The sequence below is a fragment of the Maribellus maritimus genome (assembly GCF_022267315.1).
Taxonomy (GTDB): Bacteria; Bacteroidota; Bacteroidia; order Bacteroidales; family Prolixibacteraceae; genus Draconibacterium; species Draconibacterium maritimum.
Map to the genome: position 1 here is coordinate 1 of NZ_JAIKLE010000011.1, position 57671 is coordinate 57671.

At 36.9% G+C, this 57671-nt stretch carries 43 protein-coding genes and 1 tRNA gene (1 of these 44 running past the window's edge); 27 read left to right on the forward strand and 17 right to left on the reverse strand.

Annotated features, from left to right (window positions below; all coding sequences use genetic code 11):
- Positions 1-219 precede the first annotated feature (219 nt).
- Positions 220-293 (reverse strand) — tRNA-Pro (locus K5G00_RS11325).
- Between the two features lie 177 nt (positions 294-470).
- Here K5G00_RS11325 and trxB point away from each other — a divergent pair.
- Positions 471-1472, forward strand: coding sequence for a thioredoxin-disulfide reductase (gene trxB, locus K5G00_RS11330; protein WP_238766274.1), 1002 nt, complete (start codon positions 471-473; stop codon positions 1470-1472).
- 103 nt (positions 1473-1575) lie between these two features.
- Here the strand turns inward: trxB and K5G00_RS11335 are convergent, their stop codons facing one another.
- Positions 1576-2838 (reverse strand): aminotransferase class I/II-fold pyridoxal phosphate-dependent enzyme, encoded by a 1263-nt coding sequence (locus K5G00_RS11335; protein ID WP_238766275.1) that lies wholly within the window; start codon positions 2836-2838, stop codon positions 1576-1578.
- Between the two features lie 259 nt (positions 2839-3097).
- Between K5G00_RS11335 and K5G00_RS11340 the strand changes: the two genes are divergently transcribed.
- The 6 genes from K5G00_RS11340 (at position 3098) to K5G00_RS11365 (ending at position 9634) form a co-directional block, all read left to right on the forward strand.
- Entirely contained in the window at positions 3098-3910 is an 813-nt protein-coding gene (locus tag K5G00_RS11340; protein WP_238766276.1) for an outer membrane protein assembly factor BamD, read from the forward strand.
- A 1-nt stretch (position 3911) separates the two neighbouring features.
- Positions 3912-4247, forward strand: a complete 336-nt coding sequence (locus tag K5G00_RS11345; RefSeq protein WP_158870919.1) for a DNA-directed RNA polymerase subunit omega — start codon at positions 3912-3914, stop codon at positions 4245-4247.
- Positions 4248-4259: 12 nt separating this feature from the next.
- On the forward strand, positions 4260-5465 hold the full coding sequence (coaBC, locus tag K5G00_RS11350) for a bifunctional phosphopantothenoylcysteine decarboxylase/phosphopantothenate--cysteine ligase CoaBC (RefSeq protein ID WP_238766277.1): 1206 nt from the start codon (positions 4260-4262) through the stop codon (positions 5463-5465).
- Positions 5466-5517: 52 nt separating this feature from the next.
- A complete protein-coding gene (gene porD / locus K5G00_RS11355; protein ID WP_238766278.1) occupies positions 5518-6426 on the forward strand; it encodes a type IX secretion system protein PorD in 909 nt (302 codons plus the stop codon).
- Positions 6427-6555: 129 nt separating this feature from the next.
- Complete coding sequence (gene recN / locus K5G00_RS11360; RefSeq protein ID WP_238766279.1) at positions 6556-8211, forward strand: DNA repair protein RecN; 1656 nt, start codon at positions 6556-6558, stop codon at positions 8209-8211.
- 55 nt (positions 8212-8266) lie between these two features.
- Positions 8267-9634, forward strand: coding sequence for a sulfatase family protein (locus K5G00_RS11365; RefSeq protein ID WP_238766280.1), 1368 nt, complete (start codon positions 8267-8269; stop codon positions 9632-9634).
- A 422-nt stretch (positions 9635-10056) separates the two neighbouring features.
- On the opposite strand, the gene K5G00_RS11370 is transcribed toward K5G00_RS11365, so the two are convergent.
- Both K5G00_RS11370 and gyrA read right to left on the reverse strand, forming a co-directional pair.
- Complete coding sequence (locus tag K5G00_RS11370; protein ID WP_238766281.1) at positions 10057-11232, reverse strand: tetratricopeptide repeat protein; 1176 nt, start codon at positions 11230-11232, stop codon at positions 10057-10059.
- Between the two features lie 108 nt (positions 11233-11340).
- Positions 11341-13848, reverse strand: a complete 2508-nt coding sequence (gene gyrA / locus K5G00_RS11375; protein WP_238766282.1) for a DNA gyrase subunit A — start codon at positions 13846-13848, stop codon at positions 11341-11343.
- Between the two features lie 265 nt (positions 13849-14113).
- On the opposite strand from gyrA, the gene K5G00_RS11380 reads away from it, so the two are divergent.
- The 8 genes from K5G00_RS11380 to K5G00_RS30035 all read left to right on the forward strand — a co-directional run bounded on the left by K5G00_RS11380 (position 14114) and on the right by K5G00_RS30035 (position 23701).
- Complete coding sequence (locus K5G00_RS11380) at positions 14114-16636, forward strand: ATP-dependent Clp protease ATP-binding subunit (RefSeq protein WP_238766283.1); 2523 nt, start codon at positions 14114-14116, stop codon at positions 16634-16636.
- A 198-nt stretch (positions 16637-16834) separates the two neighbouring features.
- Positions 16835-17311 (forward strand): DUF4199 domain-containing protein, encoded by a 477-nt coding sequence (locus K5G00_RS11385; RefSeq protein WP_238766284.1) that lies wholly within the window; start codon positions 16835-16837, stop codon positions 17309-17311.
- Between the two features lie 11 nt (positions 17312-17322).
- On the forward strand, positions 17323-17916 hold the full coding sequence (locus K5G00_RS11390) for a YdeI/OmpD-associated family protein (protein ID WP_238766285.1): 594 nt from the start codon (positions 17323-17325) through the stop codon (positions 17914-17916).
- Positions 17917-17990: 74 nt separating this feature from the next.
- Positions 17991-18491 (forward strand): SRPBCC family protein, encoded by a 501-nt coding sequence (locus K5G00_RS11395; RefSeq protein ID WP_238766286.1) that lies wholly within the window; start codon positions 17991-17993, stop codon positions 18489-18491.
- Between the two features lie 59 nt (positions 18492-18550).
- A complete protein-coding gene (locus tag K5G00_RS11400; RefSeq protein ID WP_238766287.1) occupies positions 18551-19624 on the forward strand; it encodes a DUF2891 domain-containing protein in 1074 nt (357 codons plus the stop codon).
- A gap of 48 nt (positions 19625-19672) precedes the next feature.
- The gene (locus K5G00_RS11405; RefSeq protein ID WP_238766288.1) at positions 19673-20464 is read left to right on the forward strand and encodes an SDR family oxidoreductase; all 792 of its coding nucleotides are present in this window, start codon (positions 19673-19675) and stop codon (positions 20462-20464) included.
- A 1-nt stretch (position 20465) separates the two neighbouring features.
- A complete protein-coding gene (locus K5G00_RS11410) occupies positions 20466-22067 on the forward strand; it encodes a M1 family metallopeptidase (protein ID WP_238766289.1) in 1602 nt (533 codons plus the stop codon).
- Between the two features lie 77 nt (positions 22068-22144).
- Positions 22145-23701 (forward strand): FGGY-family carbohydrate kinase, encoded by a 1557-nt coding sequence (locus K5G00_RS30035; RefSeq protein ID WP_238766290.1) that lies wholly within the window; start codon positions 22145-22147, stop codon positions 23699-23701.
- Positions 23702-23713: 12 nt separating this feature from the next.
- Here K5G00_RS30035 and K5G00_RS11420 read toward each other — a convergent pair whose 3' ends face one another.
- The 6 genes from K5G00_RS11420 to K5G00_RS11445 all read right to left on the reverse strand — a co-directional run bounded on the left by K5G00_RS11420 (position 23714) and on the right by K5G00_RS11445 (position 31120).
- The gene (locus tag K5G00_RS11420; RefSeq protein WP_238766291.1) at positions 23714-25798 is read right to left on the reverse strand and encodes a TonB-dependent receptor; all 2085 of its coding nucleotides are present in this window, start codon (positions 25796-25798) and stop codon (positions 23714-23716) included.
- A gap of 264 nt (positions 25799-26062) precedes the next feature.
- Positions 26063-27970, reverse strand: a complete 1908-nt coding sequence (locus K5G00_RS11425) for a SpoIIE family protein phosphatase (RefSeq protein ID WP_238766292.1) — start codon at positions 27968-27970, stop codon at positions 26063-26065.
- 55 nt (positions 27971-28025) lie between these two features.
- Complete coding sequence (locus tag K5G00_RS11430) at positions 28026-28895, reverse strand: PfkB family carbohydrate kinase (RefSeq protein WP_238766293.1); 870 nt, start codon at positions 28893-28895, stop codon at positions 28026-28028.
- A gap of 15 nt (positions 28896-28910) precedes the next feature.
- Positions 28911-29504 carry a sulfotransferase family 2 domain-containing protein gene (locus K5G00_RS11435; protein ID WP_238766294.1) on the reverse strand — a complete coding sequence of 198 codons (594 nt, stop codon included), beginning with the start codon at positions 29502-29504 and terminating at the stop codon, positions 28911-28913.
- 1 nt (position 29505) lies between these two features.
- Positions 29506-30252 (reverse strand): 3-oxoacyl-[acyl-carrier-protein] reductase, encoded by a 747-nt coding sequence (gene fabG / locus K5G00_RS11440; protein ID WP_238766295.1) that lies wholly within the window; start codon positions 30250-30252, stop codon positions 29506-29508.
- A 130-nt stretch (positions 30253-30382) separates the two neighbouring features.
- Positions 30383-31120, reverse strand: coding sequence for a Sir2 family NAD-dependent protein deacetylase (locus tag K5G00_RS11445; protein WP_238766296.1), 738 nt, complete (start codon positions 31118-31120; stop codon positions 30383-30385).
- A gap of 69 nt (positions 31121-31189) precedes the next feature.
- Between K5G00_RS11445 and mnmE the strand changes: the two genes are divergently transcribed.
- The 9 genes from mnmE (at position 31190) to K5G00_RS11490 (ending at position 38907) form a co-directional block, all read left to right on the forward strand.
- The gene (gene mnmE / locus K5G00_RS11450; RefSeq protein WP_238766297.1) at positions 31190-32587 is read left to right on the forward strand and encodes a tRNA uridine-5-carboxymethylaminomethyl(34) synthesis GTPase MnmE; all 1398 of its coding nucleotides are present in this window, start codon (positions 31190-31192) and stop codon (positions 32585-32587) included.
- 141 nt (positions 32588-32728) lie between these two features.
- Positions 32729-33862 carry a tyrosine-type recombinase/integrase gene (locus K5G00_RS11455; protein ID WP_238766298.1) on the forward strand — a complete coding sequence of 378 codons (1134 nt, stop codon included), beginning with the start codon at positions 32729-32731 and terminating at the stop codon, positions 33860-33862.
- Entirely contained in the window at positions 33859-34626 is a 768-nt protein-coding gene (locus K5G00_RS11460) for a hypothetical protein (RefSeq protein ID WP_238766299.1), read from the forward strand. The genes K5G00_RS11455 and K5G00_RS11460 overlap by 4 nt, the downstream gene beginning before the upstream one ends.
- A 140-nt stretch (positions 34627-34766) precedes the next feature.
- On the forward strand, positions 34767-35054 hold the full coding sequence (locus K5G00_RS11465) for a helix-turn-helix domain-containing protein (RefSeq protein WP_238766300.1): 288 nt from the start codon (positions 34767-34769) through the stop codon (positions 35052-35054).
- A 90-nt stretch (positions 35055-35144) separates the two neighbouring features.
- Positions 35145-36311, forward strand: coding sequence for a virulence-associated E family protein (locus K5G00_RS11470; RefSeq protein WP_238766301.1), 1167 nt, complete (start codon positions 35145-35147; stop codon positions 36309-36311).
- A 242-nt stretch (positions 36312-36553) separates the two neighbouring features.
- On the forward strand, positions 36554-37426 hold the full coding sequence (locus tag K5G00_RS11475) for a toprim domain-containing protein (protein ID WP_238766302.1): 873 nt from the start codon (positions 36554-36556) through the stop codon (positions 37424-37426).
- A 118-nt stretch (positions 37427-37544) separates the two neighbouring features.
- A complete protein-coding gene (locus tag K5G00_RS11480) occupies positions 37545-37853 on the forward strand; it encodes a plasmid mobilization protein (protein ID WP_238766303.1) in 309 nt (102 codons plus the stop codon).
- Entirely contained in the window at positions 37850-38626 is a 777-nt protein-coding gene (locus K5G00_RS11485; RefSeq protein ID WP_238766304.1) for a relaxase/mobilization nuclease domain-containing protein, read from the forward strand. Before K5G00_RS11480 ends, K5G00_RS11485 begins: the two co-directional genes overlap by 4 nt.
- Positions 38623-38907: a hypothetical protein gene (locus K5G00_RS11490; protein WP_238766305.1), complete on the forward strand. Its 285-nt coding sequence runs from the start codon at positions 38623-38625 to the stop codon at positions 38905-38907. The genes K5G00_RS11485 and K5G00_RS11490 overlap by 4 nt, the downstream gene beginning before the upstream one ends.
- Positions 38908-39087: 180 nt before the next feature.
- Here the strand turns inward: K5G00_RS11490 and K5G00_RS11495 are convergent, their stop codons facing one another.
- The 6 genes from K5G00_RS11495 to K5G00_RS11520 form a co-directional block, all read right to left on the reverse strand.
- Positions 39088-41481, reverse strand: coding sequence for an ABC transporter permease (locus K5G00_RS11495; protein WP_238766306.1), 2394 nt, complete (start codon positions 41479-41481; stop codon positions 39088-39090).
- A 108-nt stretch (positions 41482-41589) separates the two neighbouring features.
- Positions 41590-43926 (reverse strand): ABC transporter permease, encoded by a 2337-nt coding sequence (locus K5G00_RS11500; protein ID WP_238766307.1) that lies wholly within the window; start codon positions 43924-43926, stop codon positions 41590-41592.
- A gap of 21 nt (positions 43927-43947) precedes the next feature.
- Complete coding sequence (locus K5G00_RS11505) at positions 43948-46359, reverse strand: ABC transporter permease (protein ID WP_238766308.1); 2412 nt, start codon at positions 46357-46359, stop codon at positions 43948-43950.
- A 14-nt stretch (positions 46360-46373) separates the two neighbouring features.
- A complete protein-coding gene (locus K5G00_RS11510; protein ID WP_238766309.1) occupies positions 46374-48725 on the reverse strand; it encodes an ABC transporter permease in 2352 nt (783 codons plus the stop codon).
- A gap of 22 nt (positions 48726-48747) precedes the next feature.
- On the reverse strand, positions 48748-51081 hold the full coding sequence (locus K5G00_RS11515; protein WP_238766310.1) for an ABC transporter permease: 2334 nt from the start codon (positions 51079-51081) through the stop codon (positions 48748-48750).
- A 96-nt stretch (positions 51082-51177) separates the two neighbouring features.
- On the reverse strand, positions 51178-53559 hold the full coding sequence (locus tag K5G00_RS11520) for an ABC transporter permease (RefSeq protein WP_238766311.1): 2382 nt from the start codon (positions 53557-53559) through the stop codon (positions 51178-51180).
- Here K5G00_RS11520 and K5G00_RS11525 point away from each other — a divergent pair.
- From K5G00_RS11525 to K5G00_RS11535, 3 genes are all read left to right on the forward strand, one after another.
- The gene (locus tag K5G00_RS11525; protein ID WP_238766312.1) at positions 53539-53709 is read left to right on the forward strand and encodes a hypothetical protein; all 171 of its coding nucleotides are present in this window, start codon (positions 53539-53541) and stop codon (positions 53707-53709) included. The two genes, K5G00_RS11520 and K5G00_RS11525, sit on opposite strands and share 21 nt — an antisense overlap.
- A 401-nt stretch (positions 53710-54110) precedes the next feature.
- Positions 54111-54401: an HU family DNA-binding protein gene (locus K5G00_RS11530; protein WP_238766313.1), complete on the forward strand. Its 291-nt coding sequence runs from the start codon at positions 54111-54113 to the stop codon at positions 54399-54401.
- 697 nt (positions 54402-55098) lie between these two features.
- The gene (locus K5G00_RS11535) at positions 55099-56745 is read left to right on the forward strand and encodes an ATP-binding protein (RefSeq protein WP_238766314.1); all 1647 of its coding nucleotides are present in this window, start codon (positions 55099-55101) and stop codon (positions 56743-56745) included.
- A 210-nt stretch (positions 56746-56955) separates the two neighbouring features.
- Here K5G00_RS11535 and K5G00_RS11540 read toward each other — a convergent pair whose 3' ends face one another.
- Positions 56956-57671, reverse strand: the 3' portion of a protein-coding gene (locus K5G00_RS11540; RefSeq protein ID WP_238766315.1) for a DUF3843 family protein. 904 nt of this gene lie beyond the right edge of the window; only the last 716 of its 1620 coding nucleotides appear in the window; its start codon lies beyond the right edge, outside the window; its stop codon occupies positions 56956-56958.

A 57671-nucleotide genomic window follows, 5' to 3' on the forward strand; every position in this document is an offset into this window, starting at 1 on the left:
CTTAATCAGGCAAATGAAAACAAGGGTAAGCTGTTGCAGTGGTAGCATTTGTCGCTGTTTGAGCAGTATTGGACTTCGAAATGCTGAATAACATTTAAAATCCATCTATTATGTAGCAATATATGCCGGTATTTATTGGTCTATTTTGTTGTACCTATGTTGTACCCATATAAAATAAAAAGGAGCTAAACTTTTGTTTAACTCCTTTATTTTCAGCTGTCGGGATGACAAGATTTGAACTTGCGACCCCTCGCCCCCCAGACGAGTGCGCTACCAGGCTGCGCCACATCCCGAATTTGTGCCTGCAAAAATAGTCGTTGAATCGGTATCTGCAAAACTTTTTTTCACTGCAATTCAAAATAGTTGAAAATAAATCGAATTTGTCTATCGTATCTTCGCAAATATCGATTGAACTTATTGTTATGAAATAAAGATGTTTTGTACTTTTGTTCGACAAAAAAATTACAGATATGTTTAAATCGCTTGATATTAACGAAAACGAAGAATCTAAAACTACGCCCTCTGGTGAAGCAGAGCGCGTAAAATGTTTGATTATTGGTTCTGGCCCGGCTGGATACACTGCCGCTATTTATGCTGCCCGTGCTAACCTTAGTCCGGTAATGTACGAAGGACTGCAACCCGGAGGTCAGCTCACAACGACTACCGAAGTAGAAAATTATCCAGGTTACCCGGAAGGTGTTACCGGCCCGGTTATGATGGAAGATTTTAAGAAGCAGGCGCAACGTTTTGGTGCCGATGTCCGTTGGGGAATGGCAACAAAAGTTGATTTTTCCGGAGACATTCATAAAGTTTGGATTGATGACAGTAAACTTATTGAAGCAGAATCAGTGATTATTGCTACTGGTGCAACAGCCAAGTATTTGGGATTAGAAGATGAAAAGAAATATGCAGGAGGAGGGGTATCTGCCTGTGCAACCTGTGATGGTTTCTTTTATCGTGGAAAAGATGTTGCCGTTGTGGGAGGCGGCGATACTGCTGCTGAAGAAGCCATGTATCTTGCTGGATTGTGCAACAAAGTATACATGATTGTCAGAAGAGACGTTTTGCGTGCTTCACGCGTCATGGCCGAAAGAACAAAGAAAACGCCAAATATTGAAATTCTATGGCAACACCAAACAAAAGGATTATATGGAGAGAACGGTGTTGTGGAAGGTGCAAAATTGGTAAAAAATTTAGGAGAACCGGATGAACAAGAAGTTGATATTAAAATCGACGGATTTTTCCTTGCAATAGGGCACAAACCTAACTCCGATATTTTTAAAGATTATTTGGAAACGGATAGTGTTGGGTACATCAGTACAATTCCCGGGACGTCACAAACCAAAGTACCTGGAGTATTTGCCTGTGGAGATGTTCAGGATTCCCATTACAGGCAGGCAGTTACTGCAGCTGGATCCGGCTGTATGGCAGCTATCGATGCAGAAAGATTTCTCTCTGAAAAGAATGGATAAGAAAAATTTTAGAAAAAGCAGGGCAGGACTGTCTTGTTTTTTTTACATAAAAAAAAGGAGTTGATGATAAACTCCTTCTTTTTTATCTTCTTCAATTAATTAACTATTTGTCAACTTTCACTTTTGCAAGGTTTTCACTTTTATATTCTCCTGCGATTAATTTTTTGTGTAAATCCTTGAATGCTTTCAATGTATATTCAACATCTTCTAATGTATGCATCGCAGTAGGAATTAAGCGCAAAAGTATTTCACCTTTAGGAATAACCGGGTAAACTACCATTGAACAGAAAATCCCATAGTTTTCGCGTAAATCGTAAACCATGTTTGTTGCTTCTGCCTCTCCTCCTTTCATATAAACCGGAGTAACCTGAGTATTTGTTTTTCCTAAATCAAAACCTGCTTCTTTTAATCCTTTTTGTAGCGTATTAACAACGGTCCATAATCTTTCGCGCAATTCTGGCATTGTACGAATCATATCCAAACGTTTTAATGCACCAATAGTCATTGCCATTGGTAAAGATTTGGCAAAGGTTTGAGAGCGCATGTTATAACGTAGGATATAGCAAATGTCTGTTTCACAAGCGATAAAACCACCAATGCCAGCCATCGCTTTTGCAAACGTTCCAAAATAAAGGTCAATACCGTCCTGAACGCCAAAATGTTCACCTGAACCTGCACCTGTTGGTCCCATCGTTCCAAACCCGTGAGCGTCGTCAACAAATAAGCGGAAGTTGAATTCTTTTTTTAACGCAACAATTTCGTCAAGTTTCCCAACCTGTCCGGTCATCCCAAAAACCCCTTCTGTAATAACCAGAATTCCGCCACCGGTTTCCGCTGCTATTTTGGCAGCAAAACCTAACATTTTACGGCATTTATCAATGTTGTTGTGCGAATACACAAAACTTTTTCCACCCTTTGCTTTATGTAGGAAAATACCATCCATAATACAAGCGTGTGATTCCGAATCGTATACAATAACATCTTTTCGGCTGGCCAGCACATCAATTGCAGAAACCATTCCCTGGTATCCGTAGTTAAGCAAAAATGCATCAGGCTTACCAACAAATTCTGCTAATTCACGCTCTAACTGTTCATGTTTCGTTGTTTGTCCCGACATCATACGAGCTCCCATCGGATAAGCCATACCATACTGCGCTGCAGCTTCTGCATCGGCTTTTCTAACCTCGGGATGGTTGGCAAGACCAAGGTAGTTGTTTAAACTCCAGGTTAATACCTCTTTCCCTCTGAATTTCATTCTGGCTGAAATTTCTCCCTCAAGTTTAGGAAATGCAAAGTATCCATGGATCTGATCCATCCATTTACCGATATCACCTTTGTTTGTCCTGAATTTTTCAAATATATCCACGATATAAAATTTAGTGATTGTTTTAGGATGCAAATGTAAACTTTTTTAAAAATTTGGCAAATGTGTTAAATTATACTAATGTTTGTTCAAATATGAAGTTAAGAATAGTAATTTCGTCGCCATGTAAATAAAAAAAATGTATAAAACTCAAAATGAACCCGATACAATAAAATGTTGTTAACAGTGTTAGGTTAAAAATAACCTTTCATATAGTTCGATGTATCTAAAAAAAGTATATTTTTGCGCCATGATTATGAAAATGAAAAATTTAGGACTAATTTTTATTCTGGTTTTAGTGCTCTTTGCCACTGGATGTGGCGATTACAACAAGATATTAAAGAGTACTGATTACGAATTCAAATACAAAAAAGCAATTGAATATTATGAAGACGGTGAATATGTGCGAGCTGGCACATTGTTGCAGGAACTGGTGACTATCTATCGTGGAACTTCACGTGCTGATAAAATATATTATTATTACGCCAAAAGTATGATTGGCCAGAAAGATTATTTGATGGCCGGACATTATTTTAAATCACTGATAAAGGAATTTCCTACCAGTGAATACATTGAAGAGGCACAGTTTATGGTTGGATATTGTGCCTATTTGCTTTCTCCAAAACCGCGTTTGGATCAATCGGTAACATCAGAAGCTATTGACGCTATGCAATTGTATATAAACCTGTATCCTTTTAGCGAAAGAGTTGATGAAGCCAACCGTTTAATCGATGAGTTACAAAACAAACTGGTATACAAATCGTATCTGAACGCAAAATTGTATTATGATTTTGAAAACTATAAGGCAGCTGTTGTTGCTTTATCAAACGGCCTGAAAGATTATCCAGATAGCAGGTACCGGGAAGAACTGATGTACATGCTATTAAAATCGAAATATTTACTTGCTATAAGGAGCGTGGCCGACAAACAGGAAGAACGTTTATCCAGTGCATTGGATGAATATTTTACCTTTGTCGATGAGTTTCCGGAAAGTGAACACAAAAAAGAGGTAGATAAATTTTATGAAACTACCGCTGAAATGTTGAATTATAAAGAACAGTCAAATACAAATTAAAATGGATTATAAAAAAACAAAAGCAGCTCCGTCTACTATTTCCCGTGATCTTGAAGTATTAACTCAGGAAACCGGAAATATTTATGAAACTGTTATGATTCTGGCCAAGCGAGCCAACCAGATTTCATCGGAGTTGAAAGAGGAATTAAATCAGAAATTACAGGAATTTGCTTCATACACTGATAACCTGGAAGAGATTTTTGAAAACCGCGAGCAAATTGAAATTTCCAAATTTTACGAGCGTCTTCCAAAACCAACGCTAATCGCTTTTGAGGAGTTGAAAGACGGAGAAATTTATCATCGTAATCCTGCGAGGGAAAGCAAAAAAGGTATTTAAAGATTCCGGCCTATGAGGCTTGAAGGAAAAAAAATAATATTGGGGATTACCGGGAGTATAGCTGCTTATAAGGCAGCTATACTTTTACGCTTACTGGTGAAAAAAGGAGCCGAGGTTCAAATTATAATTACTTCTGCCGGAAAAGAATTTATCACTCCTGTAACATTGTCTGCGCTATCAGGCAAACCTGTTATAAGTGAGTTTTTTGGAGCCAACGACGGAAGCTGGCACAGCCATGTTGATCTTGGGCTTTGGGCCGATCTTATGATTATTGCTCCTGCAACAGCCTCAACCATCGGAAAAATGGCCCATGGAATTGCTGATAATATGCTGGTAACAACATACATGTCAGCTAAATGCCCGGTTATGGTTGCCCCGGCTATGGATTTGGATATGTTTTCACATCCTTCAAATCAAAAGAATCTTGAGACATTAAAAAGGTACGGAAACAGTATTATTGAACCCGGAGAAGGATTTTTAGCAAGCGGACTTGAAGGTAAGGGCCGCATGGAAGAACCGGAAAAGATACTCGAACTCATTGTGGATTTTTTTAGCAGAAAAAAAAAACTGCTGAATAAAACCTTTTTGGTTACTGCCGGACCTACTTTCGAAAAAATAGATCCCGTACGTTTTATCGGAAATTATTCTTCAGGAAAAATGGGATACGCCATTGCCAAAGAGCTTGCTTGTGAAGGTGCCAAAGTAATTTTAGTTTCAGGTCCGGTAAATCTCAAAGTCACAAACAGCAACATCAGTTTGGTGCCTGTTGAGTCGGCTGAGGAAATGTATTTAGAATGCCAAAAGTATTTTGATGCTACCGACGGTGCAGTTATGTGTGCTGCGGTGGCCGATTTTACTCCTTTACAAGCTGAAATAACGAAAACAAAAAGAGGAAAAAATAATTGGACGCTGGAGTTAAAACCAACAAAAGACATCGCGCGGGCACTGGGCGAAGTGAAGAAAAAAAATCAGATACTGGCGGGATTCGCTCTGGAAACCAGCAATGAACTGGAAAATGCATCGCAAAAACTTCACAAGAAAAACCTGGATTTTATTGTTTTAAATTCCTTAAATGATCCGGGGGCAGGCTTCCAAACCGATACAAATAAAATTACGATTATTGATAAAGACAATAATCGTCAGAATTTTGAGTTAAAAAGTAAAAAGGAAGTAGCTGTTGATATTGTAAACAAGATAATTGATACTTTAAAGAATTAGTTTTGTTGCATATTATTTTTTATATTTTCGCATTTCAACCGACAAGATTTTTATGAAAAAATTAACAATTTTAATTTCCATACTATTTCTCATTTTAGGCTCTGTGTCAGCACAAGAGTTACGCTGTAATGTTACCGTGTCATCCCAAAAAATAAAAGGTGCCAATAAAAACCTTTTCCGAACGATGCAATCTGATATTTATGAATTTATGAATAACCGGAAATGGACAGAACATGTGTATTCTTACGATGAAAAAATAAAATGTAATATTCTGATACGGCTGGATGAACAGATTGCTGCAGATGAATTTAGAGGCACCATTCAGGTTCAGTTAACAAGGCCTGTTTATAATTCAAGCTACGAAACAACCATTTTAAATATCAAAGACAACGATTTTCATTGCAGATATGTAGAATATCAGCCGCTTGAATACAATGAAACATCAAATCGTGACAATCTCACAAATATTCTGGCATATTATGCCTATGTTATTTTGGGGTTTGATTATGATACCTTTTCTCCAATGGGAGGGACACAGTATTTTGAGAAAGCGCAGGCAATTGTTAATAACTCGCAAAATGCGGCCATGAAAGGATGGAAAGCATTCGAAAGCGAAAGAAACCGCTACTGGCTGGTTGAAAACATGCTTAATAATTCTTACCAGGATTATCGGAATTGTTTATACCAATACCATCGCCAGGGATTGGATTTAATGTCGGATAGACCTGACGAAGGCCGTTCAACAATTGCTAATTCACTTCGTGATATTCAGAAAGTATTCAGACGCCGCCCCAATACGTATATTGTACAGTTATTTTTTGATGCAAAATCCGACGAGTTGGTCAATATTTTTTCCAAATCATATCCCGATGAACGCAACAGGGTGATGGCAATTTTAACAGAAGTTGATCCGGCGAACGGAAGCAAATATGAAAAGATTGCTGAAAACGAGGGCTTTTAGTTTTTACCTGTACCTACAAATCTTTTCACATCTATATCCGCAAAATATTTATTAGTGGTAATTTAATTACTGTTGATTGATTTTTGGTATTTTTAAGGCATATTACAGCAATGTAAAAACTATACATTTATGCTCACAAAACTTACGATTTCCAATTATGCACTGATTCAACAACTTACAGTTGAGTTTTCTGATGGATTAAATACAATAACGGGCGAAACAGGTGCAGGAAAATCAATCATTTTGGGAGCCTTAGGGCTTATTTTAGGAAACAGGGCCGATTTATCGGTGCTGAAAAACAAGAATGAGAAATGTATAGTAGAAGGATTTTTTGAAGTTAAAAATTATAAGTTACAGTCTTTTTTTGAAAAAAATGACCTGGACTACGACAATCAAACTATTTTACGAAGAGAAATAACACCCTCGGGAAAATCGCGGGCTTTTATTAATGACACGCCGGTAAAATTAAAAGCCATTGGCGAACTTGGCTTAAAACTGATTGATATTCATTCGCAACACCAAAATCTTGAGCTTGTGAACCAAAAATTCCAGCTTAATCTCGTAGATGAAGTTTCAGAATCACTCAATAAATTAGATGAATACAAAACCGCTTATAGACATTTTAACCAGCTTCAAAAGAAACTCAAAGAGTTAAAAGAAAAAGCTGAAAATGCAAATACCGAGCTTGATTATTTTCAGTTTCAGTTTCATCAGCTGGAAGAAGCAAAACTAAGGGTGGGGGAGCAGGAAGAGTTGGAAACAGAACTTGAAAAACTCACGCATGCTGAGGAGATAAAAAGTTCTTTCACCGAGGCTCTTCATTTGATTGATAATGAGCAATTTTCAGTACTTCAAAATATAAAAGAAAGTGCAAAAATTCTGGAAAGGATTCAGAACTATATCTCTGATGCTCCGGAACTGCAAAGCCGCTTACAAAGTACTTTTCTGGAGCTAAAAGATATTTGGGACGAAATAGATGCTTTGGCTGAAAAAACAGAACACGAACCAGCTAAAATTGAGGAAATTAACGAGCGCTTAAATCTCATATACAACCTTCAGCAAAAACATCATGTCTCAGGTATCGATGAACTGATGAAACTAAAAAATGATTTTGAAAACAAAATCAAACAAGCGGTTGGTTTTGGTGATGAAATAGAAAATTCAGAAAATGAACTGAGAACTGTTTTAGAACAACTAAAGAGTCTTGCGGGCGAACTTTCCACGATACGAAAAAAATCGTTTCCAGGTATCGGAAAAGCTGTTATTACGGATCTGGAGCAATTGGGTATGCCCAGAGCAAAATTACTTGTTGCGCACGAAGAAATGCATGACTACACGGCCTTGGGAAAAGATTCAATTTCTTTTCTGTTTAGTGCAAACAACGACTCAGAACCTTCAGAAATTTCAAAAATTGCATCTGGTGGTGAAATGTCACGTTTGATGCTGGCCATAAAAAATTTATTACGAAAATCAAAAAAACTTCCAACCATTATTTTTGATGAGATTGATTCAGGAATATCAGGTGAAGTAGCCATAAAAATGGGAAACCTTTTAAAGTCTTTTTCGGCTTCCACTCAAATTATAAATATTACGCATCTGCCGCAAATCGCAGCAAAAGGAGACAGTCATTTTGTAGTGTTTAAATATGAAAAAGAAGAGAAAACTTACACATCAATTCGAAAAATTGAGAACAATGAAAGGGTAGAAGAGTTGGCTAAAATGGTAAGTGGTAAAGACATTACAGATAATACGTTAAAAACAGCAAGAGAGCTTTTGAAAAATTAGACTATAATCCTGTTTTTCCGTTTTTTTTAAACAAATAACATTAAATAACCAACTAATGAAAAATCTTGTTTTTTTATTTTTACTTGCTTTGGCACTTTTGAATTCATGTAATGTTCAGGAAAAGAAAGAAAAAAAGCAGCCTAATTTTATTGTCTTTATTGCCGATGACGCAGCCTGGAATGAATGTGCTGCTTATGGCAACAAAGTTATTCGAACGCCAAATATAAACAAGCTGGCTGAGGAAGGACTGGTTTTCGACAATGCCTTTTTAACGGCCAGTTCGTGCAGTCCAAGCAGATGCAGTATCCTTACCGGACGTTATCCGCACAGTACCGGAGCGCCTGAATTACATATGCCCTTACCTCATAACCAGGTATTGTTTGCCGGAGAGTTACAAAAAGCCGGATATTATACAGCCGTTGCCGGGAAATATCATATCGGAGATCCACGTCCGGAGTTTGACACAATATACGGAGGCTCGCCAAGTGGCTGTGAATTCTGGGTTGAAGCAATGGAAAACAGGCCAAAAGAAAAACCTTTCTTTATGTGGATGGCGGCCATGGATCCACATCGTCCTTATAAAACAAATACCATTGCCAAACCACATGATCCTGCTAAAGTTATTGTGCCACCTTATTTGCCTGACAACGATTCTACCAGAAAAGACCTGGCCTTGTACTACGACGAGATATCGCGTTTGGACAGTTATTTGGGAAAAGTATTGCAGGTTTTAAAAGATCAGGGCGAGGACGAAAATACTTTGATTATTTATATGACCGACAATGGAAGGCCTTTTCCACGAGCAAAAACCAGGCTCTACGACAGTGGTATAAAAACACCTTTTATTGTTCGTTGGCCGGCTAAAATTAAAAAGGGACGCACCAATGCCCTGATAAGTTCGATCGATATTGCTCCAACTTTTTGTGAATTGGCTGGATTAAATAGTTCTCCTACTTTCCAGGGAGTTTCTTTTGTTCCTGTTCTGAACGATTATTCAGCAACAGTCAGAGACCACATCGCAGGAGAACATAACTGGCATGATTATCAGTCATTTGAGCGGGCAATACGGAATACAAATTTTCTTTATATTCGTAATACGTTTCCTGAGCTTAATGCGTCGCCACCGGCTGATGCAGTTGGTAGTTTAACTTACCAGGAAATGATAAAAATGTACAATGCTGGCAAATTAAATGAAAATCAGCTTGACTGTTTTATCGCACCACGGCAGGTTGAAGAATTGTACGATGTGGTTAAAGATCCGTATCAGTTTAATAATCTTGCTAAAAGTCCGGAATACGAAAAAACGTTAACCGAAATGAGAAACAAACTGGATGATTGGATAATTCAGTACAACGATACCATTCCTGAAAATCCTACACCAGATAAATTTGACCGGTGGACAGGGAAAAGGCTATTGAAATAATTATGATAAATATGATAAACATTAAAAATTGTTGTACTGTTGCGACAATTCAGAATTAAATATTTGTTTGAAATAATTAACAGAAAAACTTTTTTAGGGAGGGATTTTGTATTTATAGGTGTGCGGCTGGTGTGTGTTGGAAATATGCGACAGCCGCGGCTATTTAATATAGTGTCGAATTATAGGACGAACACTTCAAAAGAAATACCGAATTAACTTTTACATAAAATCTTTAACGTTATCGGACTGCGTCGCGATAACTGATTCTATGTAAACCACGCTCAGCCGCGTGGACGTAATTTCACAAGATTCTGCTAAGAACTCCTATTTTCAAAATTAATACGTTTGTCCTATAATTGATATTATGATAAATAATATATGTTTTGAAAAAGGAGAGTTTCAGCTCTCCTTTAACGATATAATTACTGTCCTAATTTTTCCAACATTTCGTTGTACTTATCCATCTGTTTCATCCGGTAATACAAATTCTTTAACGATTCCAGTGTCATTAGATCATCTGGTTTTAATTCATTACATTTTTCCATATATGGTAAAGCTTTTTCCCACCAGACATCAGCTTTTTTGGTTTCCTCCAAATATCTTTCATTTTCATTTGCTGGAACTGAATTGGCAACCTCAATCTGCTGAACACCTTTATTATAGTACAATGCACCTAAATTATAATATGCACCGTAGTTTTCAGGATCAACTTCTATTGCTTTTTCATATGACTCAATTGCTTTTTCGTCATTTTCAAGCTTTTCAAATAAAGTTCCCTGAGCAAAATAAAATGTTGCATTATCCGGATCTTGTTCAATCGCCATTTCCAGATATTTCATTGCATCTTCCGTTTTATCCTGATCCAGATAAATCTGAATCATACTGGTAAGTACATTGTTATCATCCGGATATTTTTCAAAACCTTCCTGTAAAATTTCCAAGGCCCCCAAAGTATCCTTTTTCATCTGATAAGCGCTTGCAATTAAACTGTAAGTTCTGGCTCCGTTATAACCATACTCAGCTGCTTCTTTATAATATTTAATAGCCTTGTCATATTGCTGCGCATTGTATGCAGCCAAACCTGTATTGTAAACAATAACAGTATCTATTGTTTCAGGGTTATCTCCTTTAATCAAAGGCATACTATTTATTGCCAAAATTTGTTCAAAAGCATTCAAGGCTTTTTCATAATCTTCACTATTAAAACCTTCAACAGCCTGATTCGTAAGATCGTTGGTTAGCAACGTAAGTTTAATTTTCAAACCATTGCTGAACCTTCCTTTTTCGTCAAGCTCCAATGCTTTTTTGTACGACTCGAAAGCAGTAGCCAGCGGATTTTCTGCCAGTTTTTTTACATTTTCGTCCTCCGATTGATATATTGCCTGGTATATTTCTCCTCTAACTTCCCATGTTTTAGGCCAGTCGATAGTTTTCTCCGATTTGTCGTTCGACGGATCTATCGTTTCCTTTATGGCTTCTAATGCTTTTTCTAAATTACCAGAGTCCTTGAAATTTTGGGCACTGGTCACTTTTCCTTTTTGTGCAAAGCTTACACTGGCAGCAAAAATAAAAGTTAGTAGAATTATTGTTCTTTTCATCACCTAAATTTTTATTGTTTTAATTTAAATTAATCTTTTACAAAAATATATGAATAATAAAATTAATCAAACTTAACGTTTTATTCTCAATAATTTATTTTCTTACTGTTAAGAATCAATCCCTTCACTATTTTCCTGATTGTTTTCAATTTCACTATCGTTTTCAACTTCAGCCTCTTCCTCTATAGTTACTCTTGCAACAGAAGCAATCCTGTCGTCATTTTTCAAATTTATCACCCTCACTCCCTGCGTTGCCCTTCCTAAAACAGAAATAGAGCTTACAGCCAACCGTATGGTTAATCCATGTTGCGTAATGATCATCAAATCGTTATCGTTTGACACACTTTTAATTGTAATTAAATCACCGGTTTTTTCAGTAATATTTATTGTTTTAACACCTTTTCCTCCACGATTCGTGATTCTGTAATCATCAATTTTAGAACGTTTTCCATATCCGTTTTCCGAAATAACAAGGATATCTTCATTGCCATTATTTACACAAACCATGCCAATCACCTCGTCGTTCGGATTCCCGAGCGTAATACCTCTTACTCCAGAAGCCGTTCTTCCAATAGCACGGACAATACTTTCATTAAAACGGATAGCTTTACCCGAACGTACTGCAAGCATTATTTCACTTTCTCCGTTAGTAAGACGGGCTTCAAGCAACTGGTCGCCGTCTTTAATAGTAATGGCATTAACACCGTTTTGTCTTGGGCGGGAGTATGCTTCGAGCGTTGTTTTCTTAATTATCCCCTTTTTCGTTGCCAGAATTATATAATTATTATTAATAAACTCTGAATCAGCTAAAGTTTTAACTTTTATGAAAGTCAATACTTTATCATCGGGTTCAATATTTAGTATATTTTGGATTGCACGTCCTTTTGAAGATCGGGTTCCTTCGGGAATTTGATACACTTTAAGCCAGTAGCATTTTCCTTTTTCGGTAAAAAGCAACAAGGTATTATGCATTGATGCAATAAAAATGTGTTCAAGGAAATCTTCATCGCGTGTAGAGCCTCCCTTGGAGCCAACTCCTCCCCTTCCCTGTGTCCGGAATTCAGTTAACGGTGTACGTTTAATATATCCCAGGTGCGAAATGGTAATAACCATATCATCGTCTGCATAAAAATCTTCGGGATTGAACTCTTCGGCATTTGGAACTACTTCTGTGCGTCTTTCATCTCCGTATTTCTTTTTTATTTCAAGCAATTCTTCTTTGATAATATCCATACGCAGCGATTTATCAGCAAGAATTTGTTTGAGATGTTCGATTTGCTTCATGATATCTTCATATTCCGCACGGAGCTTATCCTGTTCCAGACCCGTTAATTGTCTCAATCGCATATCAACAATTGCACGTGCCTGAATTTCAGTTAACTCAAACTTCTCCATTAATCTTTCCCTTGCTTCGTCGGGTGTTGCTGAAGACCGGATGATGGCGATAACTTCATCAATATTGTCACTGGCAATAATTAATCCCTGCAAAATATGCGCACGTTTTTCAGCTTGGTCCAGTTCATACTGTGTGCGTCTGACAACAATCTCGTGGCGATGCTCCACAAAATGAAAAATTAAGTCTTTTATGTTTAGCATCTTTGGCCGGCCATTTACCAAGGCAATGTTGTTTACATTAAACGATGTTTGTAATTGTGTGTATTTATACAATTTATTTAATACCACATTACTCATCGCGTCGCGCTTGATATCATAAACAACGCGCATACCTTCTCTGCCGGACTCATCATTAACATTTGAAATCCCCTCTATTTTCTTTTCGTTCACCAAATCAGCTGTTTTCTGAATCATCTCAGCGCGGTTAACAAGATATGGAATTTCTGTAACGATTATCTTTTCGCGGCCGTTTTCATTTTCAATATGTGCTTTCCCGCGGATTACAATCCGACCTCTTCCGGTTTCATACGATTCTTTTACTCCCTGATAGCCGTAAATTATTCCACCTGTTGGAAAATCTGGTGCCTTAATAATTTCGATTATTTCGTCAATTGTAATTTCATTGTTTTCTATAAATGCAATTGTAGCATCAATCGTATCTGAAAGATTATGAGGCGGCATGTTTGTTGCCATCCCAACAGCAATTCCTGATGCACCATTAACAATAAGTTGCGGAATCCGGGTAGGTAAAACAGTAGGTTCATTTAACGATTCATCAAAGTTAGGTTGAAAGTCCACTGTATTTTTATCCAAATCAGCCAATGTTTCTTCAGCAATTCTCGCCATTCTTGCTTCGGTATAACGCATCGCTGCCGGACTGTCACCATCAACAGAACCAAAGTTTCCCTGGCCATCAATCAGGGGATATCTCAGCGACCAGTGCTGAGCCATACGTACCATTGTAAAATATACAGAAGAATCACCATGAGGGTGATATTTCCCAAGAACTTCTCCAACAATTCTGGCAGATTTTTTATATGGACGATTGGAAAGTATTCCCAAATCATTCATTCCGTATAATACTCTTCGATGAACCGGTTTAAATCCATCCCTCACATCGGGTAACGCTCTTGAAACAATAACCGACATTGAATAATCAATATAGGCAGACTTCATCTGCTCTTCTATGTTTATTCTGATAATCTTTTCACCTTCAATCATTTATATCTCCTTTCAAAATAAATTACCAATAATTTAAAAGCCCCACAAAAATAGTAAAAATCCACGGTATTCAGGCGTTTTTACTGCTGTTTTGGTGGATAGTAACAAGAAGATATCAACAATTTAACTGTCAATAATTCAGCATTTCAATATTAGATTTAATAACTTATGACATTATCGCTAACTTTGCGGTTGAATTTTCAGTATTTTAGTAAATCAACATTTGGGAACAATTGTTGTTGATTAAATAAAAAATGATATTTGTATGGATTCACAATTTTCACCAAGGATTAAAGATATAATTGGATACAGCAGAGAAGAAGCCATTCGCTTGGGAAACGATTATATTGGGCAGGAGCACTTGTTTCTTGGAATTTTAAGAGACGGAGAAGGCACGGCAACTGATATTTTAGTGAATTTGGGCGTTGATTTGGGAGAGATAAAACAACTAATTGAGAAAAAAATACGGTCTGATAAAGAAATTAATCAGAAAGCAGATTTGGTTATGCTGAAATCGGCCGAAAAATCATTAAAACTCATTTATTTGGAGGCGCGCTCATTTAAAAGCACAACGGCTAACAGCGGGCACTTACTACTCGCCATTTTAAAAGATAGTGAGAATATTGTTACCCAATTGCTGGTTGAGTTTGGTATCAATTATTACATCGTAAAATCACAGTTGCAGGACTACAAAGGGCCGATTGCAAAATCGGATTTTCCTGAAAGTGATGATGATGATGCAAATGAGCCATTTTCAAAAGGTCCCGGAGGTTCCGGCGCAAAAAAGAGTACAACCTCAAAATCGGAAACACCTGTTTTAGATAATTTTGGTATTGATATTACCAAACTGGCGGAAGAAAACAATCTTGACCCAATTGTCGGGCGTGAAAGAGAAATTGAGCGTCTGGCCCAGATTCTGAGCCGGAGAAAAAAGAATAACCCTATTCTTATCGGAGAACCAGGTGTAGGAAAATCTGCAATTGCAGAGGGATTGGCATTGCGTATTATAAGTAAAAAAGTTTCACGAATACTATTTGATAAAAGAGTAGTGAGTTTGGATATCGCTTCAATTGTTGCGGGAACAAAATACAGGGGACAGTTTGAGGAAAGAATGAAAGCGATTTTAAACGAATTGACAAAAGTAAACAACGTAATTCTTTTTATCGATGAAATTCATACGATAGTAGGAGCCGGCGGTGCAACAGGTTCTCTTGATGCTGCCAATATGCTAAAACCGGCACTGGCACGCGGCGATATCCAATGTATTGGGGCAACAACGCTCGATGAGTACCGTCAACACATTGAAAAAGACGGTGCACTTGAACGCCGTTTCCAAAAAGTAATGGTTGAACCTACGTCGATGGAGGAAACCATCGAGATATTGAATAACATAAAAGGCAGATATGAAGATCACCACAATGTAAATTACACAGAGGAAGCATTGGATGCCTGTGTAAAACTTACTGCACGTTATATTTCCGACAGATATTTGCCCGACAAAGCCATTGATGCATTGGATGAAGCAGGCTCAAGGGTACATATTTCAAATATCAATGTTCCGGATAATATTCTGAAGCTGGAAGAAAAGATAGAAAAGATAAAAGAAGACAAAATATTGGCTGTAAAAAGTCAGAATTTTGAATTGGCTGCTGACTTTAGAGATAAAGAAAAGAATTTCCTTCAGTTGCTTGAAAATGAAAAAGTAGCGTGGGAAAAAGAATTGGCAACACACCGCGAAACAGTTGACGAACACAAAGTTGCTGAAGTAGTTGCAATGATGTCGGGTGTTCCTGTTCAACGAATTGCACAGGCGGAAGGCAAACGGCTAATGAACATGGAAGCCGATTTGAAAAACAGAGTTATCGGACAGGATGAAGCGATTCAAAAAATTGTTCGGGCTATTCAGCGAAACAGGGCTGGATTAAAAGATCCAAACCGCCCCATCGGTTCATTTATCTTTTTGGGACCAACTGGCGTAGGAAAAACGCAGTTGGCAAAGGTACTAACTACCTATCTGTTCGACAGTATCGACTCACTGATTCGGATTGACATGAGTGAATATATGGAGAAGTTTTCTGTATCCAGGATTGTTGGAGCGCCTCCGGGATACGTTGGGTACGAAGAAGGTGGTCAGCTAACTGAAAAAGTAAGAAGAAAACCTTATTCTGTTGTATTACTCGATGAAATTGAAAAAGCACATCCCGATGTATTTCATCTTTTACTTCAATTGCTTGATGAAGGAAGATTAACAGACAGCTTAGGAAGAAGTGTTGATTTCAGAAATACAATTATTATAATGACTTCGAATATTGGTACAAGACAACTCAAAGACTTTGGCCGCGGGGTTGGTTTTTCCACAAACCAATCTGCTGAAAAAGACAATGAAAATGCGAAGTATATTATTCAGAAGGCATTAAAAAAGGCATTCGCGCCTGAATTTTTAAATCGAATAGATGATGTGATAATGTTCAACACCTTGGATAAGAAGCACATTCATAAAATTATCGATATTGAAATTAAAGATTTGTATAAACGTGTTGAATCGTTAAATTATAAATTAAAAATTTCTCCTGCTGCCAAAGACTTTATTGCAGAAAAGGGATTTGATCCTCAATTTGGAGCGCGACCATTAAAAAGAGCAATCCAGAAATATCTGGAAGATGAAATGGCGGAGATTATTATTAAGGCATCAATTACAGAAGGAGATACAATTTCTGTTGGTTTTGATAAAAAAAACGAGAAATTGCTGATGCGAATTTTATCAAACAAGAAGGAACTAAGTAAATAATATAAAGGCCTGATTCTTCAGGTCTTTTTTTATTGCCTTTTTTATCGGAAACGGACAATACTTCAATTCTTTTTACCCAGGTCAAGTCGAAGTCCCTAAAACAATGTGGTTGACAATTCACAATATATTTTTTGCGCGTGAACTTTTGTTCCTATTAAAACATTATAATCAAGAGAACATGTTGTTAAATCAATCAAAATGAAGAAATTTGCGATCGAATTTAAATGGGGAATCATTTTTACCGTAGTTTCTTTACTCTGGATAGTTTTTGAAAGACTTTTAGGATGGCACAGTAGCCATATCGACAAACACGCCGTTTACACCAACTTTTTTGCGCTTCCTGCCATTTTGGTTTTTGTTTTTGCCTTGCTTGATAAACGAAAACATTTTTACAACAACAAAATGACCTGGATGCAGGGTTTTATTGCCGGATTGGTAGTTTCTATTTTTGTTGCTGTTTTAAGTCCTATGGCACAATTCATTACCATTGAATGGATTACACCGGATTTTTTCACAAATGCACGTGAATATGTAATTAGTGTCGGCAAAATGAGTGCTGAACAAGCTGCGGAATATTTCAATCTTACAAATTATATGATGCAAAGTGCATTCGGAGCTATTTTAATGGGGGCAATCACTTCAGCTATTGTGGCCTTGTTTGTGCGAAAAAAATAAACTGATGCCTTATGAAATACTATAAAACTGTTGATGAATATATTCTTAACACAGAGAATCGAAAAGAGATTCTGATAATTCTTCGCGAAATCTTAAAAGGAACCGAGCTGAAAGAAACGATAAAATGGGGCTCTCCTGTTTACACTTTTAACGGCAAAAACGTAGTTGGAATTGGGGCCTTTAAATCCTATGCAGGCATTTGGTTTTTTCAGGGAGCATTGTTAAAAAATGAAGAAGGTGTTTTGGTCAATGCGCAGGAAGGAACCACAAAGGCACTGAGACAGTGGAGATTCTCTGACGTGAATGAAATTGATGAAAAACTGGTTTTAAAATATGTAAATGAAGCTATTGAAAATCAGAAAAAAGGTAAAGAAATAAAAGCTGACAGAAAAAAAACTCTTGTTATTCCTGATGAGTTAAAAGAAGCATTTTTGAAAAACAAAGAACTGGAAATAGCTTTTAACGAATTTACAACAGGTAAGAAGCGGGAGTTTGCTGATTATATCTCACAGGCAAAACAAGAGGCAACCCGCTTAAAAAGAGTCGAAAAGATAAGACCTTTAATTCTCAAGAATATTGGACTAAATGACAAATACAGAAAATAATTTTGTTTAACTTGCGAGTAAAAAAATCTAAACAAATTTGATTTTGATTCTGTTTATTATCAAAATAAACGTCGATGAATCAAAATATAAAAATCGTTGCTCATTCCGGTATTTACACACTTCTTGCGGAACAAATACTAAACGTTTCTATTCAGGAAGCCTGGGAATTCTTTTCATCCCCAAAGAACTTATCAAAAATAACACCACCTCAAATGGGATTTTATATCACTTCTGAAGAATTGAAACAAATGTTTGCGGGGCAAATTATCACCTATCAAATCAGAGTTTTTCCTTTTTTGAAAACAAATTGGGTTACAGAAATAACACAAGTAAAAGAACAATCTTATTTTGTTGATGAACAACGTTTTGGCCCTTACAAAATGTGGCACCATGAGCATCATTTTTCTGAAACAGAAGAAGGTGTAAAAATGATTGACCGGGTTACGTATAAAATTCCATTTGGATTTATTGGAAAAATTGCTCATTGCATTTTTATCAAAAGGAAACTAGAAGATATTTTTAGCTACAGAGCAAAAGTTCTGGACAGAAAATTTACTGTTATGAATTTTAAATGAATTTTTGCTTAAGTTTTAACATTCGCAAATAAACCCTATTTTCACAAGAAAAAAGAGATATGAAGCTAAAGTTATTGGTGTTTTTTACTTTTTTATCCATTGGTTATAATACGAAATCACAGGTGAATTCTTTACTCAATTTTGATAAACACAAGGCAGAGTATTTATATCATTTTGCCTACGAGTGTATTGACAACGAATATCCCAACAAGCTTGGCCAGGTTTTAGGTAACGACAGTTACCTCGCTCCTCCCCGGGAGCTTCATCCGGCTTTTTATGGTTGTTTCGACTGGCACTCATCGGTTCATGGACACTGGACTTTAGTAACTATTTTGAATCGGTTCCCTGATTTTGAGTATCGGGATGAAATATTAAAAAAACTTCAAAAAAATATTACCAAAGAAAATATTTTAACAGAGGTAGCTTATTTTGATGACGAGCACAATAAAGATTATGAAAGGACTTATGGCTGGGCCTGGCTCTTAAAACTCGACGAAGCTATTCTTGAATGGGACAATCCGGAGGCAAAAGAACTGCACGAAAACCTGTTTCCTCTGGTGCGTTTGATATCTGGAAAATTTTCTGATTTTCTCGATAAATTGATTTATCCGATTCGAATTGGAGAACACAGCAACATCGCTTTCGGAATGTCATTTGCTTATGATTATGCAAAAAAATACGACCCTGAGCTGGCTTTAAAAATTGAAGAAAAAGCCAGAGAATATTATATGGAGGACTGTGAATGCCCGCTTACATGGGAACCAGGCGGTTTCGATTTCCTTTCACCTTGTTTACAGGAAGCTTTCTTGATGGAAAAAATTTTATCAAAAGTTGAATTTGAAAAATGGTTAACAGATTTTCTTCCCGGTTTTGAAAAAAATCCGGAAAAATACCTTGAAGTAGCTGTTGTAACCGATCGCAGCGACGGTAAACTGGCACATCTCGATGGACTAAATTTCAGCCGTGCCTGGTGTTTATTCGAAATCGGACATGCCTTAAATAATCAAAAAATGATTGACCTTGGCGAAAAACATTTCAATTACAGTTATGAAAAAATGGATTCCGGAGAATATGCAGGAGCTCATTGGCTGGCTTCTTTTGCAAGCTATGCACTTATCAAATACTCATTATAGAACATTTATCTCGATATTTGTTATTTGAAAATTTAAATTTTAATTCTGATGGATTTACAAGTTGAAGGAAAAATTTTTATGGTTGCCGCTTCCAGTAAAGGTTTAGGATTTGGAATTGCCAAGGAACTAGCTCTAAACGGAGCAGTTGTTTGTATTGCCAGCAGAACAAAAACTGATATTGAAAAAGCTGCTGAAAAACTCAGAACTGAGACCAGTGGAACCATTTACTCTTCGGTTGCCGATGTTTCGAACGCCCAATCGATTAAAAGTTGGGTTTCTGAAATAACAACAGCCTTTCAGAGGATTGATGGTTTAGTTGTTAACGCTGGTGGCCCTCCTCCTGGTAAGTTTGATGATTTTGAAGACAAAGACTGGGAGGCAGCATTTAATTTAACGCTAATGAGCACTGTTCGGCTAATCAGGGGTGTCCTCCCTGTGATGAGAAGCAATGGAGGTGGTTCGATAGTAACCATCACTTCGCTGTCAGTAAAAGAGCCCATTAACCAACTTTTGCTATCCAATGTTTTTCGATCGGGAGTTACAAGTTTGGTAAAAAGTTTGTCAAACGAAATGGCTTCTGAAAACATCAGGATAAATAACCTTTTCCCCGGAAGAATTGATACGGATCGGGTAAAATCTCTGGATAAAAATCTGGCTGAAAAAGAAGGAACATCCGCAGATGTGATAAAATCAACATTTGAAAAAACAATTCCTTTGGGCCGTTACGGAACCATTGAAGAATTTGGAAAAGCCGGTGCATTTTTACTTTCGCCTGCTGCTTCGTATATTACTGGCGCAAGTTTAGCTGTAGATGGAGGGATTATAAAAACTGTTTGGTAAAATGAAAATTAACCTCACCCTACTTTTTTTAGTATTCGTTTATTTTGCAGCCGCTCAAAATCATCAAAAGCGGTTTGAAAGCATTGACGTTCAGCACTATGATTTTGAAATTCACCTTAATGACACAAGCGACCGAATTGAAGGGAAAGCCAATATCCTTGTTAAATTCTTGAAACCTTCTGAAAGTCTGCAACTAGATTTAATTGGCTTAAACTACTCAACATCCACAGGAATGAAAGTTAGGAATGTAGTGTTTGATGGTAAGCCGGTGAATTTTTTTCACAAAAATGATCAATTACAAATTATCTTTAACCGTAAAATTGGCAGCGAAGAAACAGTTAATCTTGGTGTAATTTACTCAGGTGTTCCAGCCGACGGTTTAATAATTTCGGAAAACAAATTTGGCGATCGTACATTTTTTGGTGATAACTGGCCTAATCGGGCGAGGTACTGGCTTCCCACAGTTGATCATCCTTCAGATAAAGCGACACTCGATTTTTTCGTCTTTGCACCTGAACACTACAAAGTGGTGTCAAACGGGCAATTGGAAAATGAGATAGATCTGGGAAACGGAATAAAATTCACCAACTGGAAAGAAAAAATCCCTATTTCCACCAAATTAATGGTTATTGGTGTCGCTCCTTTTATAGAAGCTGATTTGGGAAGATACAGAAATACAAGAGTCAGTTGCTGGGTATTTCCCCGGAATGCCGAAGAAGGAATTTCAGACTTTGCATATGGAGTGAGACCACTCTCCTACTTTTCTCAAACTATTGGGCCATACTCATACGAAAAACTCGCACATGTACAGTCAAAGACAAAATATGGCGGAATGGAAAATGCAAGCTGTATTTTTTATGCAGAACGTGCAATTTCCGGCAAGCAAAAGATAGAAAGCCTTATTGCTCACGAAACGGCTCACCAGTGGTTTGGAAATTCAGTAACTGAACAAAACTGGCACCATCTTTGGCTGAGCGAAGGATTCGCCACTTATCTAACCCATCGGTACGAAAAATACTATTATGGCAACCAGGTTTTTAAAGACGGATTAATTGATGACCGGAAACAAGTAATAGAGTACGCGCATAAAAAGAGGGCTCCCGTTATTGATACAACTGTTACTGATTATTTGGAGCTGTTAAATGCAAATTCCTATCAGAAAGCAAGTTGGTTTTTACATATGTTGCGGAATAAAATTGGGGACAAAGTGTTTACGCAAACGCTTAAAGAGTATTATCTGAGCTTTCGGAATTCCACTGCATTAACCGACGATTTTAAAGATATTGCAGAAAAGAATTCAAAACAGGATCTTGATGCTTTCTTTCACCAATGGCTTTGGCAACCCGGACTTCCGGTTTTAAAATGGCAATGGAAACAAAAATCAAACGGTGAAATAAGGATTAAAATAACTCAGGTTCAAAAAAAATTCCTGTTCAACTTTCCGCTTGAAATAAAACTTCTACTGCAAAATGGAGAAAAAAGTCAGGTCAAAACACTGGAAATTTCTGAAAGAAAAACAAGTATTTCTTTTGTGCTGAAAGGAAAAGTAAAAGATATACAACTGGATCCGGATGTAAAATTGCTTTTTGAATTAAATAAGTAACCATCCAAAACCCCATAACTCCTGTTTGTGTCTATTGAAGATTTGATGTGTTTTCATAAATTTAAACAAAAATTGAAGTGGAGAAAACCATTCTTTCTATTGATTGTGGAACACAAAGTCTGCGTGCAATAATTTTTTCCTTGAAAGGAGAAGTACTTGCGATACAAAAAATCCCTTTTGAGCCATATACAAGCCCCAAGGCAGGCTGGGCTGAACAAGATCCTGAAATATACTGGCATACATTGAAAGTGGCATGTAACAAACTAAAAAGAGAAAGCGCCCACCATTTTTCGAGTATAGTTGGAGTTGGAGTTACGGCACTCCGCGACTCAATGGTAAACGTAAATAAAAATGGAGAACCACTTCGTCCGCTTATGATTTGGCTTGACCAAAGAAAAGCAAAACCTGTTTTCAGGCCAGAATGGGGCTTAAAAATATTGATAAAAACAATGGGGCTTGAAGACACACTAACAAAGGCCCAGCGTGAAGGAAAATGCAACTGGATTCGGCAAAATCAACCTGCAATATGGGAAAATACTTACAAATATTTGCAGGTATCGGGATTTCTTCATTATCGGCTAACCGGCGAATTCAAAGACTCGGTAGCCTCACAAATCGGGCATATTCCTTTTGATTATAAAAAACAAAAATGGGGAAATCCTAAAAATTTGCTGGCATTTAGCACAAAGCTTTACCCTGTTGAAAAAGAAAAGCTCCCGGAACTGGTACAACCTGGCGAAATCATCGGGGGTATTGACAAAAAAGCAAGTGAAGAAACCGGTCTCCCAGAAAACTTGCCTCTGGTGGCCTGTGGTTCCGATAAAGGGTGTGAAACGTTGGGGATGGGTGTTGTCAACACCAAACTGGGGAGTTTAAGCTTTGGCACAACGGCAACTATTCAAACTACTTCAGAGAGATATATTGAGCCGATAAAATTTATGCCTGCATACCCGGCAACAATTCCGGGGCTTTTTAATCCTGAAGTGGAAATTTTCCGCGGTTTCTGGATGATTACATGGTTTAAGAATGAATTTGCGCAAAAGGAGGTTGAGCAGGCAAAGAAAAAAGGAATCTCAGAAGAAGAAGCATTAAATAAATTGTTAAGTCAGTCACCACCTGGTTCTATGGGCCTTGTGGTTCAACCATACTGGAGCCCGGGTTTATCTGAACCTGCTGCTAAAGGAGCAATAATTGGTTTTGGAGATGTACATAAAAAACCTCATGTTTACCGCGCTGTAATAGAGGGACTGGCATTCGCATTAAAAGAAGGAAAGGAGAAAATTGAAAGAGTTTCAGGGCAAAAAATGGAAAAACTCGCGGTTTCTGGCGGCGCCTCTCAAAGCAATGAAATTTGTCAGATCGCTGCTGATATTTTTGATCTGCCGATTATACGAGGACAAACATCAGAAACATCCGGTTTGGGAGCGGCTATTATTACAGCCTGGGCAACGGGAAATTATATTTCGTTGGAGGAAGCAACCAAAAACATGGTGAAATATAAAGATGAATTTCAACCCAATACAATACATGTTGATTTTTACCGCAAGCTTTACAAAAAAGTATACAAAAAAATGTACAGGAAACTGGAACCTCTATACAATGAAATCAGAGAAATAACAGGATATCCCGAATAAACAGCTTTGGGTTTATTCCAAGCGCAGAAAAACAGAAAAATAGAAATTCCTGGGATCTCCCGGGTAGTAGTAACGTGCTAAGTTACCACCAAATGCAGGCGCGTTGACAGCGAGCATAGCCGGATAATTTAAATCAAAAATATTCTGAACTCCTCCTTTTAACTCAACCAGAATATTTTTTAATCTCCCTGCATATTTAATTTCTGCATTTGTAATTCCGTACGGATTGGTGAAATCGGAATTGGCATCGTTCACCGCCATCTCTCCGGTGTGACGATACCAAATATGCAATTTGAAATTTCTGGTCGGACTAAATACAGAATTTATCATCCATATATTTTTAGCTGTTCCGGGCAGCATTTTTCCGGAATAGTCAACATTGTTATCGATAAAATTGGTAAAATGATAATTTACAAAAGTGGCATTGCCGCCCAAATTTAAATTCGGATAGTTTCCGGCCGGCAAAACCGACCATTTTGCTTCTGCCTCCAGGCCCGGATGCAATGATTCTCCTGCGTTTACGCCAATATAAGCATCTTCTCCGGTGCGTCGGGCTACAAGCAGATTGTTAACATAAATACGGTAGTAGCTTAAGGAAGCCTGCAACTGATCGGAAAACAATGTCCGGAAACCAACTTCATAATTCCATCCATTTTCTGGCTTTATATCCGGATTAATTTCACCCTCCGGAAGCAATGTCTCCTCAAAGGAGGGAGTTGAAAATCCGTTGCTTACGTTACCAAAAAATGACAGTCGGGGCATAAGTAAAATATTAAATCCGAGACGCGGAGACAGAACTGGTTTATATGAATGCTTGCCGGATTGGTCGCCATTTTCGATAAAATGGTCGGCATAATCAAACCGTGTTAGATTGCCGTTAATTCCTGCTGATATATATAACCGTTCCCAAAAACCGGATTCCATCTGAAAAAAAAGGTTTTCATAGGAACGTTTTTCCTGATTGTCGGATAAAAAAGCATTTGAATTTTCATTTGATAATGTTGACCAATTATAATTCTCTCTGAAAAATTCAAGTCCGGAAGTAAAAGTAATACTTGAATGTTCTCCTGAAATATTCTTCTGAATATAACCTCTCCATCCCAGATAATGTGATTGTTCATCAAGGGTATTAAACGGCCTCAATTCGTCAGCATCTCTATAGCTCCCAAAAGTAGCAAACGATATTTTTTCATCCCGCCTGGTATACACATTCAACGATATGCCAAATTGACCCGAAACATAATCCTCATAACCTTTCACATTCTTCCAATTTGAAGCTGCTTGTTCCGGGTGATTTTCAAATGTGGATAAATCGAGTGAACTTGGAATAAATGCTTTCATTTTTGTTGCCTTCAATAAAACCTGAAGATTGACATTGGTTGAAAAAGAATACTGCGAATGCAACAAGAGGTTTGTTCGCTTTGTGTTGTTGTTTTCACGAAAACCATTGCTTTTCAAATAGGAACCCAAAGCGAAAATACTCGTTTTGTTTTGAATTACTCCGGCGGAAAGTGTATTTTTTATTGTACTAAAAGATGCCAGGGTAGTCTGGATTTCAGCAAAATCTCTGGCAACTGTTTTGGGATGAAAAAGAATTACTCCTCCTAAACCCGCTCCGAATAAGCTTGATGAAGGCCCTTTGATAATTTCAACTCGTTTGATGGAAGAATTTTCAAGATCTTCCAAGGTGGTTTCTCCGTCTCCTGAAGTCAATGGGATCTCACCAAAATAGGCCTTTATTTTGTTGGTTGCATAAGGTGTTCGCGAACCGATGCCGCGAATCGTTAAACGGTTTGTATTTAATGTGCCGTGGTGCATTAAAATTCCCGGAACCTGGTTTAACGCTTCAACGGGAGAAAAAGCGCTTCCTGTTTCCAACTGTACGGAAGAAATTAAATGAACCGGAGCTGGTGTATTTAATAAATTGTATGGAGTACGAAATGCCGTTACGGTTACCTCGTCAATTTTTCCTGACAGTTCAGTACTGTCCTGTTTAACCTGTGCGTTTTTGTTTTGAGCGTTTACCTGGTGTGTGAAAAAAAAATAAAGAAGAAGGGTCGACAAAAATAAGTTGGTATAATTAATTATTCTTAGCATTTGTTTTGTCGCGTTTTATTTTCATCTGTTTTGAAATATAAGTATATGGGATATTTTCAAAAGTAGCTATTTCATTTCGTTTTTTTACTCAAACGAAACTATACTATTTATGTTTACTTTTTTCAAAATAAAAATGCGCTTTATTGGATTAGAGTTTGTTTTGAAAAACAAAAGAAGATTAAACAGACTGTATTTACACTTTTACACCTGATACGATAAGCCGAAGTCGATATCAAAATAGTTCAGGAATTTCTTCATCAGCAACTAGTATTGAATGATAAAAAGAGTTATATCGTCGTTTTGCTTTCGCTCTCCCCTGTAATCTTCAACTTCTTTTTCTATTTCTTTGACCAGTTCGCTTGGCGTTGTTGAACTAGCTTCCATGACAATTTTTTTTAATCCCTCCAATCCCAGTTGTGCATTCTTTTCGTTAAATTGTTCGGTTATACCATCGCTATACAAAATAATTTTGTCGCCTTTGCTTATTTGAATTTTTCGGTCAGTATATTCTTTATCCGGATAAAGTCCGAGGGGTAAACCATGAGAATGATTCAATTCAATAATTTGTCCATCTTGTTTTACAATTAACGTGGTAGTGTGTGCCGCATTACTGTAATTTAACTGTCCCGTTTTAACATTTAAAACGCCTACAAAAAGAGTAAGAAAGAATTGATGCTGATTATTTGTATAAATTTCACCACTCGCCTTTTTTATTATATTCTTTGCTCTTTTAACAGTTGTACTACTTTTAATTATGGTTTGTGCGATACTCATAAAAATAGCAGCGGGAACTCCTTTTCCTGAAACATCACCAATCGTAAAAATCATATTTTCATCATCAATAAAAAAGTAATCAAACAAATCGCCACTTACAATTCCTGCCGGTTTGTAAAGAGCAAATAATTCAATGTTATGTTTTTTCGCGAAAGATGAGTAATCTGTTTTTATTAGACTTTGTTGTATTTCTGAAGCTTGTTCCAAATCCTGCATTTGTCTGGCGCTTCTCTTTTTTTCCTGCGACTGTGAAATCCGGTAGTTATCATACCAGTTCTTCAAGTAATCAAGACTTTCAGAAATTAATTTTACTTCATTTAAAGTGTTTATCGTTGTTTGTCCTGAAAGATTGCTAAATCTTTTAAGTTGTGTTGTCACTGTACTTAATGGTTCTACCAATTTGCCTGTAATAAAAGTTATTATGAAATATATAACCAGAATTCCAATTACCGAGAAAAAAAGCAACTGCAACAGCATAACATACAAAGGTTGAAACAGCTCATTATAAGGCAAAACAAAAACCAATAGCCAGCCGGTTTCTTTAACAGTAGTATAATAAATCCAGGTTTTCTGGTAGTCCAACAAGTCTGAAAAAGCGGTAGTAATCCCGGTTAATTGGTTTGAAAGTATTTGTTTCACATCAACCTCCTCTTTATCATAAACCCTGTCGGAAAGCGTATACAAATTTCGATTTAAAATCCATTCCTTGTTTGGATGGGTAATATAGTCCCCGTCTTCCGAGACTAAAAAAGCATAGCTATTTTCAATATTTCCTATTTCAGTTGCATTTATCAAGTTGTTTAATTCCTGAAGTGATAATTCACAAATTACTTCGCCTCTTCTTTTGAGAATATCATTTTTATCATTGGCCTCAATTGGAGATACATAAGATACAATAACAACATCATTTTCCGGGCAACGGAATGGTTTTGTCCAACCTGGCTTTTTCTGCTTAATTACCTGTTGCACTGACTCTTCCTCAAACGCGCAATGGTAAAAAGGCTTATTTCCTTTTCTGAATGTAATACTGTCATTTTCCCGAACAGAAACAAAATTATGATAATTTTGATTTGGCACGGTAGAATCTATATTTATATGGATGGCATTGATAAAAGGATACTTGGCAATTATTTTTTTTATAAAAAGATCCACATCGTCATGTAAGCCATAATATAATATTTGCTCAGAAATATTACCGGCTATCTCGCGTGTGGAGACAACTTGTTTTTGAACCTGCATAATTATTTTTGAACTTTCAACGATGGCCTGGCTTTCAATGTTTTCTTTTAACAGTTGCTTGTCAAAAACATACGAAACAGCTATAAAAGCTATAAAAACAATAATTACTGCAAGCGACACAAATATACTTAGTCTGTATGAAATTGATTTATTAATCATTCTCACTACAATTTACCGCTTTTTACAATTTAAGGAATATTTTTCAAAATAACACTTAATCCCAAAAGTTTAACCATTCACGTGTTCCTTTATACCGGCACGAAAGTGTAGCAATTTCGGAGGCTTTTTTCAATGCCTTTTCAAAGTTGTTATATTGAACAAAATAATAGCAGAAAGCTCCGTGAAGAAAATCGCCTGCACCAAGGGTATCAATCACTTGATTACCTTCTACCGGTATTTTTTCATAAGTATTATTATTGTAAAAGAGTATCGGTTTTTCACCTCTTGAAATTGCAAAATATTTTACATTTTTTTCTTTCAGATAAGAAAGTACCTGTTGATTATTATTTGTAAATTGTGGATAAAAATTATTTGAACAAATGGCTACATCTGCATAATACAGAAGTTCGTCATACTGAGGTTTCCAACTCCCACAGTCAAGAACCACCGGGATATTTTTTGTTTTTGCAATTTTTGCACATTCTATACCAATCTCAGGATAAAATCCATCAAGCATCACTATATCAGGACGTTCTGATTCAATTATATATTCTGCTGTTATTTTGGGACAAATTGTCTCAGGATGATGGGTGAAAATGTTACGTTCTCCATTTTTTAACGAACTCACAACCGATGCAAGGATGGGGCTAAACTCCTCCCCTTCTATTAAATCAGTCAGGATTACATTTGTCTTATGGAAATCGTTTTTTACAAAATCAGAAAAAGAATGATTCCCAACGGCTGAAATCAGGCTTGCATTGCCACTCAGTTTAGCAAAAATAACGGCCGCATTTGTTGCCGGGCCACCAACCAAAATATCGGGAGGCTGAGATTTTAATTTAACATTTGACACAGGGAACTCTTCGACAAAGTACTGAATATCAATAGTTGTTACCCCAATAAAAAGTCCCCTGCTCTTAGTCATAAACCGGAATTCCTGTTATTTTTTATAATTAAAAAAAACGAAATCATCATAATAAATATCCTGCACAATTTTTTTTGTCTCAGGTGTAAAGTATTCTTCCCACGATTTATGTTTTGATGCATTGGTAATTTTCAATTTATAGTTCCCAAGATTCATCATTTTACAAAATTCATCAAAATCTTTTTGAAGATTTTCCATGCGCAAAACTGTTTCCACTTCGGGATCTCCCTCTTTGTTATAAATCCAAAAGACTTGTGGTAAAAAATGAAGCTGTTTCTTAGAAGCTGTTTCCAGTCCATTTTTTACAAAATCGTCAAAATCTTTGTATCTGGCAACAAACTTTTCACGATCGACCAAATCACCTTTATGAGTGGTTTTTTCCATCAGATAATAATAGGACGAAACCAAACGATCATAAGGATTACGGGAAATACAAAATGCGTGAATTTTTTGTTTACCCCTGTGGGCTGCCAGCAACCTTTTATTTCTTCGCCTGATGTTATGTGTAACTACTTTTATGCCTTCTTTGCGACATAATGGACGAATACTGTTGCCGGCATTTTTGGGTATGTGTACAAAAAATATTTTTCTTTTTGAAGAAAACAGCATGTTAAGTATTCATTGCACCACAAACCTGGATAACCTGTCCGCTGACATAGGAAGATAAATCAGAAGCAAGGAACGTTGCAACTCCTGCTACCTCTTCGGGTGTACCACCTCGTTTTAACGGAATTGACGCTTCCCACGCTTTTCTGGCATCTTCCGGAATTTTGCCGGTCATTTCAGTAATGATAAATCCGGGTGCGATTGCGTTTGAACGAATCCCCCGAGATCCCAATTCGCGGGCTACTGACTTGGTAAAACCAATAATTCCGGCTTTTGAAGCAGAGTAGTTGGCTTGTCCGGCATTTCCACTTACACCAACTACCGAACTTAAATTAATAATTGAGCCCGATCGTTGTTTTAACATCGTGCGCTGGGCTGCTTTTGTAAAATTAAATACCGATTTAAGATTTATATTAATTACAGCATCCCATTGATCTTCAGTCATACGCATCAAAAGTGTATCCTTGGTGATACCTGCATTGTTTACCAAAGCATCAATCCTTCCAAAGTCTTTTACAATTTCGCTCACAACTTTATCAGTTTCCTCAAACTTACTGGCATCCGAAGCATATCCTTTAGCCTGTACACAGAGTGCTTTTAGTTCTTCCTCGGTAGCTTTCATATTTTCGTCTTCAAACAAATCGGTAAAAGCAACATTACATCCTTCCTGTGCAAATTTTATTGCTATTGCCTTCCCAATTCCGCGTGAAGCGCCGGTAATTATCGCTGTTTTTCCTTCAAGTAACTTCATGATTTTTAATTTTAGTTGCGCAAATATAATTGTTCTTTGCTTTTATTAAAAAGTTGAACACTTCAAATCCTTTAAATACGAGTTGAAATCGTTGTGGCATATTTAACGTTCAAACCAATAGTTGAAATATTCAAAATAATTCTTTCTCAAGCAGTGCCATAATTTCTCCTGCTTTCCCTGGCAAATGAATATCGGTAACCTGCTCGGTAAACAATGATTCTTCCGGATTAATTTCAATAATAATGGCGCCGTTTTGTTTAGCCGTTCTGGGAACATACGAGGCGGGAACTACTTCTCCTGTTGAGCCGATTATGATACAAACTCCAGCTTTTTCAGCATCGGCAAACGAATTCGAATAAGCATCTTGAGGAATTCCTTCTCCAAAGAAAATAAAATCGGGTTTTAAAATTTGATTATCACTTTTACAACGTGGCGGAATATTTTTAAGATCATATTCACTGGCATCATAAATTTTTCCACATTTTAAACATTTTAGCTTTTTTGAGTTTCCATGAAATTCGTGCACTGTTTTGTTTCCGGCGTCGAAGTGAAGATTATCGATATTCTGAGTAATTACTGAATTTAACAATCCTTTCCGTTCCATTCGGGCAAGAACTTCGTGTGCCTTGTTTGGTTTTGCATAGGCAAAAAAGTCGTAAAAAATTTCACGAATATGTACCCAACATTCTTCTTCGTTGTTTAAATAATACCCCAAATCCAGAACCTCAGGATTGTATTTATTCCACAAACCGTGTTCCCCTCTAAAAGGAGGTACACCGCTTTCTACTGAAATGCCGGCGCCTGTAAATGCAATCGTAAATTTCGACTCTTTTATTATTTCTGCTGATTCTTTAATAAGAAGATTCATTTTAAATCTGTTTTTTCCTGTTTAAAACTAATCAAAATAATGATTTATCTTTGCGGAAAGATTTTGAAAATGATAGATCAATCAACGATATGCGCTATTTCAAGCTCGCCCGGAACAGGAGCTATTGCGGTAATTCGCCTTTCAGGAAGTGAGGCGATAAGTATTACAGATAAAGTTTTTCAGAGTCCGAAAAAAGGCAAAAAACTGGTTGAGCAAAATCCAAATACGCTGCATTTTGGACAAATTGTATTTAAAGATGAAGTAGTTGACGAAGTTGTTGTTTGCCTGTTTCTTGAACCGCATTCTTTCACCGGCGAGAATATTGTTGAAATTTCCTGTCATGGCTCCACATTTATTCAACAAAAAATACTCGAAGTCTTGGTTGAAAATGGTGCCCGGCTGGCACTGCCCGGCGAATTTACACAACGTGCTTTTTTGAATGGCAAAATGGATTTATCGCAGGCCGAAGCGGTGGCCGATGTAATTGCATCATCAAATGCTGCATCTCATAAACTGGCTTTAAACCAGATGCGGGGTGGTTTTTCCAGGGAAATCAATGATCTGCGGAGTCAGCTTTTGCATTTTACGGCTATGGTTGAACTGGAACTGGATTTTAGTGAAGAGGATGTGGAATTTGCCGACCGAACAGAACTAAAAAATCTGACAGAAAGAATAGAAAAGTTACTGCGAAAACTTAAAAACTCATTTCAACTGGGAAATGCCATAAAAAACGGAATTCCCGTGGCCATTATAGGAGAAACAAACGTTGGTAAATCAACGTTACTGAATGCGCTTCTAAATGAAGATAAGGCTATCGTTTCTGATATTCACGGAACCACACGCGACGTAATTGAAGATGTGGTAAATATTCACGGCACAGCATTTCGTTTTTTTGACACGGCCGGAATCAGGGAAACAGAAGACCAGATTGAAAACCTTGGAATAGAACGCACCTACAGTAAACTGGAACAGGCTACAGCTGTTTTGCTGGTGGTGGATACAAACAACCCCTACCCGATAGTTTTTGGGCGAATCAACAAAATCAGAGAGCGGGTTACCAACGGACAAACGTTAATAATTGTCGCAAATAAAATTGATACCGGGCAACGGGAAACCATACAGGAATTGGAGCTGCTGGATTTAACAGACGATGAAAAAATGGTTTTTATTGCGGCAAAAAATAAGGACAACCTCGATGAGTTGATTGATTTGATGATTCATTCCGTCAATATAGAAGCCGCCAGTCAGGAAGACATAATTGTAACCAACGCGCGCCACTACGAAATACTAAAGAATGCGCACGAAGCAATTCTTCGCGTTCTTCAGGGACTGGAGAACGGAATTACCGGTGATTTTCTTGCTCAGGATATTCGGGAGTGTTTGCACTACTTAGGTGAAATTACCGGTGAGATATCTACCCACGAAGTACTTGGCCATATTTTTAAGAATTTTTGTATCGGAAAGTGATAAAGGAAAATAAAAGAAACTAAATGACAATATATGAGATATTTACAATAAATATCACAAATCAAAATTTCCTATTATTTACTTTTTATATCTAATTTTTTGCTATATTTTTACAACTCAAAGCACTAAAGTTGTAAAAAAATGAAAATAAAGCTACGACAAAGAAATTTAAAGGATGGAAGAATAAGCTTATTCCTTGAATATTACAAAGGTTACACTAAAGACAAGGATGGAAAGATAAAACACAACCGGGAGTTTGAAAACCTGGAGATTTATCTAACCGATACCCAAAAAAACCAAAAACAAAAACAACAGAATAAGGAAAAGCTAATTCTTGCAGATAAAATTTTAACTCAGAGAAAAGCAGAATACAACGCCGGAAAGTTTGGCTTTCAAAATACTTCAAAAATCAATATAAACTTTATTGAGTATTTCAATAATATGACCGAAGAAAGGTTTGAAAGCACCGGAAATTATGACAATTGGAGAAGCACATACAACCATTTGGTTAAATACTTTGGAGAAAACATCACATTTAAAAATTTTGATGGGGAGAAATTAAAATCATTCAAAAGTTATTTGGATTCCACTGCGACAACTCCGCAAGGTAAACCGCTCTCAGCAAATACTAAACAATCCTACTTTTCAAAAGTTAAAGCGGCACTAAACCAAGCATTCAAAGAACGTATTATTTATGAAAATCCGGGAGATTTAGTTAAGGGGTTCCCAAAGACAGAAGTAGAGAGACCATATCTCACTCAAAGTGAAGTGCAAAAATTAGCTTTGGCAGAATGCAGGATTCCTGTTTTAAAAAAAGCCTTTCTATTTGCTTGTTTGACAGGACTCAGGTACTCAGATATAGAAAAACTTCTTTGGAAGGAAGTCCGAGAAAATGAGGATGAATTGAGGATAGTTTTCACACAAAAGAAAACCGATGGACTTGAATATTTATACATAAGTAAAAATGCCAGGGAGATTTTAGGTGAAAGAAAAGCACCTGATGATACGGTGTTTGATGGACTAAAATATTCTGCGCAAACTTCTAATATTTTAATGAAATGGGCTTATAAAGCTGGTGTACACAAAGAATTTACATTTCATTCGAGCCGACACACGAATGCAATTCTTATGCTTGAAAATGGAGCAGACATCTACACAGTTTCCAAAAGGCTTGGTCACAAAGAACTAAGAACAACCGAAATTTATGCTAAAATTGTTGACAAAAAGCAAAAAGAAGCTGCCAATATTATACCCCAGATAAATATGTCGTTATGAGTAAGCCTGTTATAAACATCATCTTTATTGTAGCATTTACATATCCAGCATTGAGGTTCATTTACAAATATTTAATTCTATTACTGTTTTCTGTGATTAAACGAGAAAAATTTGAATGGAATAAAGAAATTGATAAACCCCGAATTCTATTTTACCTGGCTTTTTCTTTTTTAGCTGGGCTTTTGTGGTACATATTAGTTTTTCAAACTATACAACCTCTTGGCAAATTGCAATTTCTTTCAGATATTATACAAAGTATCTTTATTATAGGAGCGATACGCATAAGTCTGATTTTAAATGAAACATGGACAAAGCGATTTGATGAGATATCAATCATTAGAGAAATTAAAAGTTTAGTTTCAACTCAATTACGTTGTATTATTAGAGATGACAACAAAATAAAACAGTTGCATCATGCCCTAAACGATAACTATATAAATTGTACTTTCCCGTCGTTCTATGCTTTTATAAAACAAAAGCATTTAGGAAAGCTTCCCAAAATAATTTGGATTGATTTTTTTAGGAATAAGGCCAACAGGCAAACGCTTATAGAACTGGTTACAAATTTATTTCCCGGCCTTTATAAAAAAGACGGTTCGTTAGATAGAATAACATTAGAAAACTTAATTCATGATTATTTCTGCGAAGAAGATGGCTCTCCCATTATTCTGGGAAAAAAGCCTATCGATAAATTCATAGAAAAGACAACTGAACCAAAAGAGAAAATAAAGACACTTATAAAAAGCTTTATATCAACAAAATAAAATCCATCCCCCATCCTAATACCCATTACGTCCCCTTTCTCCCCGTTGCTATATATTTTGCTATTCTTTTCCTTTGATTCCAGATATCTAAAAAAGGAAAACGAAAGCTTTCGTTCATTATTCACTAAAAAATAATAACAATGAACGAATTTAAAATTGCTGAAAAGCTTGACCGTATCGAGCGACTAATTATTTCGAACAAAAAGGTACTGACATTTGATGAAGCGTGTGAATACACAGGCCTGTCACGTTCCTATTTATACAAACTAACTTCTTCCGGGAGAATACCATTCTCTAAACCAAATGGAAAAATTATTTTCTTTGAAAAAGAAAAATTAGACAACTGGCTTCTTCAGAATAGTCATAAATCCGATGACGAAATAGAAGAGGAATCTCTTAGCTACGTCATAAAAAAGAAAAAAGCGTAAAGCCCTACCCTTACGCTAAATATCAATTGGTTTTCCTAATTCAGAAAACCTGATGTGAAAGATACAGGTTTTCGACAAACTAAAGAACAAATGGATTCAAAAGATAACTTATATGTCGTTGAAAATCCGAAAAAGAAAACAATCTTCGATTATACAGCAGAATATTTGTTTGAAAAATACGACATCCGGTACAATGAAATTTCGCATGATTATGAAGTTTCATTGAAGGAAGAAAATAACTGGCATATACTTAACGTCAACTCGCTGATAATAGAATTGGCTAAGGTTAGTATTGATGTAACGCCCAAGAAGCTGGAAATATTTATTAAGTCGGATTGGATTGAAAAGCATAACCCTATTCAAAATTATTTCAATTCGTTACCAGTTTGGAACGGCATAGATTATATCAAGAAATACTGTTCTTATGTACCAACCTTTGAAGACGAAGCATTTTTATATCATTTTCGTAAATGGTTGGTTCGTACGGTAAGGTGTGCACTCGAACCAGAATATTTTAACAAACAGACATTTATTATTAGCCATCGAGGACAAAGTTCCGGCAAATCTAACTGGTGCCGGTTTCTTTGCCCGCCAAGATTATCTGCTTACATGGCCGAGGACATAAGCAACGATAAAGATGCCAGAATTCAGCTAAGCCGAAATTTCCTGCTGAATCTGGATGAATTGGCCGTACTGAGCAGGAAAGACATAAACGCACTGAAAGCCTTTTTCAGCAAAACCTTTATCAATGAGCGCTTGCCTTATGACCGCAAAAACACAACGTTGCCCAGGATTTGCTCATTTATTAGCTCTACAAATATGACCACATTCCTGAACGATGAAACAGGCTCTGTGAGGTGGCTGTGTTTTGAACTCCGTGACACAATAAATTTTGCTTACTCGAAAGAAACCGACATTGATAACATTTGGGTGCAAGCTTATCATTTGGCTTACAAGGAACCGGGGTTCAATCCAGAATTAACGGTAAATGATGTGAACGAAAATGAAGAGCGCAACAAGAAATATACCCGGTTAACGACAGAACAGGAACTCATTGCCAAGTACTTCGAAAAATCGCAAGACATGGCCGACTTCGTTACTGCCTCCGATGTGTTGAGTGTATTAGGCCCCCTGAATTTCAGGTTAAACCACATTAATATCGGGAAAGCTCTGTCAGGGTTCAACTTTCAACGAATTAAGCACTCCCGAAAACAAGTTTGGGGATATTTGGCAAAATCAAATTTCAATCCTGATTGAAATGTTTTTGCTTAAAAATACGATTTAAAGCTACCTGCTTACCTTAACATACCCAGAGTGGCGTAAACAAAAGGGCTTCTACAGGTAAGAATATTACCATTCTTCTTACCTGAACCTTACCTAAGTTACCCAAAAGGTAAAACAGGTAAGTTAAAATAAGTGTCTACCTATGTTCTGACCGGCTGATTATCTACACAAAGGTAAGTAGGTAGGCAATTTTCAACATTTTAAAATATTTGCCGATGAAAAAAGAAAAATTACAATGCGATACAGCGCGGGAGATTACGATAGTCGATTTTCTGAAAGAAAACGCAGTTTTACCCCAACGGGAGAACCACAAAGAAGCCTGGTTCCTTAGCCCGCTTCGGGAAGAAAAAGAAGCATCTTTTAAGGTTTCAAAGCTGCTAAACCGCTGGTACGACCATGGGCTTGGCCAGGGCGGAAATATAATTGATCTGGTCATTGCAATGAACAACCATTGCAGCGTCCGGGAAGCGCTTTCTATCCTTGACAAAATCGCACTATCTTTTTCTTTTCAAAAGCAAGAAATTTTTGCAATTCCTGAAAAGCAAGACGAAATCAAAATTGAAAGTGTCCGTAATTTACAGCACCCGGCATTAATTACACGCCGAATCAATCCTTCAGTTGCAACCTGTTATGCAAAAGAAGTACATTATTCTTTCAGGGGGCGTACCTATTTTGCCATTGGATTAGAAAATATTTCAGGAGGCTGGGAACTCCGAAATCTGTATTTCAAAAATGCAGCTTCGCCTAAAGACTTTTCTTATTTCAATACCGGGAAACAAATGCTGAGTGTAACGGAAGGCATGTTTGACTTTTTCAGTTTGCTGATGTTTTATCCGCGCTTACCACACAAGTCGGATTTCCTGATTTTGAACTCGGTTTCTTTTACTAACCGGACTCAAAAAGTTGTCCTGCCATATTCAAAAATTGGTCTTTATCTCGACAATGACCCGGCAGGGAGAAAAGCTACAAAACAGTTAATGGCCGACTTATCGAACAGTGTCGACATGTCTGCCCTTTATGATGAAAAAAAAGATTTAAACCAGCTATTGACCGCTTCAATCCAACGATGCCGGAGACCTGTGCGGTAAGCTATTTCAAGAGGTGTCAATGTTGCACAATTGACCTCTTGCTTTGCTCCTAAACTCGCAAAGGGAGGAAAATCAAAGATTTTCCTGGCAGCCATTTTAACGGATAAATGATAAAATTATGAAAACAAAATATATTTCTTTCAGGATAAGTAATATTGAAAAGAAGGCAATAACAATGGCTGCAAAAGAAACCGGGCTAAGCACCAGTGAATTTTCCAGGCGTGCTGCATTAAACATGAAAGTTACGCTGCGGTTTACTCCCGAAGAAATGGAAGTTTACAAAAACCTTCATATTTACCACCGGAATTTTAAAGTAATTGGCAACCTTGTTAAAAGCGACTATTTCAAAAAGAACGATATCATTCTCCTGGAACTGGAAGAAGTGATAAAACTAATAAAGACCCACCTTAAAAAATTTGAACAATGATTGGAAAGGCCAAAAGCATATCACATGTTTCCAATGCTGTAAATTACGCTAAAAACAAAAAAGGGGCAGTGGAAATCAGCCGGCACAATGTTGCAGGAGAATCAGGAAAAGAAATTGCCCAGGAATTCCGGGTATTCCAAAACCTGAATGCACGATGTGAAAGAAATTCGTTTTCCATCGTTCTGAGCCCTGCCATCTCAGATGGGCAGAAACTCACAAACGGGGAATTTGCCCGGCTTGCCAATGATTTTCTATCAAAGATGAACCTGAAAGAACATCAGTATGTCACCTTTTTACATTCAGATAGAAACCACCTTCACCTACATATTTTTGTTAACCGGATTGATTATAACGGGAAAGCATATAAGGACAACTACATCAGCAAAAAAGCCCAACGAATTGCAGAAAGCATTGCCAAAGACTGGAAGTTTACTACAGCAAAAGAAGTTCAGCAGCAAAAAGAAGACCTATTATCCCGTCAGGTTATAGACGCACACGAAAAAGCCTTGCAACAAAAACCACGGAACATTTTTGAATATGCAGAACTGATGAAACCGTATGGTATAAACACACAATTAAAGCAAGCTTCTGACGGGAAAGTTATTGGCATAAAATTCCTGATTGGCGAAAATTCAATTAAAGCCAGTTCTGTACACCGTTCGTTTAGTGCAGCAAACCTGCAAAGATTAATCCTGCAAAACTTACAAGCAGACAATACCCATAAAAGAAACCAACAATACAATTCGAATAAAAAACGAGGGTTTAGGTTATGAGAAAAAATTTATCGCAACAGAAATTATTGGAAATATTAATAGTTGAAATTGAAATACTTCAACAAAATAGCAAGAACATTAAAGAAGTTGCTCCTGAAATTGCCCGGCAACTGTATGAACTAAAAACTGCCAAAATTAAGTTTGACCTAAATACTGACAAACTGGAAGAACTACTTGAAGATAATCATCGAAAACTTAGGAAAAGTGTGGTTATGCCAAAGTGGTTTTTATGGTTGATTGCTGGTGTTTTATTGGCATCTGTTGCTAATTGGTTTGTTTAGATTACCTAAATAAATTTATTTCTACATCTTTTTATTGTAACTGCATTAGGATAGATTACGTTATTCACCTTTTTTCATTTTACCATGCGTCTAATAACTAAAGCATCAAAATTTTCATTTTGGCTGTTGTGCCATTCTACCCAAATATAAAATATTCTTTATTGTGTAAACTTATTTTGTTTACTCATATCTTAATGCCTCCACCGGATTCCTCGTAGCAGCACGCCAGCTTTGCCAGCTCACTGTTAGCAGTGCAATTCCCATTGCCAGTAATCCGGCAAGTGCAAAAATCCACCAGCTGAGGTTCGTTTTGTAGGCAAAATTTTCAAGCCATTTACTCATGAAATAAAAGGAAACCGGTGTGGCAATGATAAAGGCGAGCGCTACCCATTTTACAAAGTCTTTATTCAGCATAGTGAGTATTTCTGCAATGTTCGCTCCGTTCACTTTACGAATACCAATTTCCTTGGTTTTTCGAATGATTGAAAAGAAACTGACGGCGTATAATCCAACACAGGCAATTACAATGGAAATAAGGGAAAGGAAAAGTAACATTTTTTTTGCCTGCTGATCTTTTACATACTGGTTCATTAAAACCTCATCGTGAAATTTATATTCAAATGCAAAGTCAGGCTTAAATTCATCCCAAAGTGTTTTAATAATTCCAAGTACTTCAGCAACCTGTGAAGTTCTGATTTTAACATACACATTCTCGAAATTTTCCCCTAAAGTGATTGCAAGTGGTTCAATTCTGTGATGTAACGACTGAAAGTTAAAATCCTTTACAATCCCAATAATATGATAGGTTTTGTTTCCCAGAATCAAATCTTTTCCTATTAAGGAACCTTCTCCTCTGTATTCATTTGCTGCAGTTTCATTCAACACCGTAGCTTCAAAATCGGTCTGTCGCTCCTTATCAAAATAGCGCCCTTCTTGCATCCTGAATTCAAATGTATTCTGAAACTCAGCATCAGCGGGTAAGCGACTGGTGTGAAAGTAGTTTTTGTCTTCCCTGGTTTCGAAATATCCAGAAGTCATTCCAAAGTCATTTCCAAAATAATCGCTACTGGTTGATACCGATTTTACCGCATTATAGGTTTTTAAATTGTCCAGAAAGGTTTTCCTCTGTTGCGCTTCCATGCCACTCAATGAAAACATCATCACATTTTCGGTGTTGTAACCGCGGTCTTTATTCACCACAAAGTTTATTTGCTTCTGGACAACTAAAGAACTCAGGATTATCAGCCCCGACAATACAAACTGAATAAGTATGAAGCTGTTGTTTCCCCACAGGCGTCTTTTTACGTTACTCTCATTTTTTATCAATTCCAGAACACGTTTGTTCGATGTTAGAATGATTGGGAAAATATTGGCAGCGAGGTTAAAAATCAGTAGAATAACAAAGCCTGAGGCGATAATTTCCAGTAGGTGTTTGTTTGATAATAATATGGTGAAATCAAGATAATGTGCCAATGGTTCCCAGGCTATCAGGTAAATAGTTACAGCCAGGAAAAACGAGACCACGAAAAAAACAAGAGTTTCGTACAAAAATTGTGAAGTTATATCTGTTTTAAATGCGCCTATTGATTTTCGGATGCCAACTTCTTTTAGTCGCGTTGAAATATTGGCGATGGTGAGATTTATAAAGTTGACCGAAGAAATTAAAAGTACCAGAATGGCCAGAATTACGGCTCCATACACATACGTTTTATTTGATGTTATAGATGAATCGAATTTATGATTGCTAAAATGAATATCTGTTAGGGGCTCGCAGGTATAGAATAAGTATATACTATCAGAATATTTTAGATCCTCTATTGTTTTGGCGTTTGCCGCATCAACACGATCGTCGGAATGGAGATAAACGCATTTAGATATTTTAAAATTTAAATCAGCAACATTAATATTTGGCTGATTGGTTTTAAAGTAGGTAGTATAGCTTTGTGAGCCCCACCCAATTTTTTCGGGATTTGATTTTTCAATCGACTGGATAAGGTCTATTCTCAAGTGAAAATTGTCGGGTAAATCGTCAAAAACCCCGGTAACAATACATTTCTCATCTCGGAGTTCAACTACTTTTCCCAAAGCATTTTCAATAGACCCGAATTGTTTCTCCGCGATACTGTTTGAGATAATCAGGTTGTTTTCCGCTGCTAAAGGGCCTTCAACATTCGTTTTTAACGAAATACCAAAGAAAGAAAAGAAATTAGGGTCAACATAAAAAAGTGGGCCCCCGGTTACCGATTTGTCGTCGATTTTAAAATCTGCTATCCCGTTATTCAACAATCGCAGTGCTTCAGTAATTTCCGGAATATCGTTTACCATGGCAGCAGCCTGTTCTGGACTGGTTACAGCAAAGTCGGCTTTTTCCTCGTTTAACTGCCCCTGCATTAAACAACGGTATATTTTATCGTAGTCAGTGATGCTTTTGTCGAAACTGGTTTCATAATATACATAACCGGTTGCAAATAAAACAACTGCAAATGAAAGGCTTAACCCAAAAAGCTTAGCAAAGGATAGTATGCTGTTCTTCCGGGCATTTCTGATTGTAATCTTTAATTTATGTAATTTCATATACTTGTATTTTTAAATTTCTATCGAATTGCTTTAGCCTTCAATAAATGGCTGTATTTTGGCACTAATTCTCAGTTCCTCTATCCGCGAATCATCGGGATTCTGGCTTTACTCATACCTCAACGCTTCCACAGGGTTCCTTGTCGCCGCTCTCCAGCTTTGCCAGCTTACAGTCAGAAGTGCAATACTCATTGCGAGTACTCCGGCCAGTGCAAATATCCACCAACTTAAGCTGGTTTTGTAAGCAAAATTTTCCAGCCACTTATTCGTGGCATAGTAAGCAATGGGTGTGGCAACCAGAAAACCAATTCCAACCCATTTAACAAAGTCTTTGTTGAGCATCATGAGAACTTCAGAAATTTTTGCACCGTTTACTTTTCGGATGCCAATTTCTTTTATCCTTAACAGGGAAGAAAAATAGGAGACTCCCAGTAACCCCAACACAGCAATGAATATCGAAAGGGTAGTTAGTAAATTAATAATATTGCTGAACTTTGTTTCAGTTTTATAAGCCGCCGCTATTCGTTGATCAAAAAATTCGTATTCAAAAATAGTATTGGATAAGTATGTAGTTGCTGTTTTCCTCATCAATTCAATTATTTCGGAAGGATTACCCGAAAATCGTACAATGGCATGCGATATATTATCAGGGCTGTAATGGGCTACAAATGGTTGTATCGACATTTGCATTGATTTATTGTGAAAGTCTTCGATAACACCGGAAATTTGGTATTCTTTACCGCCCAGCTTAATAGTTTCATTTAAGGGATCTTTCACACCACGTTCATCCAGCAGGGTTTGATTAACGATACATTGATTTTCAACATTCTCTTTAAAACCATTACCCTGGCTGAATTTTATTTCCATCGTGTTAAAAAAGTCCTTATCAACATTAATAAATTCTGTGGCTCTCATTTGCTGATTACCAAGGCTATCAGTATATACTTCGCCATAAATATTACCCATTTTGGAAAGTGGAAGATTGTTCGTTCCTGCCACATTTCTGACATTCGGATTTTTCAACAGTTCCTCTTTGAAAACCGGGTAAGAATGAACGTCCTTTGGTGCAATATTCATCGAAATCAACGACTCTTTATTAAATCCCAAATCACCTTCCTGCATGAATGAAAGCTGTTTGCGAACCAGCATTGATGCTGATATTAAAGCAATGAATGCCATCAGTTGGAAAGTTAAAAGTGAGTTAAAAAGAATTTTGCCTGCTTTTCCCTTACTCAATCTATTTTGAAGAATTTCAATGGGCTTTATATTACCACTAATAAGTTGGTTGATAAACGATGAAAGAAAAATGATTGAAAAGGAACAAAGCAGTGCTCCTGTTACTATTTTCTTTGTATTTAATATAGCATTAAAAGGTGTGTCGCTGCCAACAAAATTGGGGAAATAGGGTTGGGTTAGCTTAAACAAACCAAACGTTATTACAAAAGCTATCACCGAGAAAATAAAAACCGATATTGAATTTTTTAAGAATAAGTGAAATTTTTTGGCGCCTGAAATTTTCTCGATTCCCCACAAACGCATTTGTTGTGTTTTTTCAATGGTAGACAAAAGCACATAGTTGATAATTGAGATAAGGAGAATTAGCACGCCCAACGTAATGAATATTTTCAAACGCATGTTAACATGTATCTTATTCAGTTCAGTTAATAATAATGTTGGCGATTTTTCTAATTTGGCGAGCCTGATATAATCCTGCGTAAGTTTTGCCGTAAAATCTGAAATATCTGACTCAGGTGCCAACTGAATAAAATTTTTACACTGGTAGTTCCAATCCGATTTGTAATCCTTTTTCCCCTGCGCCTGCATAAAATGCGAAAGACTCCCTATCCAGTGATAGCTGACATTTGAATTACTTGCCGGATTCTTAATAATACCGGTGATTGTGAAGTCAATAAGTTGATCATTAATAATAAGTGAAACCGGAGTGCCAATAACATCAAGCTTTCCAAATCGTTTTGTTGCTATATTTTCCGATATAATTAGCGGGTTAGGTGCCTTGAGACTTTCTTCGGCATTACCTGCAATAAAGTTAAAACTGAAAAAATCAAAGAAGTTTTCTTCAACAAATCCAATTTCAGTGTAATCCGATTTAATTAGATTGTTTTCCTGCTTTATGAAAATAGCGGTGTTTTTACTGTCGAAACTGGTATTTTTAACCACCTCGGGATAACGGTCCGACAAAGATTCACAAAGAACATAGGGCAAAGGAAACTGAAAATAACTCTCTCCAAACTTGTCACGAGCTTCCATACTGAATTTATTACCGGCTGAATCCTGAAAAGAGTCGAAGTTCGTTTCATGCAGCACATAATAACTAGCTGCCATAAAAACCCAAAGACCAATAATTAGTCCGCTAATTTTCAATACTGAAATGTATTTGTTTTTTAAAAGAGACCGTAATTCACGAATAAAATATAGTTTGAACATAATATTATCTTATCATTTAAACTACTCATACCTCAGCGCTTCTACCGGATTTCTCGTGGCAGCTCGCCAACTTTGCCAACTTACTGTTAGCAAAGCAATCCCCAGTGCAAGCAATCCTGCCAATGCAAATATCCACCAGCTTAAAGTGGTTTTATAGGCAAAGTTTTCGAGCCATTTGTGCATAGCGTAATAAGCAATGGGTGTGGCAATTACAAACGCAATTGCTACCCACTTTACAAAGTCTTTGTTTAGCATCGATAATATCTCGGAGATTTTGGCACCGTTTACTTTGCGGATGCCGATTTCTTTTATTCGTTGATTGGTTCTGTAATAGGATAAGCCAAACAACCCCAAAGTGGCAATAAAAATAGCCAGAAAGGTAAAAATTGTAAATGCCTCGCTAAATTTCTTTTCCTCGTTATAGAGCGATGCGAACTTTTTGTCGATGAAGTTATAATGAAATGTACTTTGGGTAAAAACCTTTCCCCATTCTTTTCTAAGTATCTCTATCTTTTTATCTATTTCAGCAATTGATGCCGAATTACTTTTTAATTTTACAATTAATCCATCTTCATTTGGAGAATAGCGAATAATGAAAGGTTTTACTTCATTTTTCAACCCAAAGTGGTGATAATCTTTTACAACTGCGGCTATCTGAAAACTCCGTCCCCAAAAGTTTACTTCCTTTCCAACCGCTTCGTTCAAATCAGTAAAGCCCATCAACCGGGCAGAGTGTTCATTTATAATTATCCTGTTTTTGTCAATGTCCTCATTCCCCGAAAAATTATAGCCGGCAAGTATTTTAAATTCCATCAGGGGAATGTAGTCTTCATCTACTTCGAAATTAAACCAGTTTGTATGCTCATCTTTAGTGCCATCAGGAAAGGTGATGTGAGAAAATGTACTCATATTATCATAACCTTCTCCCGGATAAGTTTGAGCTAGTGACACATTTTCCACAAAAGATAATTTTTCGACTTCAGCTTTTAGAACCCGGAATGAATTATGTGAATTTTCAGGTTTATCTATAATTGTACTTTTTATGGAAATGGTCTGATTCAGGTTCATTCCTAAAGGAATGTCGCTCATGAATTTTAACTGTTTTAGGATGGTTATTGTTCCCGTTAAAAGAATAATGGTAGCCAGAAATTGCACGGTTACAATTCCCTTTCTAAAACTAAGCTTGTTAGGTGTCCCTGTAAGTTTTCCTTTTAAGATTTTTACAGGCGCAAATGAAGAAAGCACAATTGAAGGGTATAAACCGGACAAAAATATCCCGGCAAGAGGTATTCCTATTAAAATTAAGGTCTGCCCAATTCCAATTACGCGTAAGGATAATTCTTTCCCGACAAACGAATTGAAGAACGGTAAAATCAAGAGAGTCAGTCCCAATGAAATAAAGAAAGCAGCAAAATTCAACAAAAACGACTCTGAAACAAACTGAGATACAAGTTGTATCTTACGCGCTCCTGCCACCTTCCTGATTCCAACTTCTTTTGTTCGTTCCATCATTTTTGCAGAGGCTAAATTGATGTAATTTAGCCAGGAGAGCAAAATGATAAAAACAGATATGGCAAATAAAAACCGGACACTGCTTGCATTTCCATTGGTTTCCGCCTCGTAAGGTTTATCGGAATAAAGATGGATATCTGCAAGCGGTTCAATGTTTTGCCGTTCGTTCTTGATGGGGACATCAAGTTCGAAAATTTTCTGGCGAAGTTCATTTTCTGCTACTCCTTCTTTTGCCAAAAGATAAGTAAAAGTGTTATTGTTACTCCAGTTAAGGGTTTGAGGATTAAAAACCCGCCAGTCCTTATAGGTTGAATAGGAAACCAAAAAGTTGATTTTCAGATGTGTGTTTTTAGGGATATCTTTAATTACACCTGTCACCCGGAGCGTGGTATTTGCTCCGTTGTAAAACGCCTTAATTGTTTTTCCAACGGGGTCTGATTGCCCGAAAATTTTACGAGCCGAGCTTTCGGTTAGAACAATTGTATTGGGTTCATTTAAAGCCGTTACCTGGTTTCCTTTCTGCATATAAGGAGTAAATAGATGAAAGAATGACGGGTCGGCTAAATGCCCGTTTTCAATTTCATATACCTTATTGTTGAATTCAAACGATGTCTTGTATAACTGAAAGAAGCGGATAAAATCTACAACTTCAGGAATGTTTTCTTTCATTGTCGGTCCTGCAAGGTTATAAGCCTGGGCATCGCCCGGAACCAGTTCCCCTTTTTCGATATAATCCATATAAACCCTGTAAATATTTTTGTAGTTTTTGTAAAATTTGTCATAGCTTCTTTCGTACCCTACATATAACACGATGATAATAAATGAAGCCATCCCAATGGCTAAACCGCTTAGGTTAATAATTGAAAACAGTTTACTTTTTAATAAACTTCTTACTGCCGTTTTTAAGTAATTCTTTATCATGGTAGTTTATTTTTTTATTCATACCGCAATGCTTCCACCGGGTTTCTGGTTGCTGCCCGCCAGCTTTGCCAACTTACAGTTAACAATGCGATTCCCAATGCCAGCAAGCCGGACAATGCAAAAATCCACCAACTTAAAGTAGTTTTGTAAGCAAAGTTTTCGAGCCATTTTTGCATAACGAAATATGAAACTGGGGTGGCAACAATGAAAGCAATTACAACCCATTTGATAAAGTCTTTATTCAGCATTGTTATAACTTCGGAGATTTTAGCGCCATTCACCTTGCGTATCCCAATTTCTTTAATCCTTCTTTCCGAAGAAAAGATGGCAAGCCCTAAAATTCCGATACAAGAGATTACAATGGCAAGGATGGCAAAAAATCCGATGGTTTTGGCAAATCGTTCTTCCGACCTGTACATAGAGTCGAACCATTGATCATAAAACTGGTATTTAAAAGGATAATTCGGCAGCAAATTCTGCCAGGTTTTTTTAATCGAATTCATAGCCTGGGCAATGTTGTTGCCTTCCAGTCTTACATTAATGGCCGACGGTCTGAACCCGGGGGTTACCATAACGCAAAGCGGCCCGATTGTTTCATGCATCGAACTGTAGTGGAAATCTTTCACCACACCGATGATATCGAAGCCGCCATAATTATTAAATCGTTTATTTTCAAGATTGTCAAATTCGAAATAGTTATATGCTGCTTCATTTAAATAACAAACTTTACCATAGTCGCCGGGTTGCAGTTCTCTTCCCTTAATTATTTCTAACCCGAATGTTTTAATAAATGCGGTATCGACCAATAAACAGGGAACACTCATATTTTTGTCGGTATTTTCCATATTTGATCCCATCCGTATATTAATATTTCCGGGGACTCCGTTTGAGCTTGTCATACTTTTAATAAATGGAGATTTTTGTAATTCACTCTGCAAAAGCATCGCTTTCTGCACGTCATTTTCCTGGACCCATGGGACATCAACCCTTACCAGTTGTTCTTCAGTAAAACCCGGATTTTTATGTTTTACATAGCTAATTTGCCGGTAAACAACCATAACACAAAAGATGAGGACAATTGAAATGGTAAATTGAAAAATAGTAAGTGAATTCCTGAAAACAGATTTATTTTTTAATGTACTTACAGAACCGCTTAATATTTTTACAGGATTAATTCCACTTAGCGCTACTGCCGGTCCACTTCCGCTGACAACGCCGATTATAACGGAGAAAAATACCAGTATTAAATTGTAGGGGAATTTAAAAAGAAGGTTAAAATCGACGGATGTATCGAATACTGATTGGTAAAATGGCAATAAAACCCGGAGAAAAATAATGGCAAGCAGGAAGGCAAAAACTGAGACGATTACCGATTCAAACATAAAGTGTAAAAGGATATTTCTGCGAAATGCCCCGATTGCCTTTTTTACACCCGTGTCTTTGTTTCTTTTGTTTTGCTGGGCAATGGTCAGGTTAACGTAATTTATGATAGCGAGTGTAAGAATTATAATAGCAATTGCACCCAGTAGCCTCATTAAGCCAATATTTCCCCTTTTGGTTGCGCTTCCGGTAGTCGAATCAAACAGATACATATTTTTCAATGCAAGAAAATCGACCTCTTTTAAATAAGGGTCAAGAATATGGCTGTTAGAATTAATTTTTGAAACCAGGTTTTCGCGGTTGGTGTTTTTGTTCAGTTGCAAATAAATACGGAAAGGCCAGCGATAAGTACTTAAATCATCACCATCGCCAATCCAGCTCGAAAATTTAAAGCTTTTGTTTTCGGCATTTACCAAAATTTCAGCAGAAATACTCGAATTCTCAGGGAAGTCGTCAATAATACCACTTATTGTAAGTGGAATACGGTTTTCATACATAATTTCTTTGCCCAAAGCACTTTCTGTTCCGAAAAGTGATTTTGCCGTACTTTGGGTTATTATTGCTGAAGTTAATGTGGAAAATGGTTTTTCCCGGTTGCCGGCGATAAACGGGATGGTAAACACATTAAAAAAATTGTTATCAACCGACATGATATTATCGATGTATGAGGCCTGCTTATTAACCTGCACGGCAATAGGATGGTTCAAAATCTGGACCAGGCATCCGTTTTCAATCTCCGGATAATTTTGTAGCAAAATGTCTTTCACCCTGTAATCGATTGAACTTGTGTTATCTTCAGTATCGATTAAACGCACAATTTGCCGGGCATTTTCATGGTATCTGTCGTATGAATATTCTTTTACCAGGAAAAGGGCAATGGCCAGGCAGATGGAGATTCCAAAGGCAAACCCGCTGATATTAATTACAGAGAATTTTTTATTTTTCCACAGGTTTCTCAATGCAGATTTTAAATAATATGTGAACATGATTTTATTTTTAAATTAGTTACTATTCATATCTCAGCGCTTCTACCGGGTTTCGCGTTGCTGCCCGCCAGCTCTGCCAACTCACCGTTAACAATGCAATTCCCAATGCCATCACTCCGGCCAGCGCAAAAATCCACCAGCTTAAAGTGGTTTTGTAAGCAAAATTTTCAAGCCATTTTTGCATTATACCCCAGGCAACCGGAGTAGCGACAACAAATGCAATAAGTACCCAACGAATAAATCCTTTGTTTAGCAATGATATCACTTCGCTTACTTTTGCTCCATTTACTTTTCTGATTCCAATTTCCTTGGTCCGGTTAATAATAAAATGTGATGCCAGGCCATAAAGCCCCAGACAAGAGATCAAAATTGCCACAAGGGTTAGCCAGGAAAATACGGTCATATCTTTTTCATTTTGCCGGTACAATCCGGCCATATGCTGATCCATAAACCGGAACTCAAAGGGTTCATCAGGAAATAAATTCTCCCATTTTTTCTGAATTACCTTGACGTTCTTGAGTTCCGCTCTTAAAAAAACATAGGAAGGTTGCCCTTCAAGTAGCTCAAATTTTAAAGGTTCAATGGGGTTATTTAGTGCATCAAAATGAAAATCCTTAACTACTCCAATTATCTTTTGTGGAGGAGTTTCATCCAATATTTTCCCAACCGGATTACTCCACCCCATAGCTTTTACATATGCCTGGTTGATAATAACAGATTTATCCTTATCATTGGAATTAGTTCGTGAAAAATTACGGCCTTCAACCATTTCAATGCCAAACAAATCAATATAATTCTCATCAATTTGTGGTTGATTCAATACAAACTGTACATCATCACCATTGTCGTCTTTAACCGCCATAATTGCTTTCATCCAGTTGGAAGTTGATCCAAGATTGGTTCCACCTCCTCCAAATGCCATCGATTTCACCTCAGGCAATGCCGAAAACTCCTGTCGTATAACTTCCTTCCCCGGAAATTTTTCAGGTTCAGGAGGAATTGAAACGGCCATAAGCTGCTCTTTGTTAAACCCAAGCTCTGCATTCTTCATAAACCGAATCTGGCTCCATATCATAAATAATCCGGCAATCATAACAATGGCAACCGCATTTTGAAAAGTAACCAGTGTTTTACAGAATAAACCAAATCCTTGTTTTTTAACGGAGGAGACTTTGGTGGTTTTAAATGCAGGATACAAACCTACCATTACACCAAAAGCAACAAAAAAACCAACGATTGGAATAGCTATCCTAATAACAGAAGACAGATCGAAATTTTTCTCAAACAATTGATTAAACATCGGGAAAAGCAAAGAAGCCAGTCCGATTGAAATAACAGCCGCAAAAAAAACGTTCAGAACCGATTCGCTGATGATATGATAATAAATCCATCTTTTTCCACATCCGATGGTTTTACGAATGTTAAATTCATGTTCCCTCTTTTCCAGTTGTGCCAACGTCAGATTATTGTAATTGATTCCGGCAATAATGAGTATTAATAAAGCAACCACAGAAAAGGCGTAAACGGTTGTTTTGTTTCCTTTAAGCGAATCAGCAAGTAAAGAATTATCAAAATGAATACTTTGCAGCGGCTGCAGATGATGAACCAATTTAAAACCACCAATTTCTTTTAAGAGATCAGCATATTTTTCATCTGTTAATTTTTCTATTTTACGTTTTAGCCCGGTAACATTAGCACTTGTCATTTTAAAGTAGACAAAGTACTCGCCCCAGTCAACAAGTTCGCCGATACCGTCAAAATCCGAAGGGATAAGAGCAGAAAACCGCAGGTCGGTATTCGTGGGTAAATCTTTTATTACACCGGTAATCTGGTAGTCTTTTTTGTCGATGGTAATTTTCTGCCCCAATGGAGATAAATCACCCAAAATATTTTTGGCAAGTTTTTCTGTTAAAACAATTGTATTGGGTGATTTTAAAAATTCAGACGGATTTCCCATTAATGCAGGATAGGCAAATAGCTTAAAAATGGAAGGCGTAGCAGCTCTTACATTAATATTTTTATATTCATTTTCTCCAAATTTAAGCGTGGCACCTCCTTCCGTCTCAACGCAGGTAAAATCTTCAATTTCCGGGCAACTGTTTTTTAGTATTTGGGCAAAAGGAGGATTTGCCAATGCCATGTCAGTGGTTTGTCCGGAGGGTGAAGTTAACGAAGTTGTAAGCCGGAAAATCCGGTTGGCATCAGGATGATAATTGTCATACGTAACTTCATTTTCAACATAAAGTGAAACAAAAATAAAGATTATCATAGCTACCGACAGGCCAACCAAGTTCAGGAAAAAATCAAGTTTATTTTTCCTGACAACACGTAAAATATTATTTATGAATGTATTCATCTCCAGATATTTATTTTATAATTATACTTTAAACTTCAATACTCAAGTCCTACTCATAACGTAGTGCCTCTATCCCGAGCAATCGGGATTTCAGCCTTACTCATAGCGTAAGGCTTCAACCGGGTTTCTCGTGGCAGCCCGCCAGCTTTGCCAGCTCACAGTTAACAAAGCAATTCCCAACGCCAGCAAACCGGCAAGTGCAAATATCCACCAACTCAAACTCGTCTTGAAGGCAAAGTTTTCGAGCCACTTATTCATGGCGTAATATGCAATTGGCGTAGCAATAATAAATGCAATTATTACCCACTTTACAAAATCTATATTGAGCAAAGCCAATACCTCTGAAATGCTGGCGCCGTTTACTTTACGGATACCTACCTCTTTGGTGCGGCGTTGTACTGAAAATGCAATATGAGAAAACAACCCGAAGCATGAAAGCAAAACTGCAACAAGACAAAAGGCAGCGATAATTTTTGAAAGGCGTTCTTCTCCCCCGTACATGGCATCAAATTTATCGGCAACGGTAAACAACTCAAAGGGTTTTCCTCCTGATATTTCCCCCCATTCACTTTTGATAATCGGTAACGCTTTTGCCTCGTATCCCGGCTTCACGCGAAAGACCATGTATTCAGGATAAGCATTTTTCTTATACCTGTAAATCATTGGTGGAATTGCCTGTGCCAGTGAATTTATATTTATATCTTTCAAAACACCAATAACCGGCACTTTATAATCCTTTGAAAAAATGGCCAATTGTTTGTTTTCTATCGACTTCCATCCCAGTTTCTTTTTTAAAGTTTCATTAATTAAAATGCCCTCTGCGTCTGAGGCCAGTTCTTTAGAAAAATTGCGTCCTTCTACCACTGGTTGTTCCATCACACCCGCATAGTTCTCATCTATCCCAACAGATATGGTCGTATAAGAGTTAAAATTTTCAGGGTTAAATACAGTGAACCCGTTTTTGTAAACTGTTCCGGGAATGGCTTCTGTAGCTGCAATACCTTTAATGCCATTTTGAATTCCCCGCTTTTGTATTTCCTGCTCCAGTATCGGTGCTTTCTCTTTAATATTATTAGTTTCCCCGTTTAGCTGACTTATATTAACTGCAATCAGTCCATTTTTATTGAACCCCAAATCATGGTTTTTCATAAACGAAATTTGCTTAAAAACAAACAGCGAGGCTATAATAAGCATTGTAGCAATTGAAAGCTGCGCTACAACCAATGATTTACGAAATACGTTTCCTGATGGATTGTATCCCTTTTTTCCTGACAGTAATTCTACAGGTCTTGGACGGGAAATTACCATAGCCGGATACAAACCGGACAATAACCCTGAAATGAGTATGATTCCCAACAGAATAAACCAGACGGATGGATTGGAAAATAAATCGTAACCTTTCATTAATGCCAGCTTTTGAAAGGGGGGAATGAGAAGCCTGGTTAATAATAATGCTATTCCCATTGCAACAACCGTTTTAAAAAAAGTTACGATAAGAAATTCTGTTGCCAGACTCCGATGCGATGCTCCCAACACCTTGTATATTCCGGTTTCTTTTACATTCTTCTCTGTTTGACTAATAGACAGATTGACAAAATTGATACAGGCAATAACAATTATAAATCCAGCTATAACACCCAATACCCAAATCAGAACAAATGAAACCGGAGTCGATATCGGATTTTCAATATCTGTACGAAAATGAGAGCCTTTTAAGGGAATAAGTTGAAAATCATAACGCCCGTCAATATATGGTGCTTTATGTCTTTCAAGAATGGTATTTATTTTTTGTTCCATATCTTCTTCTTGTCCCGTGTTTTTCATTTTGGCAAGAATGTGATAGCCTCCCCACCACCATAATTCTTGCCAGTTGGCTTGATTCATCGATTCCCAGGGAAGATACATTTCGAAATCAAAATCGCTGTTTACCGCAGGATTTTGAATTATCCCCTCAACTGTAAAAATCTTCTCTCCTCCATAATTTTCAACTGTAAACATTTTGCCCATTGGATTTTCCTGCCCAAACAATTTTTGCGCACACGCCCGGGTAAGTACCGAACTTCCTGGTTCAGACAAAACTGTTTCTGAACCAACCAAAAGTTTTGTCCCTAACACATCAAAAATATTAGCATCGGCAACAGCAGCCCTGATACTAAACTTGGTCTCGCCACTGGTAACCGGATAGGAATAAGATGATAGCGCGGCAATCTCGCCAACCCCGGGATAATCATCACGGATTGCCTGTGCCAAAGGCAAAGGAGTGCCAAACGACAAACTTCCGTTGTTCCTGTCCTTTTCAACAACACGGTAAATTTTTTCTTTTTCAGGAATGTGATTATCAAAGGAAAGATGATATTGCAGATACAAAATTATCAACAAACTCATTGCCATACCAATAGATAAACCGGCAATATTTAGCAAGCCATATCCTCCTTCTTTTTTGAAAGAATGTTTTAAATGCTTAAAAATATTCATCATGGTTATAAAAGATTTTATTCCCTTAAAAATTACTCATATCTGAGTGCTTCAACCGGGTTCCTTGTTGCAGCCCGCCAACTTTGCCAGCTAACGGTTAGTAATGCAATACCAAGTGACATCACTCCGGCAAGTAAAAATCCACCAGCTTAAATTGGTTTTGCAAGCAAAATATTAGATCCTTTTTCATAACTATCTATGTAACACCCAAAACATTAATATTTTATCAATAAAAATGCCTTTTTACTAAACTACTGAATAACAAAATCTTATAAAACCATTAATATGAACAAGTGTCAACTTATTTTACACCTGGTGTATGATTTTTAGTCAGGTTATAAATCATCAGACATTGAAAAATAAATAATATTTTGTGAGGCTACTGATTATATGTTAAAACCAATCATTTAGGAAAAACTTAGAATTTGACAAAAACACTTTAGTTCAATCAATTAATTCTAAAATAAGTTGAACAAAGTTTTTTAACTTTACTGACCTATACAAATGCCCCTACCTTGGGTTATTGACAAATAAAAAAATTAAAATACAGAATTATGACTAAAGCTGATATCATAAATAAGATAGCCTCCGAAACCGATATTGAGAAATCACAGATAAGTAAAACCATTGAGGCGTTTATGGATATCGCAAAAGATTCTCTGGTAAAAGGCGAAAATATCTATTTAAGAGGATTTGGAACATTTGAAATTAAGAAGCGCGCAGAAAAGAAAGCAAGGAACATTTCAAAAAATATTACGATGGTAATTCCGCCCCACAATATTCCTTTTTTTAACCCCAGTAGGCAATTCATCGAAAAAGTAAAAAGCAGTAACAAATTAAATTGATCTTACTTTTAAAAATAATCTGCAATCATTAATTAACATATATTTCGAATGCCCTTTGTTCCGTAGATTTTTTTCTCCAAAATTGAAGGAAATCTTAAGTGTAAAGACAATTAATTTTATTACAGAAATATGCTTTTTTGTTCCCTTTTTAGCTTTTAAGTTTGTTTATACAGCAAAGGTTCAACAGAATTTCTCGTAGCAGCCCACCAGCTTTTACGTAGCTTCAAAACTCTTTCATATTCCTTTTAAGAAGAATAACTAAAATATTGACGGAGTTTTTTTATTGTATCAAACAAAAATGTTATAAAAGTATTATACGAAAATCAGGAATTGAAGGGCATTCACCCCTTTCACAAAATATCAACATTTTCGAAAGCCCGCCAATATCAATACTCAATCTTCTTTTGAAGATGTTGATTTAATAACGATATTTGTGACAGAATTATGGTTAAATTAAAAGAAACACTTCTACGTCCGAAAGGGAGACGATTAGAGTTCAAGGCGACAATGCCGACCAATGCTGAATTGGCCAAAACTATTGTTAATTTCGTCAATATTCAGGAGATGCGATCGACATTTCTTGAAAGAATCTTTATTTTTAAGTAAAATTCTTAATTTTCTAAATCTTCTTAGGGATTAAGCTTAAAAGGCTTTACAGAATATAATTGAACCCAGAGTAGAAAAGAAAACAGAACTCATGATTGAAGATAAAAACAAAGATTACAAAAGTCTTCGCAAAGTTACGGGCAGGTCAGCCGATTTAAAAAAGCTGGCCGAAACCTGTGTTTGTTTTGCCAATGCCCAGGGAGGTGAAATTATCATCGGTATTGAAGATAAAGAGGGTTTTCCCCCAGCCGGACAAAAAATAGAACAAACAGTGGTAAACGATGTTGTAAAAAAACTCCGTGGCTTAACGGACGGAGTTGGCATTGTTAATCCCGAAATAATTACGCATGATAATGGAGGAGAATATTTTATTTTACGCATTCTACCATCAACACGTACCATTGCAACCACTTCATCCGGCAAGGTTTTTATCCGAATCTCCGATAACTGTTTCCCGGTTGGCAACGAAGAACTAACCGACCTGGCAGCAGAAAAAACAGCGTTCCAGTGGGAGCTTATCACTGCACGGAAAATTACGCTGAACCAAGCAGAGCAGCATAAAATAACTTCACTTGTTGCCAATTTAAAAGCCTCTGATAAAGTTTCCGATTTTATAAAAAGCAAAAGCGTAGAAGAGATACTTGAATACTATCAGTTGCTTTCAGACGAAGGTTATTTGACTAATCTTGGAGTCTTGTGGCTTGGAAAACCACAACAAAGGGCTGGTCTGAGCTATCCTGTTACCGTTCAATATATTGTTTATAATGAGAAAGAGGAGAAAATCAGGAAAAAGGAATGGCATTTTCATTTACACAATCCCAGGGAACTGTTACTGGAAATTGAAAAGGAAGCTGTTGAATTAACTTACAGTACCGAGTTACCCGATGGGCTTTACCGTAAAACAATCCGCCAATATGCACCTGAAGTCATTAGGGAGTTATTGATTAATGCCATTGCACATAAGAAATATACCATTTCAGGTGATATTTTCATTGAAGTTTTTCACGACAGGATGACTATAACCAGTCCGGGCGGATTCCCTCTTGGCATAACAAAAAATAATATACTACACGAAAGGCACAGAAGAAACCCGCATTTAATTCAACTGTTAAGCCATTTAAAATTAATGGAAGGCGAAGGTTCCGGCTATGATCTGGTTTTTGAAAAATTGAGCCGCGATGCCAAACCTCTCCCCGAAATAGAAAATGAATATACCAAAGTTGCTGTAACTGTTTATGCCGGTTCGGTTAATCCTGATGTGATTTCAATACTGGATTACATCGATAAACATTTCCGGCTAACACAAAAAGAATATATTACACTTGGGATAGTTGCTACCGAGAAAAAGATACTTTCTACTCAGCTTTCCGGGAAATTACAATTGAACCAGGAAGATAAAATGCGCTCCTGGATAGGCTCGTTAATTGATAATGGGATTATGGTTAGCCAGGGCATAAAAAAAGGAACAGAATACCTGTTAAACCCGGCATTGTTTGCCCAGGCAAAATTAGATATTACACCATCATTAAGGACTTTAGAGCCATATAAAATTGAAGCATTAATTATTGAAGATTTGAAATACAACGGAAAAAGCAAATTATCGGAAATTCAGGAACGGTTGAAAGAAATTCCGAAATCAGATATTCAAAAAGCTGTTTACAGGATGGTTGAAAGTGAAGATTTAATTACAGAAGGAGCTAAAAGAAACAGGACTTATAACTTGTTCAAAAAAAAATAAATGAAAAATAAAACAAAAAATAAAACAACACTAACTACTGGCAGACAACACATTACGTTATTTTTGCATCGTGTAAGCAAATAAATAAAACAGACTTAATCAGATTTAAATAATTTTCCCCTACCATAAATTGGCAATATTTCTGAAAGACAAGCCCCTGAGAGGATCAAAAACTTCAGGTATAAGCTGGTATTTTCCAAATTGTATAAATTAGTTTTTGTCTCCAATTGCGGTAATTGATGGCTCTGAATAATATCTTTCTTTTTTCCAGAAACGGAGCAAAAAATCAATATCATTTAGATAAAGTTTGCCCATTCCTTCTGTAAAAAAAGGGAGTTTGTCTCTGCAATTGTTAATACAATACATAGCCAGTTCAGTAGAGATACTTTCATCCATAAATAACCTGAAAATATGGTCGTCACTATTCTCTTTATCAAAAAACGGGTTCCCAGGTAACGGAAATGCAGAATTACATTCAAGTGCAATTTCAATTCCGCTTTTCTCGTTGAAAAATACCAATCCTGATTCTGCCACGTCTGAAAAATCAATTGTCTCCTGTTCTTTTTCAGGCTCAAAAAATCCATCTTTTCTCCCCCTTTCACGAGCTTCTTCAATCTCCTTTTCAGTCAGGTTTAGCGAATCGTTAAAATAGTTATAATATTTTTGATTAAAATCCATTAACTTGTCTGAAACCATGAAAGCAATGGGCGAGCCATTATTAAAATCCAGAAAAGTTGCAAACTGTTTTTTCAAGGTATCAACTATTTTTTCATTTTTATGGTCAAGGAAATTAACTGCCTGCCTGCTTTCAACTGAGTTTTTTTCTTTAAGGACTAAATCTGCATTAAAATCATTTTGAAAATATACGCCGGAAAACCACCACTCTTTTTCCCACTGTACAATTCCCATAAAAACAATTGTATCGA

Coding starts and splice junctions, on each gene's coding strand:
- fabG (WP_238766295.1), bottom strand. CDS start 30,252: ATGAAGTTACTTGAAGGAAAAACAGCGATAATTACCGGCGCTTCACGC.
- K5G00_RS11475 (WP_238766302.1), top strand. CDS start 36,554: ATGAAAAAAGAAAAATTACAATGCGATACAGCGCGGGAGATTACGATA.
- K5G00_RS11410 (WP_238766289.1), top strand. CDS start 20,466: ATGAAAATTAACCTCACCCTACTTTTTTTAGTATTCGTTTATTTTGCA.
- K5G00_RS11340 (WP_238766276.1), top strand. CDS start 3,098: ATGAAAAATTTAGGACTAATTTTTATTCTGGTTTTAGTGCTCTTTGCC.
- K5G00_RS11395 (WP_238766286.1), top strand. CDS start 17,991: ATGAATCAAAATATAAAAATCGTTGCTCATTCCGGTATTTACACACTT.
- K5G00_RS11430 (WP_238766293.1), bottom strand. CDS start 28,895: ATGACTAAGAGCAGGGGACTTTTTATTGGGGTAACAACTATTGATATT.
- K5G00_RS11365 (WP_238766280.1), top strand. CDS start 8,267: ATGAAAAATCTTGTTTTTTTATTTTTACTTGCTTTGGCACTTTTGAAT.
- K5G00_RS11535 (WP_238766314.1), top strand. CDS start 55,099: ATGATTGAAGATAAAAACAAAGATTACAAAAGTCTTCGCAAAGTTACG.
- K5G00_RS11525 (WP_238766312.1), top strand. CDS start 53,539: ATGCTTAAAAATATTCATCATGGTTATAAAAGATTTTATTCCCTTAAA.
- K5G00_RS11405 (WP_238766288.1), top strand. CDS start 19,673: ATGGATTTACAAGTTGAAGGAAAAATTTTTATGGTTGCCGCTTCCAGT.
- K5G00_RS11515 (WP_238766310.1), bottom strand. CDS start 51,081: ATGAATACATTCATAAATAATATTTTACGTGTTGTCAGGAAAAATAAA.
- K5G00_RS11495 (WP_238766306.1), bottom strand. CDS start 41,481: ATGAAATTACATAAATTAAAGATTACAATCAGAAATGCCCGGAAGAAC.
- K5G00_RS11380 (WP_238766283.1), top strand. CDS start 14,114: ATGGATTCACAATTTTCACCAAGGATTAAAGATATAATTGGATACAGC.
- K5G00_RS11510 (WP_238766309.1), bottom strand. CDS start 48,725: ATGTTCACATATTATTTAAAATCTGCATTGAGAAACCTGTGGAAAAAT.
- mnmE (WP_238766297.1), top strand. CDS start 31,190: ATGATAGATCAATCAACGATATGCGCTATTTCAAGCTCGCCCGGAACA.
- K5G00_RS11345 (WP_158870919.1), top strand. CDS start 3,912: ATGGATTATAAAAAAACAAAAGCAGCTCCGTCTACTATTTCCCGTGAT.
- K5G00_RS11505 (WP_238766308.1), bottom strand. CDS start 46,359: ATGATAAAGAATTACTTAAAAACGGCAGTAAGAAGTTTATTAAAAAGT.
- K5G00_RS11455 (WP_238766298.1), top strand. CDS start 32,729: ATGAAAATAAAGCTACGACAAAGAAATTTAAAGGATGGAAGAATAAGC.
- K5G00_RS11470 (WP_238766301.1), top strand. CDS start 35,145: ATGGATTCAAAAGATAACTTATATGTCGTTGAAAATCCGAAAAAGAAA.
- recN (WP_238766279.1), top strand. CDS start 6,556: ATGCTCACAAAACTTACGATTTCCAATTATGCACTGATTCAACAACTT.
- gyrA (WP_238766282.1), bottom strand. CDS start 13,848: ATGATTGAAGGTGAAAAGATTATCAGAATAAACATAGAAGAGCAGATG.
- trxB (WP_238766274.1), top strand. CDS start 471: ATGTTTAAATCGCTTGATATTAACGAAAACGAAGAATCTAAAACTACG.
- K5G00_RS11445 (WP_238766296.1), bottom strand. CDS start 31,120: ATGAATCTTCTTATTAAAGAATCAGCAGAAATAATAAAAGAGTCGAAA.
- porD (WP_238766278.1), top strand. CDS start 5,518: ATGAAAAAATTAACAATTTTAATTTCCATACTATTTCTCATTTTAGGC.
- K5G00_RS11490 (WP_238766305.1), top strand. CDS start 38,623: ATGAGAAAAAATTTATCGCAACAGAAATTATTGGAAATATTAATAGTT.
- K5G00_RS11400 (WP_238766287.1), top strand. CDS start 18,551: ATGAAGCTAAAGTTATTGGTGTTTTTTACTTTTTTATCCATTGGTTAT.
- K5G00_RS11435 (WP_238766294.1), bottom strand. CDS start 29,504: ATGCTGTTTTCTTCAAAAAGAAAAATATTTTTTGTACACATACCCAAA.
- K5G00_RS11465 (WP_238766300.1), top strand. CDS start 34,767: ATGAACGAATTTAAAATTGCTGAAAAGCTTGACCGTATCGAGCGACTA.
- K5G00_RS11500 (WP_238766307.1), bottom strand. CDS start 43,926: ATGTTCAAACTATATTTTATTCGTGAATTACGGTCTCTTTTAAAAAAC.
- K5G00_RS11385 (WP_238766284.1), top strand. CDS start 16,835: ATGAAGAAATTTGCGATCGAATTTAAATGGGGAATCATTTTTACCGTA.
- K5G00_RS11390 (WP_238766285.1), top strand. CDS start 17,323: ATGAAATACTATAAAACTGTTGATGAATATATTCTTAACACAGAGAAT.
- K5G00_RS11480 (WP_238766303.1), top strand. CDS start 37,545: ATGAAAACAAAATATATTTCTTTCAGGATAAGTAATATTGAAAAGAAG.
- K5G00_RS11425 (WP_238766292.1), bottom strand. CDS start 27,970: ATGATTAATAAATCAATTTCATACAGACTAAGTATATTTGTGTCGCTT.
- K5G00_RS11530 (WP_238766313.1), top strand. CDS start 54,111: ATGACTAAAGCTGATATCATAAATAAGATAGCCTCCGAAACCGATATT.
- K5G00_RS11485 (WP_238766304.1), top strand. CDS start 37,850: ATGATTGGAAAGGCCAAAAGCATATCACATGTTTCCAATGCTGTAAAT.
- K5G00_RS11370 (WP_238766281.1), bottom strand. CDS start 11,232: ATGAAAAGAACAATAATTCTACTAACTTTTATTTTTGCTGCCAGTGTA.
- K5G00_RS11520 (WP_238766311.1), bottom strand. CDS start 53,559: ATGATGAATATTTTTAAGCATTTAAAACATTCTTTCAAAAAAGAAGGA.
- coaBC (WP_238766277.1), top strand. CDS start 4,260: ATGAGGCTTGAAGGAAAAAAAATAATATTGGGGATTACCGGGAGTATA.
- K5G00_RS11420 (WP_238766291.1), bottom strand. CDS start 25,798: ATGCTAAGAATAATTAATTATACCAACTTATTTTTGTCGACCCTTCTT.
- K5G00_RS11460 (WP_238766299.1), top strand. CDS start 33,859: ATGAGTAAGCCTGTTATAAACATCATCTTTATTGTAGCATTTACATAT.